Consider the following 57,671-nt stretch of genomic DNA (forward strand, 5'->3'; position numbering starts at 1 on the left):
CGACACCTTCGGTCTCATTCAAGGCTTCGAGCAGCGTTTCCCACAATCCAGCCAGCGTCCAGCGCCGAAACTGGCGATAAACTGATGACCATTTGCCGAAATGCTCGTGCAAATCGCGCCATTGCACGCCCGTGCGGGAAATCCAGAAAATACCATCAAGAACAAGGCGATGGTCCTTCGCGCGTCGCCCGCTATGCGGCCCGCGCCGCGTCACGAACGGCTCAAGACAGGCCCATTCTTCATCCGACATCAGCCCACGAATCAAAGTCGCCTCCTTCTGAAAGCGACTTTGAATCAGAACCTTCGCAACTTGGGAATCCTATTCGTCAACAGGACCTAATGATGTCGGCGGGCTACGAAAGCTTTGGCGCTAATAGCTGCATTATATCATTTTCGTTTTTGTTGAAGTACTCCTTGGCGAAGAACGTGCACAAATCTCTCTCTGTTTGTTCAAGGCTTTTGCCGGTGACCGATGCAATATCTCTACACACATCCTTAAAGATTTTTTTTGAAGTACTACGAAGCTTTTCTCCAACGAGCCCGATCAATTCCTGCAAGAAGTGTTGAGGTAAAACAATTCGATTGTCGCAGAAATGACTACGCAATGCTACTTGTGCATTATTTCGCTCGTCGCACAGATAACTTATTATGCCTTCCTCAGGCGTCCAGGGTAGGTAAGCGATTTTGCTGCCAAGACTATTAATTTTTTCAAGTAGTTTGTGATCTCTATCTTTGGTCAACCTTGGTATTGTTTCATCTTTTACGTCTTTATCAAGTAAGGCAAAGCATTTTGTTTCGCTTGGTAATATTGTATTGTGCCGGGAGAGGAATTGGATTACTTGGTGAAACCCGCCAATGGGGATAATCTGTACTACTGGAAATAAATTTTGGTCAGAAAACTTCTTCTGCATCACAAGTTTTATAAGAGGCTCTGTAATGGCTTTCGCGATTTCATCCTCGACATATAACACTACGTCTGGCGCTCGTTCTTCCCCTAGCGTGATATTTCCAAGCGCGTAAGTGGGAAAGCAACCGGTAATGGAGTTTACAATTCCATTGTCATCCCTTTGCAAAAATATAATTTGTTTTCTGGGTACTCCCTTTATCAAGCTTACGGAATGTGTTGAGAATATAATGGTCAATTCCTTGTCTTTTGCTATATAAACAAGATATTTATATAATTGTATTTGAGCGCGGGGGTGAAGTGCCATTTCTAGCTCATCAATTAATACTAATGAATTATGTTGGCATGCTTGAAGTGATTTAATCAATTTTAAAATACAAAGTTCACCTAGACTAAATTGTTTTTCCGAGTGATATTGATCGGGTTGATGGTTTACTTGAAGCATAAACGCTTCATTGCTGACGCCGGTGGTTAAATTGATTACTTTTAGTTCATTAAATTTATTAGTATCGAAAATTTCGTTGGCTATTTTAATGAGATCTGCATTCGCTTTTTTTACACGCCTCGGTGCGAAATCATCCGGCCGTGGAGTTATTCGATCGGCGTTAGCGCCGATGTAAATTATGTCGGGGTAGCCAAAGTTACTTAATAGATGACTATTGCGGCGAGGCTGTGGTGTCCATCGTGCGCCACGATACGCGTATTCGACTGTGGCTCCTTCAATCTCATAGGTGATGCTCGCTTGCCCATAATCGTCAAGTACTTTAGATTTGAGAGAAGCTGGGAAGTGAAGAGAGAATGCTTGTGAGTTCCCAATTCGCCGTAGGCATGCCAGTAGCGATGTTTTGCCTGCACCGTTCCCGGCGGTTAATAACCAAACCCCTGGTCCAGGTAGATTGAAGTCCAATTGTTTTATATTTCGTAGATTTTTTATATGAATTGTGCCGGGCATTGTAAATACATCTCTAGCTTTGAGCTACATTACCTAGTGAGATTTCACTCATGCTTTAATGGAGATAGGTGTTGCTATTGCATGGTTCACTATAGAGTTTTGTGTATGAAATAGTGAGGTGACAATCTGTCATTGCTTCTCCGAAAATCTATTGGCCTTTTTTGTAAATTATTGTGTGCTGAATCAAAAAAAATTAGAGCAAGGTAACTGTCGTTAAAAGAAATCATGTGGCGCTTGAGGCAACCCAAATACGCGGAGGAATTGGTATCGCCGTACCTCACCCCTCTGCCAGCCGAAGCAACACATGCTTCTTCTTGCCCAGTGACAATTTCGCGCCGGCCTCGATCGCCTCGATCGTTATCAAAGCCTTCTCATCGCTGATCTGTTCATCATTGAGCTTGAGGCCACCGCCTTTGATCTGACGGCGGGCTTCGCCCGTCGAGGCGACGAGGCCGGCCTTGACGAAGGCGGCCAGCACGCCCAGCCCTTCGGCGGGGATTTCATTGGCTTGCAGAATGAGGCTTGGGAGGCTCGCCGCCACCACACCTTCCTCAAAAGTCTGGCGGGCGGTTTCGGCTGCGCGCTCCGCTGCTGCACGGCCATGCACCATGGCTGTGGCTTCCGTCGCGAGGATTTTCTTCGCCTCGTTGATTTCTGCATCCTGCAGCGCCGCGAGCCGGTCGATTTCCTCCATCGGCAATTCGGTGAAGAGCTTCAGGAACCGCGCGACATCGCTATCCTCGCAATTGCGCCAGAATTGCCAATATTCGAAGACCGGCAGCATGGTTTCGCTGAGCCAGATGGCGCCCTTGGCGGTCTTGCCCATTTTGGCGCCGGAGGCGGTAGTGAGCAGCGGTGAGGTCAGGGCGTAGAGCTGCGGCGTGCCCATGCGGCGGCCGAGATCGATGCCGGTGACGATATTGCCCCATTGATCGGAACCGCCCATCTGCAGCACGCAGCCATAACGCCGGTTGAGCTCCACATAATCATAGGCCTGGCAGCACATGTAATTGAATTCGAGGAAGGACAATTCATGCTCGCGTTCGAGCCGCAGCTTGACGGAATCCATCGACAACATGCGGTTGACGGAGAAATGTTTGCCGACATCGCGCAGGAAATCGATGTAATGAAGCTTCGTCAGCCAATCGGCATTATCCGCCATCAAGGCGTCGGTCTTGCCCTCGCCGAATTGCACGAATTGCGCGAAAACCTGTTTGATGCCCTGTTTATTGGCCTCGATCTCTTCGAGCGAGAGGATTTTGCGGCTTTCATCCTTGCCGGAAGGATCGCCGACCCGCGTCGTGCCGCCGCCCATGAGCACGATCGGCTTGCCGCCGGTTTTTTGCAGCCAGCGCAGCATCATGATCTGCACCAGCGAACCCACATGCAGCGATGGCGCTGTGCAATCGAAACCGATATAGGCGGTGAGGTCTCCGCTCTTGGCCTTGGCATCGAGCCCGGCGAGATCGGAACATTGATGCAGATAGCCGCGCTCCGTAAGAATACGGAGAAAATCGGATGTGGGCTGAAAATCCTCGGACACGGCTTTTCCTGCTTCGTAAAGCAAAATGAAACTTTTGCGGTCTAATCCCGGCGGATTGGCCGAGTGGGACGCAAATTCGGGGCAAAATGGACGCGGGCAGCCTTAACGCCCCCTCTGCGGAGGGTCAACGACAAAGGTTTGGGGCTGGAGATGAGGACGGCGGCGGTCTGACCGGCGCGATCGGCCTGATGAGCGGCACCTCTCTCGATGGCATCGACATCGCCTATATCGAAACCGATGGCGAGGCGCGCATCCGGCGCGGACCGCGTGCCTTCACGCCCTATAGTGAAGAGGAACGCGCACTCCTGCGGGCGGCGCTGGAGGATGCCGCGAGCCTGATCGGTTCCGCTGCGGCGCGCATGGAACGGCCGGGCCGCCTCGCCGAGGCGGAAGCCATGCTGAATGCGCGGCATGTGGCGGCGGTCAAGGCCTTTCTCATCAGCAGGCCGATGGCCGGCAAAACAATCGGCCTCATCGGCTTTCACGGCCAGACGGTGCTGCACCGGCCGGAGAGCGGCCTGACCGTGCAATTGGGCGATGGCGCGGCGCTGGCCCGCGCGCTGAACCTGCCGGTCGCCTATGATTTCCGGCAGGCGGATGTGGCGAGTGGCGGGGAGGGCGCGCCGCTTGTCCCAATCTACCATCAGGCGCTGGCGCGCGCGGCGGGCCTCGCGCAACCCCTGCTTGTCATCAATATCGGCGGGGTCGCCAATATCACTTATATTGATGGCGATGCGGAATTGATCGCCTGTGATTGCGGCCCCGGCAATGCGCTGATCGACGATCTGATGCGCGAACGCCAGGGCATCGCCATGGACAAGGATGGGGCAGCCGCCGCGCAGGGCAGGGTCGATGACGAGCGTCTGGCGGATTTGCTGGCGCATCCGTTCTTTCAGGTGCGGCCACCGAAATCGCTCGACCGCAACGCCTTTTCCCGCGCGCCACTCGAAGGGTTGGGCACCGAGGATGCGGCCGCGACCCTCACTGCTTTCACCGCCTCCGGCATTGCCAGCGTTCTGCCATTTCTGCCCCGGATGCCGCAACGGGCGATCGTCTGCGGCGGCGGCGCGCGCAATCCGACGCTGATGGCCATGCTGCGTGATAAACTCGGATGTCCGGTCGAAAGCGCCGACAGTCTCGGCTGGTCGGTCGATGCGATGGAGGCTCAGGCTTTCGCCTATCTCGCCGTGCGCTGCAGGGCACATCTGCCGATCACCTTTCCGCTGACAACGGGAGTGAAGAAACCGCTGGCGGGCGGTGTCATCGCCGAGCCCGCCGTCGCCACCTCCGGCTGAAAATATTCACGAACCGTCTTTCGGATCCACCTCGAAGCGTAGGATGCGCGCCGTCGCCGGATCGAGGTGGCAAAGATAGTGGAAAGCCTTCCACGCGATCGCATGGCCCTTAAGGCGAAAGGATCCTTCGCCCCGCAAAAGCGAGGGGGTTTCGAGGATTTGTGTGTGTGGATCGACATCGCGCAGGAAGAAATGATTGCCGTCGGCACCGAGTCTGGCGAGCACCGGCCTGGCCGCCGGCCGGCATAGAAATTCGGCCACCTGCCAAGCGATGGGTTGTGTCTGGGCAAGCTGGCGCTCGCGTGGATCATGGATACGGGCAATGGCGCGATCGATCGCCTTTTGCTCGGCTGGCGAAAGTGTCTGCGCCGCCGCCGAAGACAGCAATGGGCCGAGGAGAACCAGCGCCGAACACAGTCCGAGGCGACGCAAGGGTCGAGTCTTTGTCATGGCCTGCTCCTCAAACATATGGTGTGGGAAGGGGTAGGGCATCTTTCCAGCCGGGGAAGAAGAAATGCGGATCGTGGCTTCGTGCCGAACCGCGGTGATTCCCGTGATCGACCGGGCCGGCAAACGTTGTCGGTAAGCGTAAGCGTGTCAACAATCCTTCATCGGGCCTTGGTAGAGGCAGGCGACCTGCCGAATGTGGCGGGATATATGGAATCGCCCATGCAGACCGCCCGCCACCCGATCTTTTTCCCGTCTTTCCGCTCCCTGCCTTCCCTGCATTCCACCCTGATGATGGCCTTGCTGGCCGGCACCTCAGGCCAGGTTTTCGCGGAGCCTTTCGCTTTCCAGCCCCCCGTGCCGTTTCTTCCCGGCAATCTCGTCCTGAGCCGCGCCGTCTATGACAATCGCGCGGATAATGTGACGGTTGGAACGATCCTGCCGCCGAATTGCGCAAGCACGCAGGCCGGTTGTAGCGGCGCCAGCGGCGCCACCAATGACGGTACCTATCCCGCCGTCTGGAACAATGTCCTCTATGATTCCGCTTTCGGCATTACGGCGAAAATCTATCTCGACCAGGTGACGCCGCTCGGCCGCACGCTGTCGACGCTGGAAGTGCCGCATGGCGTTTCCCAGAACGGTGCCACGAAAGGTCTCGTGACGAGCTTCAGCTCGAAATCCGAGCTGGCGCTGCATTTGTCTGACGACAAGCACTATCTGACATTCATGGGCTATGCCGCCCCGGTGAATGCGATCGACGCTTCCAATTCGAATACGCCTGCCGCCCCGGATCCGACCAATCCCGATGGTCAGAGTTTCTACCGCGCGGTGGCGCGCGTCGATGCTCTCGGCCAGTTTCGCTTCACCAAAACCAATGCCTATAGCGGCAATAATGGACGCGCGGCCATTCGCGCCGATATGAACGGCAAGCCCGTCTATTTCACGGTCGGCAATGCGGGCAATGGCGCCAATCCGCAGCCGAATGGCGTGATCATCGGCACGGGTGTCCAATGGATTGATGCCGCCACAAGCGAGCAGGATCCCGGAACGCCGACACCGGCCGCGAGCTTCTCGATCACGCAGCTCGGATACAAGGCCGATAAGATCGGCAAGGATGACAATTATCGCGAGCTGACGATCTTCAACAATGTTCTGTATGTGACGAAGGGCAGCGGCGGCAACGGCGTCAATACCGTCTATTTCGTCGATACGACTGGTACCGCCTGCCCGAATGGCATGGGTCTGCCGTCGCCTTCCGCGAAACTGCCGTCGGCACCGCTTTCCTATGACGCATCCACCTTGCAGAGCAAGGGCCTGCCGACCAATATGTGTATCCTTGCGGGCTTCCCCTCGACGCCGAACAAAAGCGCGAAAACGCTCGTCTATCCGCATGCGCTCTGGTTTGCCGACGCCAATACATTGTATGTGGCCGATCAGGGTGATGGCTATACGGATGCCGCCGATCTCTATACCCATGCCGCCGCGCAGACGAGCGCCGGGCTTCAGAAATGGATATTCGACGCTGCTGCCAAGCAATGGACCCTTGCCTATACGCTGCAGGCCGGGCTTGATCTTGGCGTGTCCTATCAGGTCCGTGGCTATCCCGAGGGGACCAATGCCGCGACGGGACTGCCCTGGGCGCCAGCGACGGATGGCTTGCGGAACTTCACCGGACGCGTTGCGCCCGATGGCACTGTGACGCTTTGGGCGGTGACTGCCACCATCAGCGGCAATGGCGATGTGGGGGCCGACCCCAACAAGCTGGTGATGGTCCGCGATATTCTGAAGAACACCAATCCGGCAGTCGCCGCGCGTGAGTCCTTCGTGACTTTGCGCCGAGCCGCCTTTGGCGAGGTGTTGCGCGGCATTGCCTTCACGCCCGGCAGCTGAAACGGCGGCGTGATCGCGCCGCCTTCTCTTACTGAAATGAGATGTTTGAACTTCGAGCGGACGCCATCGGGCGTCCGTTTCGCCTTGGCTATTATTGGCCGGCCGGTTCGGCCCGTGCAGGCGTCGGCAGGCGCGGCGGATTGCCGAGGCGGCGGTCAAGATAGGCCCCAACCTTGCCGATCAAATCCTCGACGCAATTTTCAAAGAAATGATTGGCACCGGGCACGACCTCATGCTCGATGACGATGCCCTTCTGCGTCTTCAGTTTCTCGATGAGGCCCATCACTTCCTTCAGCGGCGCGACGCGATCCTGATCGCCATGGACGAACAGGCCGGAGGAGGGGCAGGGGGCGAGGAAGGAGAAATCAAATCTGTTCGCGGGGGGCGCGATGGAGATGAAGCCTTCGATCTCCGGACGCCGCATCAAAAGCTGCATGCCGATCCATGAGCCGAAGGAGATGCCGGCGATCCAGCAGGCGCGGGCATCGGGATTGATGCTTTGCACCCAGTCGAGCGCGGCGGCGGCATCCGACAATTCGCCCTGGCCATGGTCGAAGCCGCCCTGACTGCGCCCGACGCCGCGAAAATTGAAACGCAACACGGAAAAGCCACGCTCGGCGAAAGCGTAGTAAAGATTATAGACGATCTGATTGTTCATCGTCCCGCCGAATTGAGGATGCGGATGCAGCACGATGGCGATCGGCGCGCCGCGAATGGTCGAGGGATGAAAACGTCCTTCCAGGCGGCCGGCGGGACCGTTGAAGATGACCTCAGGCATTATTGCTCCATATTTCTCGACCGGGCCATAGATGGACCATGCCGCAAGACGCGCTGCGGCAAAACCCTGCCGATCGTCCACGCGGCTATCGATGATGCCGATCAGGCACGAGGCCTGATGTTGACCCGCGGCATTTGCTCGCGGTTTCGCTCACGCTTCATGCCTGATCGCAGGAAGAAGGCTTTGGCGCCATCAATCCATGGTTCTGGCACCAGCGTCGCGAGATCTCTTATCTCCTTGATCACGCTCGTACTCGGATCAAGCTCATTCTCAACCACGCGCGCCTGCCTTGCCCTATCGTCTTAGCTGCATCCTTTTGGCGGGTGCTTGACGCTCAAGGTTTAGAAAGAATAAAATTAGGTTTATCACGATCAAGGAAGTGTCCTGGCCGTAAACGGAAAATCCTGCGATGGACACTCCGGATCGGCAGACACAGAAACCTTTGCGAACGCTTTTAACACAAGCTCATAGCTGAATTGCAAGGTTTTTAGAAAGGGATTTCGAGCCTTGCCGTTTCAAGCCGCTCAAGTCGTCCTTACCAGGGCGGTCATGAGCCAAGTTATCATGTTCAAGCATCATGGCTTCATGGTTGGCAACGGCGGAGAGGGTCTTCGTTTGACGAATTCTTCCGGACGAACCCATTGAGAGACCTTCGATGACGCTCATATATACGAAAACGTGATGAATTGGGCTTATTGGGCTGTGAAGGACAGCTTGGTTACGTGGGGATGGATCGGCAAGATGGATAGGGGAGGCTGCCGGATTTAATGGGGCAGCGGATTTATCTCGACCATAATGCGACCACCGCGCTACGGCCCGGTGCCCGCGCCGCTATGCTGGCCGCTATGGATCTTTGCGGCAATGCGTCCTCGATTCATGCCGAAGGGCGCGCCGCACGGGCTTCGATCGAGGCTGCTCGCGAGGCGCTTGGCCGTTTTGTCGGGACTTTGCCGCGCCGGGTGATTTTCACCTCAGGAGCCACCGAGGCGCTCAATCTGATCCTGCAGCCGGGCCTCAGCCGTTCCGCAAGCTTAACAGTGGATTATGACGTTCTTTTAGTCAGCGGCGGCGAACATGCGAGCGTGCTTTTTGGGCACCGTTTCCCGGCCGGGCACATCGAGACCATTGGTCTTTCCGGCTCCGGGGAACTCGATCTTGAGGCGCTTGCGGCTGCTTTGCACCGTCATGCTGGTCGCCGGATCATGCTGGCCGTTCAGGCGGCCAATAATGAAACCGGGGTCGTGCAGCCGGTCGCCGAGGCTGCGGCTCTGTTGCGGGCAGCATCCGCCGATACGTTCTTCGTCTGCGACGCGGCGCAGGCGGCAGGGAAGATCGCCTGCAATTTCGACGCGCTGCCTGTCGATGCGCTGATTTTTTCTGCACATAAATTCGGCGGTCCGGCAGGGATCGGCGCGCTCTGCCTGCGTGAGGATATTGTGGCGGCCACTCCCTTGTTGCGTGGCGGCGGTCAGGAATTCCGCCAGAGGGCCGGGACGCAGGCCTTGATCGCCATTGCCGGTCTTGCTGGCGCTCTTGCGGAAATGCGGGACCGTTTTGTGGACGAATGCGCGATGTTCGCCAAGCTTCGCGACGCTCTTGAACGGGAGATGCGGGCGATCGTGACGGATCTCCATATTTTCGGGGAGAAGGCGCCGCGCCTGCCAAATACCAGCGCTTTTGCTCTTCCGGGAGTGGAGGCACAGGTCTTGCTTATGTTCTTGGACGTGGAAGGGGTGGCTGTTTCCTCCGGTTCGGCCTGTTCTTCCGGCAAGGTGAAAACATCGCATGTGCTTGAATCCATGTGTGTTGACCCTTCTCTTGCCGGTGGTGGGGTCAGGCTTAGCCTGGGGTGGAATAGTCGGGAAGAAGATTGTCCTTTGATCCTGCAGGCCTTTGAGAAGGCGGCCCGCACGATCAGGGGACGACAGATCAAATCCGCCGCGTAAGATGGAGGCGATCTTGCTTTCATTTTACGGGTGGCAGTCGGGCCGAGCCCGGCGACATGGACAGCGGCCGGGCAAAGCCCGGAAGCGCACGGGTTGATCGGGTCAGACCCGATCACGGGTCTGAACCAGCGGTCCTTGAAACCGCCAAGGTGAGGAGAAGAGCATGGCAGCGGCCAAAGAGACCGTCGAGCAGGTCAAGTCCATCGACGTAAGCGAATATAAATACGGTTTCTTTTCCGATATCGAGTCGGATAAGGCGCCGAAGGGCCTTAATGAGGACATCGTTCGCTTCATCTCGGCGAAAAAGGGCGAGCCTGAATGGCTGACCGAATGGCGTCTTGAAGCCTATCGCCGCTGGCTGACCATGCGCGAGCCTGAATGGGCGCGTGTCAATTTCGCCAAGGTGGATTATCAGGACCTTTATTATTATTCCGCTCCGAAGAGCGCCGCGGGTCCGAAGTCGCTCGACGAAGTCGATCCGGAACTGCTCAAGGTCTATGAAAAGCTCGGCATTCCGCTGAAGGAACAGGCTGCGCTCGCCGGTGTCGTTGCCGGGGAAGGCGAAATGATCGACGACGAAGGCAATATCGTGCCGATTCCGGAGCGCAAGATCGCCGTCGATGCGGTGTTCGACTCCGTCTCCGTCGTGACCACTTTCCGTGATGAGCTGGCCAAGGCGGGTGTCATCTTCTGCCCGATCTCGGAAGCCGTTCACACGCATCCGGAACTGGTTCAGAAATATCTCGGCTCCGTCGTTCCCACGACCGATAATTTCTATGCGACGCTGAATAGCGCGGTGTTCTCCGATGGTTCGTTCGTCTACATCCCGCCGGGCGTGAAATGCCCGATGGAACTGTCGACCTATTTCCGCATCAATGAGCAGAATACGGGTCAGTTCGAGCGGACGCTGATCATTGCCGACAAGGGCTCCTACGTCTCCTATCTTGAAGGCTGCACGGCGCCCAAGCGCGATGAGAACCAGCTGCATGCGGCGGTCGTCGAACTGGTTGCGCTCGACGATGCTGAAATCAAATATTCGACGGTGCAGAACTGGTATCCGGGCGATGCCGACGGCAAGGGCGGTATCTATAATTTCGTGACCAAGCGCGGCGATTGCCGTGGTGCCAATTCGAAGATTTCCTGGACGCAGGTTGAGACCGGTTCCGCCGTCACCTGGAAATATCCGTCCTGCGTGTTGCGTGGTGACAATTCGCGCGGTGAATTCTATTCGATCGCGATTTCGAATGGTCATCAGCAGGTCGATTCCGGCACCAAGATGATCCATCTCGGCAAGAACACGACGAGCCGGATCATTTCCAAGGGTATCTCCGCCGGCCATTCGCAAAATACCTATCGTGGCCAGGTGTCCTCGCATCGCAAGGCGACGGGTGCGCGCAATTTCACCAATTGCGACTCGCTGCTGATCGGCAATACCTGCGGCGCGCATACGGTGCCCTATATCGAATCGCGCAATCCTTCGACGCAATTCGAACATGAGGCTACGACCTCGAAGATCTCGGAAGACCAGCTCTTCTATTGCATGCAGCGTGGCCTTTCCGCCGAGGAAGCAACGGCTTTGATCGTCAATGGCTTCGTTCGTGACGTTCTGCAACAGCTTCCGATGGAATTCGCCGTCGAGGCGCAGAAGCTGATCGCCGTGTCTCTTGAAGGCAGTGTCGGTTAACAGTCTTCTGGGACTCTGAGTTGAAAGCGGATTTCGCGATCCGCTTGTCGCTCGGGTACTGCCCACATGAACGGAAAGCCGGATGGATCCATGTATGGGGCATCCGGTGGCGCCACACCTTCTGCTTGCCGGGCTGTTCTGCAGTCTGGCTTCAAGCAGGAAGAACCTCCCGAAGACGCTTCGGGAACCAAGGCGCGTTGAGTTCAGGGGTTTATCGTTCCTTTACTGATCGCCGGCCATGGACGGCAAAAGCGCGTAGGCTTTGGCGCGGGCTTAGCGCGCATGGCTTTTGGCTGCCCGCGCTTCATCGCAAGGCGATGAGCGGGTCCCTTTATGGAATTTTTAACGAGGGTCATCATGCTCGAAGTCAAGAATCTCAATGTTTCCATCGGCGACCGCAAGATCCTGAATGATTTCTGCATCACCGTGAAGGATGGGGAAGTCGCGGCCATCATGGGCCCGAACGGCACGGGCAAATCGACTCTGTCCTATGTGATGTCCGGCCGCCCCGGCTATACGGTCGAATCCGGTGAAGTGCTGCTCAATGGCGTCAATCTGCTCGATTTCGAGCCCAATGAGCGCGCCGCCAAGGGCCTGTTCCTGGCTTTCCAATATCCGCTGGAAATCCCCGGCGTTGCGACCATGACCTTTCTCAAGGCCGCTCTGAACGCCCAGCGCAAATATCGCGGCGAGCCGGAGCTTTCGACGCCTGAACTGATGAAGAAGGTCAATGCGGCAGCCTCCAAGCTCGGCATCAAGTCCGATATGATGAAGCGCGCGCTCAACGTCGGCTTCTCCGGCGGTGAAAAGAAGCGTATGGACATTCTCCAGATGGCGCTGCTCGAGCCTTCCTTCGGCATTCTCGATGAGACCGATTCCGGCCTCGACATTGACGCTTTGCGCATCGTGTCGGAAGGCGTGAATTCGCTGCGTGATCCGAAGCGCGGCTTCCTCGTCATCACCCATTACCAGCGTCTCCTCGACTATATCGTTCCCGATACCGTGCATGTCATGGCCGGTGGCCGCATCGTTCGCACGGGTGGCAAAGAGCTGGCCCTGGAACTCGAGAAGAGTGGCTACGCCGAATATCTCGGCGAAGAAAAGGCCGCGTGAAGATCGAAGCCAGAGGAGCCGTGCCCATGAGCGCTCAAATCATCCCATCGAGAACGCCGGCCGAGACGACGCTCGTCGAGAGCTTCGGGGCCGTCAAGGCGAGCCTGCCCGGATCGGCGGATGTCGCCAAGCTGCGGGAAGACAATTTCGCCGCTTTCGTCGAAGCCGGCCTGCCGCATCGCCGCGTCGAAGCCTGGCACTATACTGACCTGCGCACCATCATGCGCGAGGCTCTGCCTCTCGCCGCAGCGCCTTCGCCAGCCGCGCTTGAAGGTTTGAAGAAAGACGTCGCCGCTTTGCCGTTGCACGGTACCAAGCTGGTCATCGTCGACGGTGCCTTCGTGCCTGAATTGTCCGATAAGGCTCCGGAAGGCGTGACGATCTCGTCGCTCGCCACGGTTCTTTCCAGCGGCAAGCCGGATCTTCTCACTCTGCTCGCCGGTCAAGGCATGGGTGCGGGGGATGCCATCGTCGCGCTCAATGCAGCGATGATGCAGGATGGCATTGTGATCGAGGTGGCGCCCGGTGCTGTCGTTGCCGAGCCTTTGAACCTGATCTATGCCACTGCATCGGCCACACCGGTCGCGCGGTTCTCGCGTTCGCTTGTTTCCGTCGGCGCGAAAGCTTCGGTTGCGATCGCGGAATCGAGCCTCGGTGAGGGCGGTCGCACCGGCCAGACCAACGGCTGCCTGATTTTCTCGGTGGAGGACGAGGCCAAGGTCACTCACACCTCGCTTCTCACGGGCAGCGTGGCGGGGAGCATCCGCCTCGAAACCTTCATGGTGAGCCTCGGCGCGCGCGTGAAATTCGACAGTTTCGCCTTGATCTCCGGGCAAGGCCTGACACGGCGGCAGATTTTCCTGCGTTTCAATGGCGAGGAAAGCGAATCCACTATGCGCGGTGCTTCCCTGCTGCGTGGACGCGAATATGCCGACACCACTTTGTTCGCTGAACATCTCGCACCGTCTTGCGTCGGCCGCGAAATCTTCAAATATATCCTCGATGACGAAGCTGTTGGTGTTTTTCAGGGCAAGATTCACGTCGCGCCCGAAGCGCAGCAGACGGATGGCCGGATGCTCAGCAAGGCCTTATTGCTGACGGATGGCGTCGTCATGAATAATAAGCCGGAGCTGGAAATCTTCGCCGACGATGTCGCCTGCGCCCATGGCGCGACCTGCGGCGGCCTGAGCGAAGAGCAGATTTTCTATCTCCAGGCGCGCGGTCTTCCCTACAAGGAAGCGGAAGCCCTGTTGCTCGAAGCCTTCGCGGCGGAACTCGTCGACGAGCTTGAAGATGAAAAGACCGCCGAGACCTTGCGCGGCGAGATCAGCAGCTGGCTCGCCGCCCGCGTGGTCAAATGATCAGGCTGGTGCAAAGATCAGGTTGGTGAAAGCGTGATCATTTATGCCCAGGGCATGAATGGTGGCGAGTGAAACGGGGTCCGGCAGAATCGTCTCGGTTCTCGCCGGATCTTGATGATGAAGTTGAAAGATAGACCGGATGCGATAGACCTGGCCCGGATATTGCCCGTCAAGGGCAGGCCAGCAGCCAGGCATGGAGTTAGGCATGAACAAGCACATAGCTGCGCAAGCGCCATGGGATGTGAATCTGATCCGTCAGGATTTTCCGATTCTGTCCATGGAAGTCTACGGCAAGCCGCTGGTCTATCTGGACAATGCCGCCTCGGCGCAAAAGCCGAAGGAGGTCGTGGATCGCATGGTGCATGCGACCTATCATGAATATGCCAATGTGCATCGTGGCTTGCATTTTCTCGCCAATGCCGCGACCGATGCCTTCGAAGCGGCGCGCGAAAGCGTGCGTTCGTTTCTGAACGCTGAAACGGTCAACGAAATCATCTTCACCAAATCGGCGACGGAAGCGATCAATCTCGTCGCTTCCTCCTTCGGTCAGGCGTTCATTCAAGAGGGCGATGAAATCGTTCTCTCGATCATGGAACACCATGCCAATATCGTCCCCTGGCATTTCCTGCGCGAACGCAAGGGCGCCGTGCTGAAATGGGTGGATGTCGACGACGACGGCAATTTCCTGATGGAGGAATTCGAGAAGGCTTTGTCGCCGAAGACGAAGATCGTCGCCATGACGCATATGTCGAATATGCTCGGCACGATCACGCCGGTGAAGGAAGTCATCAAGATCGCTCATGAGCGCGGTATTCCGGTACTGATCGACGGATCGCAGGGCGCCGTGCATCTCGAGGTCGATGTGCGTGATCTCGATGCCGATTTTTACGTCGTCACCGGCCATAAGCTTTATGGGCCGACCGGCATCGGCGCCGTCTATGGCAAGAAGGAATGGCTGGAAAAACTGCCGCCCTTCCTCGGTGGTGGCGAAATGATCAATGAAGTGACGCGCGAGCGGGTTACCTATAACGAGCCGCCGCATCGGTTCGAGGCCGGCACGCCGCCGATCATCCAGGCGATCGGCCTCGGTGCCGCCGTGGATTACATGCAGAAGCTCGGCCGCAACCGCATTCATGCGCATGAAATGGCGTTGAGCGATTATGCGCATGAACGCCTGTCGAAGATCAATTCCCTGAATATCATTGGCCGCGCCAAGGGCAAGGGCGCGATCATTTCCTTTGAAATGAAGGGGGCGCATGCGCATGACGTCGCGACGATCATCGATCGTTCGGGCGTTGCGGTGCGCGCAGGCACGCATTGTGCTCAGCCCCTCCTTGCCCGTTTCGGTGTGACATCGACCTGCCGTGCTTCTTTCGCGGCCTATAATACTTTCGAGGAAGTCGACAAACTCGCCGAAGCTTTGATCCGGGCCGAAGGCCTTTTCGCTTGAGAGATGAGGAATTTGTCATGTCCGAATCGCAAACCGCCGAAGTCCAGGAAGTCCAGCCGAACGAGCCCCAGTGGATTTTCGCGTCCGATATTTCCCAGAATGAGCGGATCCGTTACACCAACGATATCGTTGCGGCCTTCAAGACGGTCTTCGATCCAGAAATTCCCTGCGATGTCTATGAGCTTGGCCTGATCTATAAGGTCGATATCGATGAGAATCGCCTGATCCGTGTGGAAATGACCTTGACGGCTCCCGGTTGTCCGGTGGCGGGCGAAATCACCCGCAATATCGAGACGGCGATTGGTACTGTTCCCGGCACGCTTGGCGTCATCGTCAACATCGTCTTTGAGCCGGCTTGGGATCAAGGCCGCATGTCGGACGAAGCGCGGATTTCGCTGGATATGTTCTGATCCGGATGAGATGTGAGCCTGCCTGGAAGCCTCCCGGCGGCTCGCGTTCTCCTCTTGTCCACTCTCCCGTTGTCGGAAAATCCGCAGAAAATCCGTCTGGGATTTCATTCTTGTGGGTGCGTCGAACCCGGGCGGCGTTCGGATGCCTCCGAATGGGTTTTCTGGAAAATATAGGTCTTTCCAGGAATTTGGAGTCGCATTGCGATTTTGATTCCTGGCATAAACCTCCTCAACTCAGCGAATGTTTCGCTCGAGCAGAGGTTTGATGGCACTGCTTTGGCCTCAATGGCCTCCCGATTGGCTTGATCGGACCCTATATAGGGGCCGGCTCCTAGCGAGGGACTTGCGATGACATCTGCCTTTTCCATTCTGACATTGACCGACACAGCGGCGGAACGCGCCAGGGATATTCTGGCCATGCCGGGAAACGCCGATAAGATTTTAAAGATCGGCGTGAAGAATGGTGGCTGTGCCGGGATGAATTATACGCTGGACCTCGTCGACGAACCGGCATCCGGCGCCGAGCTCATTGAAGACAAGGGTGTGCGCATCACCATTGCTCCCGAGGATCTGTTGTTCCTGCTTGGCACGGAAATGGATTTTACCGCGGATACGATCGGATCGAGTTTCTCCTTCCACAATCCCAATCAGACCGGCTCCTGCTCCTGCGGCCATTCGGTCTCGATCACGCCGCATGCGCCGGTGGAAGCCGGTGCCTGATTCCTCATGGTGCGGTTGACCTGCGTGCCGTTTGCGCACGCTATGGTGCGGTCTTGTTTGCCTGTTCCTTTATCGCTTCTGACGGAAGACCTGCTGCTATCCTTTCGATCATGAACGGGTAGAAGGGATTTGAGGACATGCGCAAAAGATTGTCCAGGCTGACGATCAATGTGCCTCTTTCTCCACGAGGCGCGACGGCACCGAGATTAACGCCAAAATTCTCTTTGCCATCTGGTTGCAAGCCATAAAGCGCATCCGTCACGGGAAAGGGGATGGCGACATGCGACAAAGAGAAGACACCCGGCGGAAACGAAAGCCCGAGCGGATTTGTCTTTGAATCAATCGCTCCGGGCTCGGTCACGACCGCGGCAACCTCGCTTGTGGATTCGTCTGTATTGGTGATGATCGTCATGCGGAACCGGCGAGGCGGCGGAGGCAGCAGCCTCGCCAATGCCGATTCCGATGTCGTGCGTAGCATCTGCCCGAATTTGGCAGTCCGATTGATGTCAAAGAGGACAAGTTCGCTGCCATTCTCCGGTAGCTGTGCATAGAAGGAGGTAATGATCGCCCGCGTCGAGACGGTTGAATCGACGATGGATTGGAAGGTCAGGACCGGCGGCAGCGCCTTGAGCCTTCCATCCCGCGCCAGCCGGTCGATCTGCCCTTGAACGGCCTGCGTGAACTGGAAGGACTGTCGCGCGCCATTGACCGGGAAAGAATTATATTTGAACGGGTTGAATTCCGGCACGATGCCGAGCCAGGCGGCCTTGGCGAAGGCAGGCAGAATGGCGGGCCAGCCGGCGATTCCGGCAAAACGGGCAAACCGTGTGATCCCGATCATGGGTGTGAACAGAACCAGCCGCGTCGGTGCTCTCAAGGTTGGAGTCTCGATGGCATCGAGGGCATATTTCAGGGCGAGCGTGCCACCGTTCGAGAAACCGACGAGATGCAGAGGCCGATCAGGACCGATACGTTGGACCGCCTCGCGCACGGCGAGCCGTGTCGCCGCGAGCCAATCCTCCCAGCGGATATCGGTGAGACCGGCGGGGACGGTGCCATGCCCAGGCAGACGGATGCCGATCGCGATAAAGCCATGGTCGCGATAAAAGCGGGCGATATGGCGCAGACTATAGGGGGAATCGGTCAGCCCGTGCAGGAAAACGGCGGCGCCGACGGCTTCGCCATCTGGCTCGAGTATGTAGGAGCGGTTCCAGTCGGTCGCAAAATGCCCGGGAAAAACCGGGCTGCCCTCGAAATAGCGATTATACGGCACGCGATCGCTCCGCGGTAGCCGCTCGGTGACATTGTGCTGAACGTCGCGAAAGAGAACATCTTCCGCCGCGCGATAATCGGCGAAACGCGCCGTCTCCATCGTTTCTGCAGAGAGTTCCTGCGGGATGAATTCATGCCAGGGTTCGAGCGGATCGCCGCGCTGTGTGTCGTAAATGCGTATGCCGAGGAAAGTGGCAAGGCTGACGCCGACGAGAATGACGCCCCATCGCGCCGCTTTGATGAATCGGAAACGCACTATTTCATGACCTTGAGTTGATGAGATACGGGTTCTACACGATCGCTTGAAAAGGGGCAGGAATTTTCTAAAGGCGACCGCGCCGGACGGCTCCAATGGATTGAAAAGACTTCGGCCATTGCATGAGGCTCCGGATGAGCCCACCTTTGTGTGAACTTTACCTTCCGCTCACGGTTTTGCCAAAACAGCGACAAGGTTTGTGAAAGGGATCATGATGGCGAGGGCGTATAGGCTGATGCAACAAGCACTTTCATTGGAAGATCACCCGCTCGATCGGCCTTCCGAGCGATGTTTCCCGTCTCGCAAGGGGAGAAAATTTTTCCCTAGGATAGCCCGGACCGCTCGGTGTGACACTCTGGCGGTGATCCGTCTTCTGTGTATTGTATCTCTGTATAGCTACGGGCTGCCCGCCTTGGCACAGCAGAATGCGGCTGGTACGGGTGGTGTCAATGGCGGTACGGGCTTTGCCGCAGGAAGTGGGATTGGTGGCCATGGTGGTGGCGCAGGCTATGGCGCGGGTACCTTTGGCAGAAATCAAGTGGGCGGGAGCAACAGTTTCGGAGGATTTCGGGGCGGAGGTTGGGGCGCGCGCGTCTATGGATGGGGTGGCTCGAACGGCGGCTGGAACAATCGTATCTTCGACAATAACGCCGCGCGCCCCTATTATAATGGCCGCCGAGGCGGGCAGGGCTATTGGTAGGCTGTTTTTGATCCGTATGTGTCATCACGGACTCATGGTATCGCATTCGTGAAATGATAGATGCACGCCTCACCTCCGTTTCGAGTTCTTAACAAAACGCCGCAAGTACCATGAAGCAGATGATAGTGGCTGCGAGGAAGGTGAAAGTGATGGAGGTCGACGTGTGATGCACTATCATTCGCAAAGCGTAGTCAACAAACCGTTTTGTCGGGCGCTCTACAGCGATATAGCGTTGAAAGTGGTTAAAGTAGTTACTGATCTCAAGAATTGGCTATAATCGATGAGCGACGCCATGGGGACGTTAGCTTCCGAGTTCGATGTAGATGTGAGTCTTGCGACTCGCCTTTTGGCCAGTCAGTATCCTGAATTATCCACGCTTGAAATTAGGAAAGTTGGTTCCGGTTGGGATAACTGGATATTTCGACTAGGAAGCACTTTGGCGTTGCGTTTTCCTAGGCGAAATGTAGCAGGGATCGCAATTAGAAACGAGCAGATTTGGTTGCCACTGTTGGAAAAGCGATTACCTCTTCAAATACCCACCCCAATTAAAGTTGGACAGCCTGATGGGGAGTATCCGTGGTATTGGAGTGTCATTCAGTGGCTTGATGGTGAAACCGCTGACATCGTTTTTCTGGATCAAAATCAAGGTCAAGTGCTTGGAAGCTTTTTTGAAGCACTTCATAGGGCAGCACCTGCGAACGCACCAAAGAATCCCTTTAGAGGAGGATCACTTTTTGAGCGAGAAAATCTATTCCTGAAGAGGATTACGACACTCATTCAAAAAAATGAGCCTGTGATCGAAGATATAATGTCGATTTGGCATAATGGGTTATCTGTTCCTATCGACGTGCCGTCTACATGGATTCACGGTGATCTGCATCCATTAAATGTTTTAGCGACAAATGGTACGATCACGTCCATTATTGACTGGGGCGATATGGGCCAAGGTGATCGTGCTGCGGATTTGGCTGCAATTTGGATGTTATTTCCTGATCGAGCAATGCGCCAAAGTTCAATTGCGGAATGCGCATCTGTAACGGAGGCAACTTGGAGAAGGGCTAAAGCTTGGGCTGTATTCTATGCGGTACTGTTTAAGACTGCTGGCCTATCCGGAGATCAACGCATGGCGAGAATAGCAGAGGGGATATTTAGGAATCTACTTGAGGATACTTATTCATAATCGCCAACCATCAGTGGAACGAGCCGAAAAGAGCAAGCACACTTAGGGCCTCTAAGAGCCTGATTCAACATTGGTGACGGCGGGTTCATGCCCTTGCGATGCGTCGAGCGTATAGCTGAACGGACGCGATGACAAAGTCCTTTGCTAGGCGTCGATTTCGGTTTAGCCAAGCCAGCGTGCGCTCGACGACCCAACGGCGTGGTAGCACCTTGAAGCCCTTGGCGGCGTCGGATCGCTTGATGATCTCGATGGTCCACTTGCCAATCCGGCGCAGCGCGTCCCTGAGCTTATCACCGGCATAACCTCCATCCGCGAACACATGGCGCAGCCAAGGGAAACGCCTGATGATTTCGGCGAGCACCAATGGCGCGCCGTCACGATCCTGAATGTCAGCGGCGTGCACGATGGCGTGGACCAGATTGCCATCGGTGTCGGTTAGGATGTGGCGCTTGCGCCCCTTGATCTTCTTGCCGGCATCGTAGCCACAGGGACCGCTGCTCTCCGTCGTCTTCACGCTCTGGCTATCGATGACACCCGCGCTGGGCGAAGCCTCCCGCCCTTCTGTTTCCTGAGTCATCATCAGCATGACATGGTTGATCGTCAGCCAAAGGCCATTGTCGCGCCATAGATAGAACCAGCGCTGGACCGTGGATACGGGCGGAAAACAAGGCGGCAGCATCCGCCATGGCAGACCTCCGCGCAGCAGGAACAGGATCGCTTCCACGACGCGCCGCAACGGCCATTTACGGGGGCGTCCTACTTGCGATGCTGCCGGAAGCAATGGCTCCAGCAACGCCCATTCCGCATCCGTCAAATCGCTTGGCAAAGCCAGCCCGCTTCGCGCATGAAGGGCGCGAGTGGTGTCAGTCCACATCGTTGAATCCATGGTAGTTTTTGGCGAAACCCCTGAATCAACGACAGGCCATGCCGTCAAGCTAACCTGCTGATACCACTCAACTTAATTTCGGATCAGGCTCTAACAAAACTCGTCAAATACTCTAAACAGATGATAGTGACGGTGAAAATGGTGAATGCGCGATAAAAGTTAGTGTATCATATACTATCATCGGTCAAATCTGGTTGCCAAATAGTTTTGTTAGGCATTCTTAGTATATCTCATTGATATTTTGAGTGTTTTCTGATAAGAGCGAAATGCTTCGCTATTTCATTTCCATGAAAATGCTCTGATTTTTCGAGTAGAGCGCTTCCGGATGTATCTGAAACACGCTAGCCGAGGGTCTTCGCATATTCGGCTTCCTTGAAGCCGACCAACAGTTGATCGCCGATTTCCAGCACCGGCCTTTTGATCATGGACGGCTGAGCCAGCATCAGACCGATTGCCTTTTGAGTATCGAGATCCTGTTTCTCTGTCTCAGGCAGCTTGCGGAAGGTTGTCCCCGCGCGATTCAGCAGCTTTTCCCATCCAACAATCTCGGCCCAATGTTCGAGCCGGCCGCGATCGATGCCTTTGGCCTTGTAGTCGTGGAAGTCATATAAAATTTGATGCCCGTCGAGCCAGGTGCGAGCCTTCTTCATCGTATCGCAGCTTTTGATCCCGTAAATGATTGTGACTTTTTCCATCGAGGCCTCGTCGTCGGTTCGTGTGGCTATTTGCAGGCCATACACGCAAGATGAACAAGGATTTGGCTCAAGGAGACTGTCCGGGCGATCCCGAAATGACGAAGCCGCATCCCTATTTCCGTTTCAGATAGCGGTCGATGAGGCGATTGGCGAGTGCCATTCGCCGGGTCGCAGCCTCGCGTTCGGCAGGTGGGTAATGATCGGGATGATGCTTTTTGGCGAAATCACGGCGGATACGGTGCAGGTCGGCGGCACATAAATCCCCCCTGAGCTGAAGTTCTTTCAAGACCCATTCCGTTTCCGAGACACCGTCATCGATGCTCATGCGGACGTGGGTTGCGGTCCATCCGCTGGAAGAGCTTTCGTTCCGCGAACGCAATGTCTCCTCGAAGATTTTCTGAAAATTGGAGACGTGCGCATCGGAACGCGCAGAAGATTGAGAATCTCGAGATTGGTTGTCTTGAGATGGGTTTTTTGGGGATCGCGGGGCGGATTTTTGCGATCCCTGATCCGGATTTTGCGGTGCTTTATCGCGAGACGATTCCTGAAAGGGTTTTTGGCTCGCTTCATGGGCTTGCACGGCGTCGCGATAGGCATTTGCCCAACCGATATCCATTGGCTGGGTGAGGGGCGCGAATAATTGGTTGACCCAGCTTTTCCAAAGGCCCGGTGACCGGTCGGCCGGGAAGCGGTCGTAGGCTGTTGGATCCTCAAGCGGACGATCCTCAAGGGCGTGATCATCAAGAGAAGGCCTGTCGGCGGAAATTGCAATGGGGGCAGAGTCTTTGGATGGAGCTCTGCCCGACGCCATCGCGGTGCGGCTGCCGATTTCCTGCATCGAAGATGGATGTCCCGAAGCGGGAAGGCTGGCATGATCAATACTGTCGAGCACGCTTGTGAAATCGCTCTCGGCAGAGGGTTTCGTCGAACGCATGGCGGGAAAACCGATCGGGTCAAGCGGGCCTCTCTCCTCTCAGGAATGAAAGTCCCGGATTTCTCGCCGAGTTTCCCCCAATCTCTTTGCCGGCGGCTTAAATCGATTTGCTCGATTTTACTCTCTCAAGGCTTCCTGGAGCTTATGGCTTCGAGCCGCAAAAGATTCATTCTGCCGCGACGCCAGTGCCGATGGGGCAGGACACGCCGGTTCCCCCTAGCCCGCAATAGCCGTCGGGGTTCTTGGCCAGATATTGCTGGTGATAGTCTTCCGCGTAATAAAACATTGGCGCATCGCGGATTTCTGTGGTGATCGGGCCAAAGCCTGCCGCTCTCAGAACGGGTTCGAAGGCCGTTTTCGCGGCTTCCGCGGCTTTGCGCTGCGCTGCATCGAAAACATAGATGCCGGAACGATATTGTGTGCCGATATCGTTGCCTTGCCGATAGCCCTGTGTCGGATCATGGCTTTCGAAGAAGATTTTGAGGAGATCGGCATAAGTCACGCGTTTCGGATCATAGACGACGAGAACGACTTCATTATGCCCCGTCTTGCCGGTGCAGACTTCCTCATAGGTCGGATTGGGCGTAAAGCCGCCGGCATAGCCAACCGCCGTGGAATAGATTCCTTCGCCAATCTGCCAGAACCGTCTTTCCGCGCCCCAGAAACAACCGAGACCGAAAAGCGCCGTTTCCAAGCCTGCGGGAAAAGGCGGATGCAAAGGGTGTCCATTGACGAAATGGGTGGTGGCCGTCGCGATGGGCTCCGGCCGTCCGGGCAAAGCCTCCGCCTCGCTCGGCATCGTTACCTTCTTGTGAAACCACATGAAAGTTTCTCCTCGTTAGAGCGTTTCGGATTGAGCCGGCCACGCTCCACTCAAAAAATCAAAGTATTTTCAAAACAATCGAGTCGCGATGCGATCTCCCGCATCCATGCTGCTTGACATGGGTGCACAAACGAAAAACCGCCATCGTGACACGCGCCAGCCATGGCTATTATCGCGCCGGCTGTAACGATTGAAATACAATTTCGGCAGCGTGACTGTCGAATGATCGTTTTCTTTAGAGGGTGGAGGCTTTTTATCCGGGCTGGTGCGGGCACCCATTTGCTTTTGGCCGAGGAGACTCCTATATAAGAAATCTCCCTTTCTTGGCTGGCATCGTTTGGGCACGAGCCGCGCGCTTGGCTGCTGGAGCAGCCGCGTGCCTGGAGCGTGACAGCGATTGTTTCCGGAACGGCCTGGATGTGTTCCGGATTGGTGCTGCGACAAATGATCCTGGACCTGATACGTCCAGGGGGGTGAAGTCCGGAAGCAGCCTGAATGCAGGGGCATCAGGGATCGGCGCGAGCTCGACTGAAGGAGCGTCTTGCGGATTGCTCCGGCTCCCGGCAGACTTGAAGGGAACGGACGGATCGACATTCTTTCCTGGTCCGGGACGGGAATGGTTCAAGGAGTATGTCATGAGCAATGCGCCGTTGATGCCGAAAGCCACCGCCGTCTGGCTCGTGGAAAACACCTCGCTGACATTCGACCAGATCGCCGATTTCTGTAAATTGCACCCGTTGGAGGTCAAGGGGATCGCCGATGGTGAAGTCGCCTCCGGTATCAAGGGCCACGATCCGATCACCTCGGGGCAATTGACCCGCGAGGAAATCGCCCTTTCGGAAAAAAATTCGAACAGGCCGTTGCAACTTGCTCAGTCGAAAGTCCGGCTGCCGGAGATAAAGCGCCGTGGCGCGCGTTATACGCCGCTGTCGCGCCGGCAGGACCGGCCCAATGCCATTTTATGGCTCGTGCGCAATCATCCTGAATTGAAGGATGCGCAGATCATGCGTCTCGTTGGCACGACGAAAACCACCCTGCAGGCGATCCGCAACCGCACGCATTGGAATTCCGCTGCCCTGACGCCGACGGATCCGGTGACGCTCGGCCTTTGCACTCAGATGGATCTCGATCTCGAAGTCGCTCGTGCCGCCAAGAACCAGCCTTTGGTCCAGGATCATGGTCAGACCCTGATGCCTGCCGAGCTCACAACAGCGTATGATGTCGAGGAAGAGGATGTTTTCGGCTCTTCGGAAGGTCATCGGCCGGCAGAAGACAATGAAGAGACCGTCAATCTCGATTCCGTCTTCGCCAAGCTGAAGGATTACAAGGCCGAGGAATGATTTTCCTCTGACGAGCCTGCTGAAGCGCGCCGATAGATGTTGGAAGGCATTCCTCTGGGTTTGACGAGGAGCCTTCGATGGAAGCGGAGAGGACCGGATCCGGTGGCGCGGGAAGGTCACGATTAATATCGTGTCTCAATGAGAATGAGGCATTGAGACCCGCTCATTGAAACATAGCCCCTGCGACTGCAGGCGGCTGCTTCCCGCAGAATCTTCCTTGATCCCATCAAGTTGGGATCAAGAAGACGTGGTACGAGAGAGACAAGCCTCGCGAAAGGACCATGGTTTAGGAAAGCGGAAGCCGGGGAAGCGACATCTGCATCATTGCAGGCGATGCCGCACTCCCATTTTCGCCCCGAAAAACCTTTTGCCGTGACCGGACGAAGGGACAGACCATGGTCGCCGCTTTTTTTGTGTGTTCCTTCCCGGGAAGGAACACTTTCTCGTTGGCTATTTTTCGCTCTTTGGCCGTTTTTCTTCGTGACGTCGCCTTCGAGTGCATCGGATTTGTCCGGAAACGCTCCAGTCAAAAAAATCAGGGTCTTTTCAAACTACTACAATCCCGAGGCGATTCAACGTCGTCGGAAGGTGCTTTAGGGGCTCCGATCAAGGGCCATTTGAGGCATCCATTGCGCTGCATGTTATCGCATACAGCCGCCGCGTCGGGCGGAATGCTGCTGCTCGTTTGTCTCGCGGACCCGCCGCTTCTTGCTGCCGATCTCGATGCCATGCCCCGCACGCATCCGCGCCCGCCACAGACCGCACAGGGACCATTGCTTGATCCGAACTGCCGGATCATCCCGCAGCCGCAGCTTGATCTTTATGGCTATGTCCGGTTTTTCAGGCCGACCATTGTCTGTTTCTCCCGCGGCCTGCTTGCCGATTCCTTCCAGCGCTGGTGAAAAGGTTTTACGCTCCGTTTGCCGCAAGCATGGGTGGTTGGAGAGGCCATCGGAGTGGAGACCTTCGATCTGGTGACAAAAGCGCCTCGCACGACGCATTCCGTTCTTGTGCGAGGTCGCATGATTGCCTGATGCAGGGTCGCAAATGATCAATCAGGCTCAGAAGTGATCGGCATTATGCGTCGCCTCATCCGGCGGAATTTCATACTGTTTCAGAAAGGGAATCTGGGACAGTGTGAACAGAAAGGCGAGGATCATCGTCCCGGGAAATTTGAAGGCGACCCAGACGTCGGTACTTTGTGTGCGCCAGATGAACTCGTTCAATAAAGCCATGCCGAGGAAGAACAGGCCCCAGCGCAATGTCAACAGGCGCCAGCCTTTCTCGCTCAGGTCGAGCGCCTGATCGAGCATGATCGGCAGAAGCGGTTTGCCGAACAACAATCCTCCCAGCAGCGCCGCCGCAAAACCCACATAAAGGATGGTCGGTTTGATCTTGATGAAACTTGGATCATGCCAATAGAGCGTGAGTGCCCCGAAAACGATGACGAGGATCGCCGTTACGAGAGGCATGATAGGGAGGCGGCGCGTCACGCCATAGGAGATGAACAGGGTCACAAGGACGGTGGGCATCAGGATAAGGGTGGCGGTGAATAAGCCCGCATTTTCGCCCGTTGCCTGCTCCGCCGAGAGAAATGGCGCGACCAAGGGCCGGAAAAGGGCCGGCCGTGCATTGGCGAAGAAGAACAGCAGCAGTGGTCCCATTTCCAAAAGCAGTTTGAGCCAGGGATTGAGCGGTGCCTTGGCTTGTTCCTTCACGATTGTCTCCTCGGCATTGCATAGCCTCTTTGAATGGTGGGGAACACTCGAATGTCCATTGTCGGTAAAAAGGCTCGAAAGCACAGGTAAAACCTGTTTGGCGACGATCTTGCCTCAATCCTGGGGGGTGCAACCGGTCGACGATTGATCATGCGTCGACAGTGCCGCGATGAACTGTGCATCTGTTTGCGGAAAACATTCTATGCGTTTCCAAGAACAGCGATATTGCCTGCGCGTAGGCTTTATCGAGTGTCACCCTAAATCAATTCCTGGCGGGCGTGTTTCATCAGGATTTGGCCTCGCGACTTCTGGCTGGCGGCTTCCCGCAGGACTTCATTGATCCCAACAGGTTTGGATCAATGAGACTTGATATAAGAGCATAGAGAACCAGGGAAGATGGTTTCGTGCCGGCGATTGAAAGGGAAAAGATCGACGAGACGATGCCGATTGACCTTCGGGAGGGTGCGACAAAGGCATTTTCGCCCGGTTAGCAGATTCATTTCGAATAGAAGCGCGGTTTGGAACCATCTGCCGGATCGCTGCAATCTTGATCAATTGGTGAATAAAGGTCCTGGAGCGGGTCTTTATGCTGGCGGATGGCTCAACGGGACAGATTCTGGAAGGATGGCGCAGAATGAAGCTGGAACTTGAATTTTCTCCGCCCGAGGGCGAAATACCCTCGACAATACGTATCATTTTGAATCCCGTCGGCGAATCGCCGACGAGTGGGTTGCCGCTGGTGACCACTAATTGCAAAAGCCTCGACGAGATTGAAAATCAGGTCCAGGCCATCGAGAAACAATTAGGCAAGATCCGCAAGGAAGCGGGCAAGTTCTTCGCGTCTTCAGCAAAATGAAGGCGGATCGGCCTGACGGTTCGCCCCTCGGCCGATCCATATGCACTTCCCTGTGAGTTGCTCCTGTGCGCCTTAATCGTTGGCGACGGTCCGCGTGTCGTAGGCAGCCCCTTCGAGCGATTTGAAGACGACGATGCTGTCAAGCCCGCTGCGAATGGCTTCCAGCGCATCCCGCACATAGCCAAGCGCCTCTTCGCTCAGATTTTTGTCGAGATGTTCTTCAATCGCCTCGCTGCATTCGGTCGTCAACGCGCCGATCTGCTTGACGACCTCTTCTAAAGCGGCCGGCAGGTCGCGGCGGCCTTCGGCAGCCCGCACGATCGTATCGCTTAACCGCTCGAGATTGCGGGTCTGCTCCTGCAGCGCCTTTGTGATCTCTGCCTCGCGTTCTTCGCTCATTTTTTCACCCTCTTCGACACGGGCGGCCGCATCACGCGCCGCAAATCAATTGACCCATCCGACGACCGGCGCCATCAAGTTCTGTCCAATACCAAATTTCGATGCGTCTGACTCCTTGAGAGTCGGGCTCCGAGATATGGTCCCCGCGATTTTCGGGCGGAGGCTTCCCGCCGGATCTCATTGATTCATTAATCCCCAGGGGGCGGGTTCAATGAGACCTGGAATGCCCTGGAGCGAATGTGGAGCAGGTTCAGGATTCATCCTGAGCGCTCTATAGAACCAAGGAGGTGGTAAAGCCAGTAGGGATCGGGTCCGGTCAGCCAGGAGCAAATGGCGCGCCGATCCACTGGGTTGCGGCAAGCCGGTACAAATTGTTCAAGGACAGGCTTTTTGGGAGAGCCTCCATTTTTTGGACAGGAAAAGCCATGAAATACGGCTGCGAACACTGGGGCGGCATCCTGAAGAATCAGTTTATTGTTGTTCTTCATCGTCCTACCGTTGAACTGCCTCCCTGGCTTATCCGCCACTCAAATTTCGGAGCGATCGTCCTTGTTCGCGGCACGCAAACGTATTCTCGTCACCGGCGGAGGAGGTTTCCTCGGGTCACATCTCAGCAGGTTGCTTCTGTCCCAGGGGCATGAAGTCCTTTGCGTCGACAATTTCTTCACTGGGCGGCGGCGCAACATCCATGATCTAATGGATCATGAGAATTTCGAGATGTTGCGTCACGACGTGACCTTTCCACTCTATGTCGAAGTCGATGCAATCTATAATCTCGCTTGTCCAGCTTCGCCCATTCATTACCAGTTCGACCCGGTCCAGACGACCAAGACCAGTGTCGTTGGTGCGATCAATATGCTTGGCCTCGCCAAACGGCTCAGGATTCCGATCCTGCAATCCTCGACGTCGGAAGTCTATGGCGATCCGACCGAACATCCTCAGACGGAAGCCTATTGGGGGAATGTGAATCCGATCGGCAACCGATCCTGTTACGATGAAGGCAAGCGCTGCGCGGAAACTTTGTTCTTCGATTATCATCGGCAACATAAACTGTCGATCAAGGTGGCGCGCATCTTCAACACTTACGGTCCGGCAATGCGTCCGGACGATGGCCGTGTGGTGTCAAATTTCATCTGTCAGGCATTGGTCGGACAGGATATCACTGTTTATGGGCAGGGAACGCAGACACGCTCATTCTGTTATGTGAGCGATCTGATCGACGGCCTCGTGAGATTGATGAATACGCCACCGCAGATTACCGGGCCGATCAATATCGGCAATCCGAACGAATTCACCATCCGCAGACTGGCAGAAACAATCATTGCCATGACAGGGTCGAAATCCAGGATCGTCGAGAAGCCCTTGCCTTCCGATGATCCACGGCAGAGACAGCCGGATATCACGCTCGCGAAAGAATTGCTCGGCTGGCGTCCGGCGATCGAGCTTGAAGAGGGGCTGATGCATACAATCGCTTATTTCGATACGCTGCTTTCCGAGGAGGGAAAGTCGATCATTCCCGATAATGCCTGATGGCTCATGGCTAATCCTGTCCGTCCCGTATCATTTGTTTCATGTTATCGACGGGACGGGCATGCGCGCGAGGACAATTTCTATCTGCAGTTTATACTGCTTTATCGTTTTGCTGATGCCTGAGGGCCTGTTTCATACGGAACGCATGGTGTCTGCTTTCGATAGGCCGGCAAAATCCGAGTGAATTTGATAAGGACGCTCTTCCAGAGGGGTAGGTCTGTCTCTTCCTTTGCATGCACATTGCTGATCATCAAAAGATGGTCGATGGATGTCTGGAGCGTCAAGAGAAGTGTCTTGTATTGCTGGTCGGACCAGAACAGCCCTCTGAAATAGTCGTGCTGGTTCTGGGCATGTTCGAGAAGCAGCCGCAGGGCGTCAAGGGAGCGCTCCCCCTGACTATTGAGTTCAAAGGTTCGGATATGGTTGAGGGGGATCCGGGCTGCAAATCCATTGCGGCCATGGATGCGATAGGCTGCAAGAGGAATATCGATGATCGCGCTGCCGCAAAGGCCGTTGACGCCGTAGCAGAAGAAGGCGTCGAGAGAATAGCGCAGTTTCTGCAAACCGGGAGTGTCTTTCCAGAAAGACAGGGCATCGCGCCGGAACATGACGGCCGATGTGGCGGACCATGCCCATTTCGTATCCCATGGTTCTACCAGATAGATATGTTCAAGAAGATCCTTCGGTGCCGAATAGGGCAACGGGATGAGATTGCTGGTTGATGTCCGGGGATGAAACCGGCGGTCGGGATTGCTTACGACGAATGTGCTGAGCGGCAGTGATGTGCTGCCCATTAATGTATTGCCGCCGATCTGCAACATGTCGGCGCAGGTGAAGCCGACCGGAAAACGGAGTGACAAATGAGTATGGACATGGCTTACGATGGCATGGGGGAGCAGGATGTCATCGGCATCAAGGAAAACAATGAAGGAGCCGGTGGCTCGCGCCAGCCCATCAAGCGCCGCGGCGCTCTGACCGCCATTCTCTGTTCGTTTTATGATGATGAGGTGGTTATGAGCGGATGCAAGTTTGTCGAGAACGAGGTGGCTATCATCCGTTGATTTATCATCGACGATAATGATTTCAATATGGCTATAGGTCTGCGCGACAACGGAATCGACGCAACTTTCCAGATAGCGCGCGTAATTATAGTTGGAAATGATGATGCTGACGCGAGGGAGGTCGAATTGGGCAGTCACATTGTTTTCTAAGGCGTGCAACGTCGTCTTATTCATGCCCTCACCAAATTTAATTGTTCCTGAAAATAAATATAAGGAGACTTTCTATAACACATCTGAAATGCGGTGACAAAACCGCCGAAATTAAGAGGGTATTTTTGGCGGAGAGTATAATTTTCTGAAAAATTTAACTTTATAGAAACACCTATTTGAAGGAAATCGTTACGTAGTTCAACATGCTTGGATGGAACGCGGCCTTGGCTTTATCTGTCAGGATAGCTATTGCCGCTGGATATATCGCGGTTTCGTCACCGGCGCGGAGTGTCTTTCTGGCTTAAGTCTCGCCCGCTCGTCCTCTTTTCCTCTGAAAAACGACGAAGGTCGCGCCACCTGAGGGTTAAGCCTTCCGGCGGTGACGACCCGATAGGTGGGGAACGTCTCTCCTGGAACCTCATAGATTGCCAGGGGCATGGTCAATGAGGCTTAATACTGGATGGGACGATTGGCTCAGGCTGGGGGATCTTAAGCTTTGCTTTTGCCAGCATTTTCGCTCGTTATTCAGACGAGTTTGGCCTCCTTGATCCGGAGAGCGGCTTTATCGGAATAATGTTTCCACAATCCGTCGAAAACTCCGCCTTTAGGATTGCCGGTCACTCCGGCCCAATGACAAAAATAGATTTTACGGCCCCATTCGTCCAGCGGCAATCCGTTCTGATCGAAAGTGACATTCTTTGCTTCATGATAGCTTTCGCCAGAGACACCTTCGACCCGCTCATGGACGGGAATGATCTTTAGACGTTTGCGATGGGTGACGAAATTTGTCAGGGGCTGGGCGTAGAGACCACCGCGCTGACGGACACGATGAAACACATTTTCATCCTGCTGCATCGCGTCGTAGAAATCCTGAATCGTCAGGATTTTGTTTGAAGTGACGAAGAAGCCGTCATTGAACAAGGTGACGTCGCGAAGATAATCATACTCATTCTGGTGCTTGTTGTAGACATATTCATGTGTCCGCTCGATCACCAGAAAATCGGTTTTGCCTGGATCGAGGAGCCCAAGAACGTCGCGTAGATCGCGAAACAGAATGATATCGGCATCGAGGTGAATGACTTCGTCGAGCGGGATCGCGAGACTGAGAAGCTTGCGCAAGCGGTTACGCTTGACGATACCCCAAGGATAAAGCCGCTTTGCCAGCGCATCGAGTTCCTTGTTGTCGACATCGACAATCGTGACGCCGTAAAGCTCCGCTACCTTGCGGGTCATGGACATATTGTCGTCATAGGGAATGAGATAGATCGGCAAGGTGGCGTTGGTGGCTTGCCAGCTTTCCAGAAAGGCGAGCAGCCAGTGCATCACTTTATCATTGGCGACGATGGCGATGCCGCTGGATTTGGCCTTCTCGGCCTCCATCAGGGGAGAAGGGGCGGTCATAGCATGCTGCATTCGATCGAGGCTCATGAGGCTCTTCGCGGGCTCCGGGAATAGAAGGCTGGTCTGGCCGCGATCTACGACGAAAGCAAGGCTTTCCTTTGCCGTAGGGCGAATAAATTCCGTAAATCCATGCTGGTGCCGCGCGATCTTTGATCCGGATGAGGTTTCTTCGTCTTAACCCTTGTTGCTGTGCTTTATGATTTGCTCAAGGGGACAGAGCGATTACCCGGCGGCGGGGCAATTCCGGCCCCGCTCCTTAGGATCATCGGCGAGGAGGGAGCGCCGGCCGGCCGGCCGGCCGCCTCAAATCTCCGGACACTTGTCGCGGAACAGTGCTTTCATCCTCTATCGATATTTTGCCGCACTTTTACCCATCACGCGGATGTAGAGAGCGGGCAGAACCAGCAAGGTGAGCAAAGTAGAAGAGACCAGGCCTCCGATCACGACGGTGGCCAAGGGCCGTTCGACTTCGGCGCCGGCATTCGTCGAAAAGGCCATGGGGAAAAAGCCAAGGCTTGCGACCAGGGCAGTCGCCATGACCGGCCGGAAACGCTCTTTTGCGGCCGTGATGGCGGCCACTTTCGCATTCTTCGATATTTTGAGGATCTGTTGCGTGTAACTGATCAGCACGACACCATTGAGGATCGCGACGCCAAAAAGGGCGATAAAGCCAATCCCGGCCGAAATGCTGAAGGGCAGGTCTCGCAAGACGAGGGCGAAGATGCCCCCTGTCGCCGCAATCGGCAAATTGATGAAAACAAGAAGGGCGAGACGCACGGATCCCAGCGCCACAATGAGCAGGCCGAAAATCAGCGCAAGGGCGATCGGAACGACAATTTCGAGGCGTTGCATGGCGGATTGCAGATTCCTGAATTCTCCATTCCAACTCAGATGATATCCGGCAGGCATTGGAACCGCCTTCTTGACGATTTTCATCGCCTCTTCGACGAAGGAGCCGAGATCACGTCCACGGACATTGGCTTGCACAATCATTCGTCGTTGAATTCTGTGACGACTGATGAGCGGAGGACCGTCTTCCACGCTTATCCGGGCGACCTGGGACAAGAGGACCATGCCACCATCCATGCGCTTGACGCGCAGATGGGAAATCTGATCGACCGACTTCCTCGCTTCCGGTTCGAGCCTGACCTGCGTGCTGATCAGCGCATTGTTCACAATCACCGGCTTGCCCACATGGCCTCCTATTGCCCCGACAACGTCGAGCACATCCTGCAGGCGTATGTTGAGGCGGGCCGCGGTCTGACGGTCGATGTCAATATGCAGGAACGGCACGGCGCCGCTTCCCAATGCAGCGACATCGGCGGCGCCGGGAATCGTATTCAAGGTTGCTACAATCTTGTTCCCAAGGGCTTGGAGCACCGAAAGATCATTGCCGTAAATCGATATTGCGATTTGGCTTCGGACGCCTGATTGAAGATCATCCATACGCATTTGAATTGGCTGGCTCCACGAATAAAGCGCATTGGGGACCTGCTGGCGGATAGCCTTGTCGAAGACCGTTACCAATTCCTCCTGGCTCGAGGCGGTCTTCCATTCCGACATATCATTCAAAAAAATAAATGTGTCCGTGACGTTCGTGCCTTGAGGGTCTGTCGGTATCGCCGAGGAGCCCGTATTGCTCACGACCGTGCGTACCTCCGGAAACCGCTTTAACGTCTGTTCGATAAGCTGCGCCGATTGCAGAGAGGTTGTGAGCGATGCACTCGGCAGCCGCGTTGATGTGACGACCAGTGCACCTTCCTGAAGCTGCGGGATGAATTCGCCGCCGAGCTTCGTCGCGAGAAAAAGCGATATCAGGAAAATGCCGAATGTGCCGGTGAGCAGGATTTTGAAATGACCTTCGCACCAGAAAAGGACGGGGTTGTAACCGCGTCGCAAGACACGGATGAACCAGGTATCCTCGTGCGATTTGCTGTAGGGAAGGGCTAGCCCGGTCAAGAGCGGTACCCAGATGATGGCATAGATCAAAGAGGCCAGAAGGGCGATGATGATCGTCTGCGCCATCGGCCTGAACATTTTGCCTTCAATGCCTGACAAAGTCAGGATAGGGAGATAGACCATCATAATAACGAGTATGGCGAAGCTCACAGGGCGGGTGACCTGGCATACGGATGCGACGACCAATTCTCTGAAATGTTTGTTCTCTTGGTGACCCATGCGTGCCATAGTGTTTTCAACGATGACGAGAGAGCCGTCAACGATCATGCCGAAATCAATCGCTCCAAGACTAAGGAGATTGGCGGATATGCCGAGATAATGCATACCTACCATGGCGCAGACGAGCGAGAAGGGAATGACCGATGCGATGACCAGTGATGCGCGCCAGTCACCAATGACGATGATGAGTACAAAGATGACCAGACCGGCGCCAATCAGCAGATTTTCCTTGATGGTGTCGATCGTTTTTCCGGTCAATGTGCTGCGCGTATAATAGGTTTCCAAAGTAACGCCGGCGGGTAGGGATTTATTGATTTCCGGCAGAGCCTGTTTGACAGCGGCTATCGTTTCGCCGGAATTGGCGCCTTGCAGCATCAAAACGACACCGCTGACGATTTCTCCATTCCCATCGCGTGTCATGGCACCGAGCCGGGTGCGCGGAGCCTGCGTGATCTTCCCGACATCGCGCAGGTAAAGAGCTGTTCCGTTGGGTCCGGGACGGATGAAGATCGCGCCGAAATCATCGAGGTTCCGCACGAGGCCGCGTGCAGCGATAATTTGTTGCTCTGAGAAATGCTCGATCCAGGCGCCACCTGAAGCGCCATTATTTTCGTCAACCGCGCGAAAAACATCGCCGACCGACAAATTGAAGGCGTTCAGCCGCATGGGATCGAGATAGACGGCAAAGGTCTCCTCCGCGCCTCCATTGACGTTAACATCCGCGACACCAGGCACGAGCTTCAATTGCGGCACGACGACCCAGTTCATGATCCGATTGAGATCCATGAGTGATTGATTCACCCCATGGATTTGAATCTGCATGATTTCTCCGAGACCCGTCGCGAGAGGTCCCATGGTTACCGAAAGGCCCGGCACGGCAATATTGTCTTTTGCCTGCTGGATACGCTGTTGAACAAGAGTACGGTCGAGATTGATGTCGGTATCATCGGCGAATTGCACGTAGACAACTGAGATACCTGATCGAGAGATCGAGCGGAGATCGATCATCCCTGGAATGCCAGCCATGCTCACTTCGATTGGAAATGTTATGAGCTTTTCCACTTCCTCTGTGGCAAGTCCGGGTACGACGACGGACACCATCACCTGTTTGGGCGAAACATCCGGAACCGATTCGACGGGAAGACGTGTTATATCGGCAATCCCGAAAAGCATCAGAACGGTGAGAATTCCCAGGATAACGGAGCGATTGCTTTGCAGAAAAGATAGAAATTGATACACTCTAATCGCTCCTTGAACCGTCGGCGAGCAGCATCACCGATTTCAAGGTAAATCCGCCTTGAGAAACGATCTTGTCTCCGTCGTTCAGCCCTTTCAGAATGATGGTCTGTCCATTGCTTTCGATCCCCTTCTGGACGGATCGCGCTTCGAAGTGATCGCTGGCCTTCTGGACGAAAACAATATCGCGATCATTAATTCTCTGGATCGCTTCAGATGGAACAAGCTTGCCGCGAATCTTTCTCGTTGTCTTGAAACGCGTTTCCAGCATCATACCCGGCTTCAAAAAATTATGGTCGTTCGAAATACGGCTTCGAATACGGACCAGTCCGGTCTTCGGGTTGACGACACCGTCGATTGTATCGACGAACGAGGGAATCCATTTGTTGTTGCCAGGAAAGGCGCTCGATTGTTCGCAGCCCGGAGACAGAAGGACCGCGTCCGACGGCGGGACTTCCGAGACGATCCAGACGGAGGATAGATTGACGATCGTCGCGACATCCTGTCCGGCGGTCAAATCGGCGTCCGAGGATGTGTTTATGGCGAGCACGGTTCCCTCGACGGGAGACAGGATGCGTGAGGTCTGAAGCTGATCGCCTTGCTCCGTTATTGTATAGAATTCCTTGACCCGGTTTTCTGTATTCGTGACGTCCGCTTCCCGCATCGCAACCGTGTTAGTGGCTTCCTGAAGAAGGGCATAACGCTTGCGTTCCTCGCCGCGCGAGAGCGCATGGCCAGCCAGTTGTTTGGCGCGCTGATAGGCTATTTCCGCCTCGTTTTTCGCCGCCTGGGCAGCCACGAGAGCCGCCCGGGCCTGAATGGCCTGTATATGTGCGACACGCAATGAGTCATTCCGATATTCCAGAAGAACCTCGCCTTTTTCGACTCTTGCGCCTGGGGTCAGATTGATGTGAAGGACTTTGCCCGAGCCGACGGAACGAAGCCGTATGGTCTGCGTCTCATCGGCTAGAACGTAAGATAAGGCGGGAATTTCCAGTGAAAGTGTCCCTTCCTTGACGATGCTCGCCTGGAGGTTGGTGTTTTTCTGAGCATCGATGTTGAGTTTGACGAATTCATTACCGGGTTCAGCTTGAGAACTCCGAACCGCCCGTCCGTCTTCAGCTGCGAGGGTGCTGCAGATCGATGACAAAAGACAGTTCAGGGACATTGCCGCCCCGAAAATGACAATAGCGAATGAATTGGCATATCGTGATGGCGACATCATTAAATCCGCCCTGCTGAGATGAAAAAGCGAATGACAGAGGCATGCAGCTCGACCTCGGCTTGCGCCAGTGCGAGCTTGGCATTGAATGCGCTCTGATGAGCCCGTAAGACTTCTATCAATGACGATTCGTTCAGTTTCCAGGAGTTTTCGATATCATCGGCCCGTTTCGTCAATGCCGCGACAGCGGTTTTCGTATTCGTCAATGTGGCTGCAGCGGCCTTCTGCCGGGCGGTGACTCGTGCATATTCGATCCGCACCATCCGGCGAACCAATTGCTCTTCCTTTTCCGCCGCCGTGAGTTTGTCTATCGCAGCTGTTTTCAACGGGACATTTTGTGCGTCGCTTGGAAGAGCCATATTGAATGTGATGGCGGTACGTGTATCCCAGGGGCTACCGAATTGAATATCGCGGATTGCTGCGATGCCGATCTGTGGATTCGGCATGAATGATTTTTCCGCGAGGTGCAGACGGTCACGCGCGTTGATAACGGATAGATGCGCGGCGAGCACGCGGGGGTCCTGATCCGGCTGCAAATGGGTTCCCTTTATTTGCGATTGTCGCAATGTCCGGAGATTATATGACCCCAGATCAGGGACTTGCGGGCCACCGAGAATTTCGCTGAGGGATGCCAGCGCGACGATTTTCTCCTCGTCGGCCATTTTCAATTGCGTATCTGCGGTGGCGACTTCCGCATCAATCGCGTTCTGATCAGTCGATGGCGCTTCTCCGGCCTGCACTTTTTTAGCGATTGTCCGTGCGAGGCTTTTTATCGTGCTCAACTGGTCGCCCGCAAATTCCTGTTTACGCTGTGCCAGAAAAACAGTTCCCGCGATATCGAGCAGTTTGACTGCCAGAGACATATGTTCGACATGAAGCCGCTCTTGCAGCGCCTCAGATTCGGTTTGCGCAACCTGCACAGTTGCCTCACTCTGACCGGGAAGCCATAAGGGAACGGAAATGGCGCCCTGCCAGGTTGCATAGCCTTGGTGGCTCCCCACATATTTGTCACTGTAATAATCACCGCTCAAAATAGGGCCCGACGGGAATAGCGACTGCGCTGCGTCGGCACGGGCGGCTGCCGAATGTTTGTTTGCCAGAAGGTCGATCCGGACAGGGTCTCTTTTCCAGGCAAGTTTCAATGCGTCGACAAATGAGACTTCCGCCGCACGGCTAGATCCGTGTGTGGCAATCAAGACCAAGAGGACGCAAATGATCGATGGCTTCAACAGAGCGATTTTGAGGAGGGACGATATCACGGCAGAAATCAATTCTTGGCTTTGGCATTTTGCATCATCGATTGCTTCCATGATATTTTATTAATCATCAAGCGACAGTTGATCGGAAGAAGGTGTATCGGCAATGGCCTTGTTGTAGGCATAGCGTATGTCGCCGGCCATCATGGTGGGGTGTCCCATTGCAAATGGCGATAATGTTTTCCATGATCTTCCGACCAATCTCCCGCGGTGATAGAGGGAAATAAAGATCTGACCGCGGTTCTGCGGAGGCGGTGAACGCTTAATCGTCACAATTGCCAGATACGAGGCGTGCTTTGGATCTTTAGACGTTATTGCCCCGGTAATATTTGGACATGCGAGGGTTTGCCTGACGATCGTCGCGATTTCGCCGCTGGAATGACCATAATAGGAACTGTGGACTTCAACATGCGCATGACATATTCGGCCGGGAGACGCGGCTTTGGCGTCCGGCATGGCCCACAGCGGAGAGACAGGCACGATCATTTGGCAAAGGGCTGTCAGAAAACACCCAAGGCGCGCGCCTCGTAATGATCGTGGAAAAGGGTTTCGTCGAAAAGATTTATATGAAAATTGTGTGTCGCGGATTGAACGTATAAAAATCGGTCGATGGGATGACAAAGCCAACAAATTGCTTGTGTCCTTGGCGTTTGAAACGGACGGCAGTCTCGATGACGTCGCGGGAGCAATGAGATTGCACATGAATCTCTCTTGGAAAATGCGAGGTGACATGTGAAAAATCGGGGCTTCCTGATCATCGTGATGAGAATGCGGGGAGCCGTATGATGGGCTTATACGTCAGATGGAGCGAGGGCCGGCAGTCAGGTTTCGCGGTGCCACGTGTCGGGAAAATCCTGACTTGCATGCTTCGTGCAGCTTTTTCGTCATGCCGACGCTGCTTTGTTGATATTGAAAGGCTCTTGAGGAGTTGGTCGAGATCGGGCGTTTGCGCCGTGTTTGTGAAGTGTGGCCGAAGGTTGGCGAGAAGGGAAACGGCGACGCCAGCGGTTTTATGATGCGTCGAGGGAGACTTGAACCAATAGAAATACCAACGAAATGGAGAGCGCTTTTCGCGATGCCTTTACGATTCCAAAGATTCATTAGACAAAAATCGCAGGATGTGGGGCCGCTATCGAGTCCCTTTTCCCTGGCATCGATGGCGCGCGCGCAAACAAAACATTCATTGATTCCGTTGCTGATGTCGGCGTCGATACCTGTGCTTCTTTTTGCCGGTTGGATTGCCTATGGATCTGCGCAGCAGCAGCGCAAGGCCGTGCTCGATAAAGCGAGTGCAACGGCTGAGCTCGTGGGTGAGCGCATCATGGGTGATATCGAGACGCAGGTACAAATGGCTGCAACTTTGGCTTTATCGCCTTCTCTTGATCAGCCCGATCTTTCTGCTTTCTATCATGTTGCCAAAAGGATCGCCTTAGCACTTCCGCTTTGGGAATCGATCGAGCTTGATGATCTTGATGGATTACAGCTCATGAACACGATCCGGCCACTCAACAGCCAGTTGGGAGAGACTGGCGATAGGCAAAGTCTGGATCAGGTCATACAATCTCATCGGCCTGTCGTCGGAGGCGTTGGCGAAATCGGAAGGATATCGGGCCGACGCCTCATCAAGATCCGGGTTCCCGTTATTCGTGATGGTCACATACGGTACGTTCTGACAGTTGCTCTTGCTGAAGATGCCGTCGCAAAGATTCTGCATGACACAGGTGTACCCGAAGGTTGGGTTGGCGCCGTTTTTGACAAACAGGGTCATCTCATCGCGAGAACGACCAATGAGGAGCAGACTTTCATAAAGATGGCGGATCTCGCCATGCGTCACGCCATGGCGCAATCGACCGGCGGGCCTCAATTAGAAAAGCCGCCGGCAGACGTTGATATTGATACAGTCTTCAAGACAATGCCGGGAGCGGGCGATTGGACTGTCCACCTCGCGATTCCAAGCGCAGTGTTAAATGGGCCGGTGCGGCGTGCCGTCATCGCAGTCGCGGGAGGAGTGGTAACCAGCTTGTTTCTAGCGGTGGGTCTCGCAGTCCTGGTATCCACTGATATTGCAAGAAAGAGACGCCAACAGGAGCTTTACGCAGCTGCGGCGCTCAAAGTCAGCGAGGAGCGGGGGGCGCTGGCCATCGACGCTGCTGAACTTGGAACTTGGCGGTGGGATTTTGGCCAAAATAAATTGGCAGGATCACCACGGTGCCGGCTTCTGCTCGGCTTACAGCGTTCCTTGAAACTGAGGGAAACCTTATCGGCGGAACGGTTCCTTGCTCTTGTTGACCGCGATGATCGGGCGCGAGTCCTGGAAGCCGCCGAAGCGTGTTTTCGGGACGATCGCGCCTTTGAAGTCGAGTTTCGCGTGGCAGGTCCGGATGGGAGCTTCCGCTGGTTGCGCGCGCGGGGCAGGACGGTGTTGCGGGATCAAGATGTGATTTTTGGCGTCCTCGCCGATGTCACCTCAGAGAAATATGCGGAGGCGGACCGATTGAAATTGTTACGACGTCTGGCTGAAGCCCAGGAGGAAGTGCAGGCGCGGATTGCGCGGGAGTTACATGATCAGGTCGGGCAGACAGTCACAGGATTATCACTTGGCCTCAAAGGGCTTGAGCGTGCCTTAAATTATGGTGAAGGCTGGGAGCAGGACAAACTGCATGATCTGGTTCATTCCCTCCAGCTCATGACAGCCGAAATTGGTCGTGATATTCATAGTGTTGCCGTCAATCTCCGGCCGACATCCCTCGATGATCTCGGTCTCTATCGCGCGCTTTCCGCTTATGTGACCGAATGGAGCCAGCGGTATGATGTTTCAGTCGATTTTCAGGCTATTGGCGCTATCGGAGACGGCTTTGGACGGGAAGTGGACACGGTCATCTACCGTGTCTTGCAAGAAGCTCTCACCAATATCCTCAAGCATGCCGCGGCCAAAGTCGTCGGTATCATTTTGGAAAGACGTGAGCGGGAAATCAGATTGCTCATCGAGGATGACGGATCCGGTTTCGATCCTCGCCAGTTGAATCGTATTTTCAATCGCGATGATATGGTGAGAAGACGCAGTCTCGGCCTTTCGGGTATGCAAGAGCGATTGATGCTTATCGGCGGTGTGTTACAAGTCGAATCCTCTCCCGGACAGGGAGCAACGCTGTTCATCCGGATACCAATTCCTCAATCCACGGGTAATTCCAGCCTTGGCATGGGTAGTAATCGTGAATCGGAAACAGTCTAGGATCATTGCTCTTCTACGAGAAGATATTGAATTATTCCCCGCCTCAGCAGACATTACGGAATGATATGAAGTCGAACAATCGTATCAGAGTTGTATTGGCAGATGATCACCCTGTCGTGCTTGCCGGTATTCGTGCATTGTTGCAAGCCGTCCCAGATATAGAATTGATCGGTGAGGTGGCGGATGGCGCGGAGGCTTTGACATTAATCGAGACACAAAAGCCGGATGTCGCCATACTCGATATTTCCATGCCGGGCCTCAACGGAATTGAGCTGTCGCGTCGTCTCAGTGAAACATGTCCCACCGTAAAAATCATTGCTTTGACTGTTCATGAGGACCGTGCTTATGTGAAGCCGTTGATCCAGGCAGGTGCTCAAGGATATCTTTTGAAGAGATCGGCTGCCGAAGACCTTATACGTGCCGTGAACGCTGTCGCTGCTGGTGGAATGTATCTAGACCCGGCAATCGTCAGCAATGCACTCTCAGGTGGTGAATTGTCGTCTGTCACTCCAACACCCGACGTCACTCTTAGCCCTCGAGAGGAAGATGTTCTCAAGGCAATAGCACAGGGTTTCAGTAATAAGGAGATCGCCGCTTCTTTGCAGCTTAGCACGAAGACGATCGAAACTTACAAGGCACGTGCCGCCGACAAGCTCAATCTGAAATCGAGAGCGGAAATCGTCCGTTATGGTGTTGCGAAAGGATGGCTGGCGTCTGGCGAAGAAAAATGACGATATCAAACACAGGGCTGCTCTATGTGTCCGTAGCGGTATCACGGCATTGCATTTTTTCCCGGGCTGATCGAGGCGAGTGCATCCATAATTCCAGAAATGTATGCCCATTGCGGCCTGGGAGCATTAGTGTATGCCTAGTCCTGTTTCCAGGACTGCGCGAATGTCTCCAGGGCCGAACCGATTTCGTCGGCAATCGCTGGTGCGCTGGTCAAGCAGGGAAAAAATTTCACGACAGAGGGGGCTATGGTTGATGTGCTGTGGCACAGGACATTCTTTTGGAACAGACCCTTCTGGATGCATGAGGCTGCGCAGGGATTTCTCAACCCCAATGCGGCAATGCCACCGCGAACCCAGGCGATGCGGTAGAAATCAGGAAATTGCTCGGCGAGTAATGTGAAACGCGCCTGGACGGCCGCTTCCAGGCGAGCGACATTTGCAGAAAGATCCGACCGCCGGGCGATCTCCAGCACCTTCATGGCGAGTCTCGCAGCGATAGGGCTTCCTGCCAGGCTCGCCATATAACCCCAATGATTTTCATTGAGACAGCGGTCATAAATGTCCTGTCTCGCGATCAAGGCGCCGACGGGATAATAGCCGCCGCCGAGCCCCTTACCGGCAATGAGAATGTCCGGCTCGATCCCGGCGGATGACCCCATCCACAGCCCGCCTGATCGGCCAAGCCCGGTTCGCGTCTCGTCGAGAATGAGCAGCGCTCCGCGCTGATCGCAAAGGTGCCGGATGCCTTGCAGAAATTCTGCGGACGCGGGTTCGAATGTCTCATAATTCATCGGTTCGAGGATGATTGCCGCGCAGGTCTCGTCCAGGCCTTGTTCAATGCCGCCGATATCGCCATAGTCGGGAAAGAAGAGGCTGCTATCCCGTGGCAAGGAATAGTGGTCGACCAGTCCTTCTTCGATGGAACCCGTCGCCAAAGCACCGAAACCGCTGTGGCCATGATATCCGTGACGGAAGGCCAGCACTTTCTTGCGGCCGGTGACACGAAACGACCACATGATGGCGGCATCGACGGCGTCGGACGCGCTCAACGTCAGAAGCGATCGGCAGTCCGTTATGGGCGCGTCCAATTCATTGAGGGCATCCTGGAATGCGAGGGCCTCCGCGGTCGGCATGGTCCACATGCCGGCATCGAGCGTTTCGAGACTATCGATAAGGCATTGTCTGATTTCCGGATTGCAATGGCCGAGAGAATGGACCCCGCCACAATTGCCGCAATCGAGAATCCGTTTTGTGTTCTCCACATTCCACAAATAGGAGCCTTCACGCCGTCCAACGACGAATGCGCTTCCGGGCTCGCTTTGCAGATTGGCCAGAAAGCGCCAGTGACGCTGACGATAGGCGTTCACGATGTCTTGCGACTTCATCGATCCGGTCCCGGATGGGCGATGATCGCCCGGGAAAATGGGTGTTGGCGCACTCGTTCTATCATGTGCAAGAGAGATATGCTTTTCCTGATTGAATATCGTTGTTTTGTTTATTCTCTTTTTGTTATTCCATGGCGGCGGCTTTGAGGATACAGACCATGACCGCCGACGCAGGTTTCGTTGTGGCATTGCGGATGACATGGGGACGATCACAGCGATAGCGCAGCGTTTCTCCCGCTTTGACGCGCTCGACGACGCCGCCGACCTCGATATCGAGTTCCCCTTCATTCACCGACACGCTCTCGACCGAGCCGCGTTGATGGGCCTCAGATTCCAGAATACCGCCCGGATCCGCGGCGAACTCATACCATTGCAGCCATTCGACGGTCTTGATCCAGCCGATGATCGCCAATCGGCATTTTCCGTCATCGGAAACGAGAATGGGCGTATCGCCCTTGGAGGTCTTTTCGAGGAAAGGTTCTTCCTCGGTCGCCTGTAAAACACGCTCGATCGACACATCGAGCGCCTGCGAAAGCCGCCAGATGGTCGCAAGCGTCGGGTTGGTCTCATTACGTTCGATCTGGCTGATGATTGATTTCGCGACGCCTGATTGCTCGGATAATTCCGACAGCGAAAGATTATAAGCCTTGCGCAGGCGCTGCACAGTCTTGCCGAGCTGGCTCGACAGGGCGGCAGCACCAGCCTCCAGAACCTTTACCTTGTCGCGTCCCTCGATTCCCATGAAGCTTCGGCCCTTCCACTGCGGCACTGGGCTGAAAGACTAACCGATTTTGTTTGGAATATCGAACGAAACTTCTTGTAGACTTTCACGAAGCGGGATGGCTGAGCAAACCTTCATCGATACTGGCTGATTTGATGAGGGCAAAAACCTTCGGTCCGTTTTGCAGGTTCATATCTTCGACGGCCTGCCGCGTCACCGTCACCGCGAGGCGATCGCGTCCCTCGAGCGTGACCAGGACGCGCGCAAAAGGCCCCTTGTTCTCGATTGACGAGACGGTGCCGGAAAGGATTGCGCGGATGCCGAGGGGCCGCAAGCTTCCGTCGAGAGAACGACGGCTGTTTCTGCAATGGCGACCCTGACTTGACCGGAGAGTTCGACCGCGCCGCCGATCCATATCTGGCCGGCAGGATGCTGGAGCTCTGTCATCTCATGGACGGGATCGTGGCGCAGGACCTCGGCGGTCACGACGGATACGCTGTCGAAACGGTCTTCCAGCGAGGCGGAATCGGTAAAGACCTCGTCCGGCGTGCCGATCATTTTGACTTGGCCAGCGTCCAGCATCACGACGCGGGAGGCGAGGCGAATGACTTCCTCGATCGAATGGGAAACATAGATGATCGGGCGGCCGTAAAGCAGATTTCGCCGAACGCTGAGAGGCGGAAAGAGATTTGAATCCTGGAAGACGACACCGATGTGGCGCTGGTGCGGCGGCAGGAAAATCTTCTGCGCCGTATCGACGAGCACATTGCCGTCGAGGCGGATGAGCCTCTCGTCTGGCTTCAGGAGGCCCGTGATGAGGTTGAGCGTGATGGATTTGTCGCAGCCGGAGCGACCGAACAATGCGGTGAGACCCTGTCCGCATCCGAAGGCAACTTTGGGCTTGAGCGTCTCGACCGCGAGACCGGCGTCGACTTCTATCATTTGACCCCCGACACACGCTGTTCCGCGAGACGCTGAATGATTTCCGAGGAAACCAGCGCGATGAGAGCGATAATCATGGCGATCATGGTAAGCCGCATGGCTCCTTCGTCCCAGTCGGGAACCTGCGTGAATGTATAGATTGCAGCCGAAATGGTCTGGGTCTCTCCCGGAATATTGGACACGAAGGTGATGGTGGCGCCAAATTCACCGAAGGCGTTTCCTAAAGAAACAAGAGTCATTTTATTTGCATAGGATCGCGAAGCGATCCTATGCAAATCAAGAAAGTGCAGGGGGCAAGCGATAGACCGGAAAATCGTCAGGCGAAAGGCTCAATACAATCGTCGTTTACGATCAAGCAGGAACTTTATGAAGGTGTGGAGCCTCGTGGCGCCTTCATTACGAACGTAATGCAATGATCAAACGGGGTTGAGGACGCCACTCTTTTTTAATCTGTGCAGTTTTCAAAACATTGGAACACGTACAGATAATGGAATCCGTGGAAATCTTTTGTTGTTTCCTCGTCGTCTGCCCGTTGGCTTTATCAATCAGTTGTCCAATCGTGAAGGATACCACCGGCGTCACCTAAATGAAGGCGGCTTCCGGATTCAGAAGAATCGCCGTCGCTCTTCACGGGGAGTGCGTGCGACTTGTCCTTCTGCGTTATCGAGCTATGCTTTGCTCATGAAGCTCAAAGGATTTTTCCTCCACAATCGGTGAGTCGAACAAAAGGTTGATCTGCCGTTTCAACCCAGCGCGACGGTCATTGGTCATGTAGACTTGTCGGGCGAGATCAACGAAACGGGCGCCGAAATCGCCCTTCGTTTCATGTTGTCGTAAGGCGTCTTCAATCTCCCATAAAGCGAGATTGATGGCCTTGAGTTCGGTTTCCAAAGGCGCAAGTCGGATGTTTGAGAAACCATATTCGCGTTTCAACGCGCGGAGCAGGCTGAGTTCGTAATGAATATGCGCCAGTTTCCCGCTTTCGCGGATTTTCTCCGCCTTGATTTCAAGAATGGTAATCTTGTCGATGAGTTCGCCGATCCCGCTTGGAATGGCGAGGGCCTGTGCAATGTTTGATGATTTAGAAGATGGTGCGCCGAAGCTCGGTAATTCGGAGATCGACGGTTCGGAGGGATAGGGAATCGCGGCCGGAGATTGCCTGAATGCGAAAAGCTCTGTGACGGCTTGCGCAATGGCTTCAACGACATCACCCCATTCTCCATTTTGTGTCTGGCGAAACAGACGCATGGTGGGATACCAGGGGCAATCGTCGCGATACATCAGCCAACGCCAGTCGGGAATCTGTTTCAGAGCGACGAATACGGGACGACCGAGTGCGCCAGCCAAATGGGCGATCGATGTATCCGATGTGACGACAAGGTCGAGTGTTTCCATCACTGCTGCACAGTCAAGGAATGCGTCGTCGGTAGCGTCGAAATCCGGTCCGAGATCTTCGAGCCAATCCGGCAAGCCTTGCAATTCCTGCCCGATGGGAAGAGGATCCTTCATCAGGTTTATCAACCGGACATTGGGCAGGGATGCGAGCGGCAGGAAATCCGAAGGGGCAAGGCTGCGCCGCAGATTGATACGCCGGTTGCCTTGCCAGCAGATTCCGATTCGCAGGCCCGCTTCACCAATGATCTTGGCCCATTTGGCGATGCGGTCCGGTTCAGCCTTCAAATATGGCACAGAAGCGGGAATCGTGGCGAGCCGGGTGTTGAATGCCAGGGGCAGACTCATCAACGGGATTTGCAACGCAAAGTCATTGTCTGATTCGATGTGCCCGGTTAGACGCACCGAGCCCGGCAGGGTCGAGAGTAAACGGTGCATCGATTTGCGTGCCAGGATCGTGACCTCTGCACCCGCCTCGGAAAGGAGAGGCAGATAACGCGAAAACTGAATAAGATCACCGAGCCCCTGTTCGTCGAAGACAATAATTTTCTGGCCATGAAGAGGGGCGCCATCCCATTGCGGCAGGGTGGAGTGGTAGATTCTATTGGGTGCGTTCGAGCGGTTCCATCGGCTTTCGTAATCGGTGAAACCTTCGGCGAACCGGCCTTCTAGCAAGAGAACGCCCGCGCGATTGTTGCGCGCGTCTGCGAAATCTGGCCTGATCTCCAAGGCCTGATCGAAACAAGCGAGAGCCTCGGCTAGCCGTCCCTGCTCCTTCATGGCGACTCCGAGACCTGACAGGGCCTCGGGATAACGTGGCTTCAAGACCAGCGCCTGCTCGTAGTCGGCAATCGCTTCTGGCAGTCGGCCGAGCTCTTGCCGCAAATTGGCCCTGTTCAGAAAGACCTCCGGCAGCAGCGGATTGAGCGCCGCTGCGCGGTCGAGAGTTTCGGTCGCTTCATCATGGCGGGCGAGCCGGTGCAGAACGGCGCCGCGAATACTGAGTGCCCGGGCATGATTCGGCTCGTGTTTCAGAGCTTCATCGCAGGAATGAAGGGCTTCCTCGAACCTTTCCAGCCCGAGCAGCACATTGGCGCGATTGGTGAGCGCGGGGAGAAAATGCGGTTTGACTTTCAGGGCTTCCCGATAGGAGAGAAGCGCTTCCGACAGATGCCCCAATTCGTGCAGAATATTGCCGCGGTTACACCAAGCCTCGCAATAGGATGGTTCCAGGGCCAGCGCCGCATCATAAGCTTCGAGCGCCTCCTGCGATCGTCCAAGCCCTTGCAAAGCAATGCCTTTATTATAAAGCGCCTGCGGATAATTGGTCCGCAGTTCAAGCGCCTTGTCATAGCAGGCGATGGCTTCCTCGAAGCGGACGAGTTTTTGGAGGACGTTGCCACGATTGAGCTCGGTCTCGGGATCCGGAGGGCCGAGCCGCACTGCATTTTCATAGGAATGCAGTGCCTCGTCGAACCGCCCAAGTTTCTGCAGGACAGATCCCATGTTGAACAGATTGATGCTGTCGTCCGGGCGATGACGTGCGATTTGTTCAAAACAGGCGAGAGCCTCATCGAACCGGCCGAACCGCTCCAGCAGCGCGCCCCGATTGGTCAAAGCCTCACAATAATCAGGACGCAGACGCAGAGCTTCCTCGTAAGCTGCCAACGCCTCCTTCATCTGCCCGAGACTTTGCCTGATGACGCCGATGCTGAAGAGGACCTCCACATCCTGTGGGCGCAGCCGCAAAAGTTTTTCGAAAACGCCCAAAGCATCCTGCGGGCGTCCGAGCTTCTGCAGAATGATTGCCTTGGCACCCAGCGCTTCCGGATAGTCTGGTCTTAAGACCAGCGCGCGTTCGAACCAGTCGAGTGCGTCGCGCGGATCCTCGGCATTGAAGCAGATAAGACCGAAGACATAACAACCGACATCACTATGCGATGCGAGATGAGCATAGGGGGTGATATGCGCAATCGCCTGTTGTGGAGTACCTTCCTTCAAGAGACGGAAAGCCTCCGCTACCGCCGCCTGCAGCAGGGATTTGTCGCGCGATTCATTCCGATCATGCGCCTGCGGATAAATGCGTTCTTGAGATCTTTTGCCGGTCATTACTTCATGCTCGAGACCGCTTCAGCGGCAAGGGGGTTCGGCCGATGGCGGCCGGCGGATCCGGTGAGGAGGAGTTCCACAAACCGGCTCGCCGCGGGGCATCGGGCCCTGCATGATCCTATTGAAGCCGACCAAACTTTCCTGAGCCTGACCTGATGGCAATTGCTCCCGCGCATAGAGCTGCCGACATTGGATGAAGCAATCGTGTGCGAGGCTTTTGCCGGATGTGAGCGTGTCACCTGGCGCGCTTGTGGAAGCCATTCATCCGTGCTACGGCCACGCCGCAGGAGACGAGTCATGGCTGAAGGCAACGCAACGCAAGATCAAGCCCCCGCAATCAATGCGATGGTGCAATATACGAAGGATTTCTCCTTCGAGAATCCCAATGCGCCGCGCTCGCTGGGCCCCCAGGAAAAAGCGCCCAACATCGCCATTCAGGTGCATGTCAATGCACAGCAAGTGGCGGAGACGGATTTCGAGGTCAATCTCGTCCTCGAAGGATCGGCGGGCGAAGGGCCGAACACGCTCTTCAAATTCGAACTCGATTATGCGGGCATGTTCCGTCTGCACAATATAGCGCCGAATGACATGCATCCGGTGGTGATGATCGAATGTCCGCGGCTTCTCTTTCCTTTCGCGCGGCAGATCATTGCGGAAGCGGTGCGCGGTGGTGGATTTCCGCCCCTTTATATCGACCCGATCGATTTCGCGGCTCTTTACCGCAAGCGGCTCGAAGAGGTTGCGGCGAACGCTCCCGAATTGAAATCCTGACTGGTCTGATTGCAAGGATTGCGTCGGTGTTTGCGCCTACCGGGTGCATTCTCTCGGGTCGCTGTTGAAGGGGTGCGGATGGAACTCTCCTCCGCGCCCTTTTCGTTGTTCAGAGGTTGTTTTCAAAAGGTGCCTTCACAAGGCTCTTTGCGTTTGAACTGAACGTCCGGGCGGTGGTGGCCTGTCAATCAAGAAGCCCTTAGGCGCTACGGCGCTTGCGGCCGAAGAGGCTCCAGCCGCGCTTCCTGGATTGCTTCTCGTTTTCCATTTCCTCGATCGCCTTTTCCATTTCCGCAGCAGCAGCTACTGCCTTCTCGGCTTCTGCAACTGCCGTAACCGCCTTCTCGGCTTCTGCCACGGCCTTCTCGCGCTGATCGGTCAGAAGATGGGTGACCTGTGTATCTTTCTTCCGGCGTTCCTCCTCGGAACTGTCGAGACGGCGGCGCAAATCCGAAATCGTGTCTTCGGCGCTGCGGCGCTCGCGGCTACGTTCCTCGACTTCCTTGTCGCGCTCGCGGCGCATTTCCTCCAATTCGCGGCGCACCGCTTCGAACCGCCAGCGCTGGTGCGCGTCGGCCAGTGCGTCGGAGCCGGATATCGAATCGCCATCCCCGTCTGCATCAATGCCGTTGAATGCCTGCATCTCGTCAGGCTCGGAGGACAATTCACTCAAGGGGAGGGGCGGGAAAACCCTGAACAATTCGGCCGGCTCGATGATGAGGCGTCCGTTGATGTCCTTCTGCGCTGAAAATCTTCCGTCCTTGACTGCTCTCGTGATGGTTGATTTGTCCACACCCGTCAGTCTGGCGGCTTCGGCCGCGCTAATGGCGGTGCTGGTGCGCGTCATTGCGATCTCTCCTTGGCGGTTGCGCTCGAACCGAAGTGCATCAAGCCAGGAATTTGGTAAATAAATCCTTTAACACTGGTGCTGAAACGCTCATTCCCCGTTGCGCAATGCGGGCACCGACCGCTGTGTTTCTTCATTGGCTATTAAAGGCAGGGGAAAGCTGCGACCCGATAGCCAGGCGAAACGCGTCTTACGCCGGGGTTTCCTGTGATTCGGCGAGATAGACGGACCACAGGGCTTTATCGCCCAGCTTGGCGACGAATGCCTGATGCGCTTCCCGTTCCTGTTGCGACAGCAGGCTTGCGAGTGGAGCAGGGCGTTGCGTCAGATGTACCCCCGCACCGTCATCCCGCTGGCTCACCACTGCTGCTTCGAAGGTCAAGGCGACCTGGCGTCCTCCTAAGAGCTCGACATAGACGTCGGCGAGGATTTCCGCGTCAAGCAGAGCCCCATGCTTGGTGCGCCGTGAATTATCGATGCCATATCTTTGGCAAAGCGCATCGAGACTGTTCGATGCACCGGGATAACGCCTGCGAGCGAGCGAAAGCGTATCGACGACGCGTTCGAGATCAAGTGGATCGAGGCCGAGCAAGGCCAATTCCGCATTGAGGAAGCGCATGTCGAAGGCGGCATTATGCGCCACGAGTTTCGCATCCCCTATGAACTTGAGAAAATCCTGCGCGATATCCGCGAAAAGCGGCTTTCCGGCCAGAAATTCAGCGGTAATGCCATGCACTTTGACCGCGTCAGCGGGAATATCCCGCTGCGGGTCGATATAGACGTGATAGGTCTGTCCGGTCGGCACGGAGTGGAGGAGTTCGACGCAGCCGATTTCGATGATGCGATGCCCTTCCGCGGGATCGAGACCAGTGGTTTCCGTATCGAGAATTATTTCCCGCATGAAGTCTGCATCCTGTTCAATAATCTGGATTAGCCAAGGACCATTCGCCATTTATTCGGGGAAGGGGTGGGCTGCCTATGCCTTGCCTGAAATCTTGCCGCCAAAGCCTACAGCCGCGCGCAGAACGTCGGCGACCTGCCGCTCGGCGGCAGGAAAGCCCCGGCTTGTATCGATCAGGAAATGCGCGCGCAGGCGCTTCTCGGCATCGGGCATCTGCTTCGCTAGAATGATCGCCAGCTTTTCTTCCGTCATGCCGTCTCGGGCGGCGACCCGTGCCCTCTGGACTTCGGCCGGAGCCGTGACGAGGACCACGGCATCGACTTCCCGATCGGCGCCGATTTCCATCAGAAGCGGAATGTCGAGGATGACGAGCCTGCGGCCCTCGCTGCGGGCACGTGCGAGAAAGGTTTCTCTTTCCCGCGCGACGAGCGGATGAATGATCTCCTCCAGCCGTCGCATGGCCTCTGCATTGCCGAAGACTTGCGCGCCGAGTCTGGTGCGGTCGATCCCCTGCGAGGTGGTCACGCCCGGGAAAGCCGCTTCCACCAGGGGAACGGCATCGCCGCGATAGAGTGCATGCACGGTCGCATCGGCATCATGAACGGGAATTCCGGCCCTGCGGAACATCTGTGCGGTGGCTGATTTGCCCATGCCGATCGAGCCAGTGAGGCCGAGAACGATCATTCTTCCGTCCCGATTCGCGCGCCATCCGAAGCGGGCTTTCCAAGGGGGGCGGAAAGCGGCCGTTTCGGTCAGGCTGCCAGATTTCAGTCAGAAGGCTATAGCATCGAACCGAAAAAGGAACGCCGCTGTTTGAACGACAAAGGATGCCTTCATAAAACAGCGAGTATCGTCAACCTTCGTGCAAGGGGAGGGCGATGTTGAAGGTTGATCCTTCACCGAGCGTCGAATCAATGCCGAGCCGGCCATGGTGGCGTGCGAGAATATGTTTGACGATGGCAAGGCCGAGGCCGGTGCCGCCTTTTTCCCGGCTCTGGCGATTGTCGACCCGGTAGAACCGCTCGGTCAGGCGCGGAAGATGTTCGGCGGCTATGCCGGGGCCGAAATCGCGCACACTCAATATAGCATTGTGGCCCTTGCTACCGAGCGTGACATGAATTTCGGGCTTGAAGTGTTCGGCGACCGGCGTGCCATATTTGATGGCATTCTCGACGAGATTCTCGACGATGCGTGCCAATTCGTCGTAATCGCCGCGGACGACGACGGAACCGGGGGCGTTGATGACTAGGGTGACGTTGTTATCCTGTGCCATCGGCGTCAGCGATTCGACGATGTGGCGGAGAACGAGGGCAAGATCGACGGGTGCCTGGGGGCGGATATGCAGGTTCTGCTCGATGCGTGACAGCGACAGGAGATCATCGATCAGCCGCGCCATGCGGCGGGCTTGATCCCTCATGATGCCGAGAAAGCGAATGCGCGCGGATTCATCATCCCGGGCCGGACCCTGAAGGGTTTCGATGAAGCCGAGCAGCGAGGAAAGCGGCGTCCGCAATTCATGGCTGGCGTTGGCGATAAAATCGGCGCGCATGCGTTCAACCCGGCGGGCTTCGCTGAGGTCGTGCAGATTGACGATGATCGAGCCTTCGAGCCCGCGGGCGGCAATGGGCGCAGCATGCACTTCGAAAACCCGTTCGACCGGCAGCCGCTCGATCCAGGTGGCGCTCTGTCTTGTTCCCGTGGCGCGCACCCGTTTGACTGTATCGAGGACATCGGGCGCGCGCAGCACACGGGCGAGAAGATCGCCGGGCCGCAGGGCCGGAAAAAGCGTGAGAGCGGCGCGATTGACACAGATGATGCGATCCGCCGAGCCAAGAGCGATGGTTGCTTCAGGGAGGGCTTCGATGAGGCTCTCGATAAGCGTCTTGTCGCGGGCTCTCAGATCGTCCTGCGTCGTGGTCACTGGCGTCCCGTTTCTCCCGTCGGTCATATCGGACGGTTGGACCGGCAAGAGTCGGCTGGCCGTCTTGGTGATTTCTCGCAAGGGCGCATCTCGAAGGAAGAACGATCCGATGTCAATCAGGAAATCGCATTCTTGACGAGTGAGGTCCGGATCGAACGAATCGTTGCATAGAAGTGTTGGAGGCCGTGGGAACGATTCCAATATAACCCACTACCGGCTAGCTGTCATTTAATAGAATTACTGATCGATAGAAATTGCTCAATTATAAACTGTTTTTCAAAGTATCAATTCGCAATTCTCGGGGCTGTTGCGCAAGGATGCTTAAGCAACAGCCGAATGGGACGTTTCTGAATGATCCGAAATGTCCGAAAGCATTTTCAAGTGGAGCATGTGCGGAAATATCCAAACATGCTCCAGTCTCGCTCGGCCGTTTTCACGGCATGAAATCCTGATGCTCCTTATGCAACGGGATTTGGGTCAAACCTTGGCGTCCTCGTTGCGGCTCATGGCTTCGCGCAGAGTTTTCCACCGGCGAAAGATTTCATGGGCTCCGAGAAGAGCAAGGGCCAGTACGAATGGCACCAGATAATAGATGATGCGGAACAAAAGCAGTGAGGCGAGCAAGGCTTCCTGCGATGTCGCTGGAATCGCTTTCAGCAAAGTTGCCTCGAAGACTCCGATTCCCCCGGGAGCATTGGAGGCGATGCCGAGAATACAGGCGAAGACATAAGTACCGGCGAAGGTCAGGAAATCTACAGTGCGGTGGTCGGGCAGGAGCGAGTAAAGCACCCCGGCGGCGGCGCAGAGATCGCAGACACCGAGTACCACCTGGGCCAGGGTGAGACGGAGCCCAGGCAATTGTAGCCGGAAGCCTTGCAGACGAACCTGGCGCTGGCGCAGGCTGACCCATACCAGATAGGCGCCGAGCGTCAGAAGAATCGCTAGCCCGATCAAGAAGTTGATCTCGCTGGCGAGATGATTGATGGCGCTGATTTCGGTGCTGCGGAAGAGGAGCGCGAAGCCGATCACGAGGATCATGCCGAGCCAGAAGGTGATGCCGGCAATAACGGTCAGGCTGGCCACGCGGCCGGGTCCGAGGCCGGTCTGCGAATACAGCCAGTAGCGGACGGTTCCCGCTGTAATCAGGGGAAAGCCCAGCGTGAAGGAAATGGCGTAGGAGGTGAAGGAGGCGAGCGCCGTCGTTTTATAGGGAACATGCAGGTTTAATTGCCGTAGGGCGATCGCGTCATAACCGGTCAGAGCCAGATAGGAGAGGCTGGTAAAAAACGCCGCGGCGGTGATCTGTTCGGCACTTTTCGCGGCGATGGCCGTGCGCAGATCGGCGAGATTGATGCCTGACAGCGCATGGACCAGCACGAAGACCGAAAAAGCCGCCAGAAGAATGCTGAATCCAATGGCCAGCCAATGGCCGAATTTCCGCAAGGGGGAATTCACTTCAGGCAGCGGCAGATCATCGGGAACAGCGACCGAAACGGCGTTGACGCTTCCATCCGTGTCGAAACTCCGGCGCGCCACTATAGCGCTCTCACCGTTCAAATCCTCGGGCCGCGGCTTCTGGGAATGGTCTCCATGGGGATTATGGGCCTGCCACGAGCGCTGGCTTTTGGTCGATCTAGGCATGGGCGAGGCTGAGCGCCGAAGCTTGTGGGCGTCGCGCCGTGATCTGTGATCCAAGGTCTTTCCTTGCGAATGCGAGCGTTGGAGATCGATCACGCCCCTTATGGTGTGCCTGTGCGACTGTAGCAAGACAGAGTCATGGAAAGGTTTTGTATAAGGTGTATTTTGGCAACATCTTTTCGTGCCGAAAAGAAGAGTGCGCCCTTCCCAGGGGGCGATGTTGCGGCTATGTAGGACGCGCTTGTGAGGATGATGAAAATGCACCGTGCTGGACGACATCCCGGCCCGGCGCTTTTCTTCGTCCTCTCGCAGGCAGGCAAATGCTTCCCCCAGTGCCCGACGGTCCGGGTGCGGAGTGCGGGCCTGCTCAAGTCGGAAACGCATCGGTCCCGAAAGGACGATGTTTCAGGATCAAGACGCATAGCAATGCGGCAGAAAGGATGATCGATGTCGATTACCCCGGAGCGCAAGACCGCGCTCGTGAAGGAATATGCGCTGAAGGAAGGCGATACAGGCTCGCCCGAAGTGCAGGTGGCAATCCTGACCGAACGGATCGCCAATTTGACGGAACATTTCAAAACCCACGTCAAGGATAACCATTCCCGCCGCGGGCTTTTGAAGCTCGTTTCGCAGCGTCGTCAGCTTCTTGATTATGTGAAGAAGCGCGACGAACCGCGTTACAAGGCCCTGATTGAACGGCTCGGCATCCGCCGCTAATTTTCAGGGATCGGACGGCGGGTCTCCCGGTGATGCTGAAAGAAGCCGCTGTCACAAGGGGAGCAGTTCTCGGATTGTTCCCCTTATAAAAATTCTCGTATTTGCAAAGGCTTTGGAGCGCCGTACGTTTCTCCGCTTTGCGAAAATTGTCTCGCTACCTGCGGTTGAGTCTTTCCCACGGATAATTCTTCGTCGGTGCTCCTGTCAGGCACATTGGGAGAGGCTTTGGTAAAGACACGCGCGCTTTGACGCGATCCATCGGCGATCTGGCCGAAATGTCCGGGTGCCGCTCCCCATGGGCACTGCTCCCAAGGGACATGATCGGATGCGCGATCATGTTGATTGGCCCGGACATTTTCGTGCTGGCGAGTGGTGCGTTGCCAGAGGCTATCACCTTATCTTTTGGGCTGCCGATATCTATCTTAATGAATGCATCGGAATTTCCCGAAATAGACTAAATTAGTGCCAGAGGCGGCCGGATTGCGGATAGCTGGCGCTTTTCGGCAGGCCAGTCGCGCGGCTCGGTCTCGCCGCTGCAAAGCAAATCTCGCCGTCGCGCGGGGAGATTTCCGGCCGTCTCATTGTGGCCGGTATGAAACAGCCGGACGGCAGGGGCCGCCCGGTTGACGATATCAGGATCAATCCGCCGGGGCAGGATCGCCAGGCGCTGCCGCCATATATCTCCTGCGGTAGCGTCTCGCCGTCTTGCTCGCGGCTTTCTTCCTGATCGAATCGTCCAAAACCAACCAGATTCATTAGAAAGATGCTTTATGTTTGAGATTCATCGCGAGGAAATCGACTGGGCCGGGCGCAAGCTCGTTTTGGAAACCGGCAAGATCGCGCGCCAGGCGGATGGCGCCATTTTCGCGAGCTATGGCGAAACCACCGTTCTGGCGACGGTCGTCTCGGCCAAATCCGCCAAGCCCGGGATCGATTTCTTTCCGCTGACCGTCAATTATCAGGAAAAGGCTTTTGCTGCGGGCCGTATCCCCGGTGGTTATTTCAAGCGGGAGGGACGCCCGTCCGAACGCGAGACCCTGGTTTCGCGCCTGATCGACCGGCCGATCCGCCCCCTGTTTCCGGATGGTTACCGCAACGAGACCCAGGTCATCGTGACGGTGCTCGCCCATGATCTCGAGAATGATCCCGATATTCTCTCGATGGTCGCGACTTCGGCTGCCCTCACCCTTTCCGGCGTCCCCTTCATGGGGCCGGTGGGTGCCGCCCGCGTCGCCTATGTCAATGGTGAATACAAGATCAATCCGGTCCTCGACGAATTGAAGGATACGGCGCTTGATCTCGTCGTTGCCGGCACCAGCGATGCGGTGTTGATGGTCGAATCGGAAGCGAAGGAATTGTCCGAGGACGTCATGCTCGGCGCTGTCATGGCCGGGCATGCTTCGTTCCAGCCGGTTATCGACGCGATCATCCGCCTCGCCGAAAAGGCCGCGAAGGAGCCGCGCGACCTGATCGTGCCCGACAAGAGCGATGTCGTGGCGGCGGTGCTGGCGATCGCGGAAAACGATCTGCGCGAGGCTTATAAAATCACCCAGAAGCAGGATCGCTATGCGGCGGTCGATGCGGTGAAGGACAAGGTTTTCGCGGCGCTCGTTCCGGCCGAGGGTGAGGCGAAATTCTCGAAGGAGTTCGTCGGCGAAGTGTTTCACGACCTGCAGGCCAAGGTCGTGCGCTGGAACATTCTCGACAATGGCATCCGCATCGACGGACGCGACGTGAAAACCGTGCGGCCGATTTTGGCTGAAGTCGGTATCCTGCCGCGGGCGCATGGATCGGCGCTGTTCACCCGTGGCGAGACGCAGGCTCTGGTCGTGGCGACGCTCGGTACCGGCGAGGACGAGCAATTGATCGACAATCTGGAAGGCACCTATCGGGAGCGCTTCCTGCTGCATTATAATTTTCCGCCCTATTCGGTCGGCGAGGCGGGCCGTATCGGCTCGCCGGGCCGCCGCGAGATCGGCCATGGCAAGCTCGCCTGGCGCGCGATCCATCCGATGCTGCCGACGCCGGCGGAATTTCCCTATACGATCCGCGTCGTCTCGGAAATCACCGAATCCAATGGTTCCTCCTCCATGGCGACGGTCTGCGGCTCCTCGCTGGCACTCATGGATGCCGGCGTGCCGCTGAAACGGCCGACCGCCGGTATCGCCATGGGTCTGATCCTCGAAGGGACGCGTTATGCCGTCCTCTCCGACATTCTTGGCGATGAGGACCATCTGGGCGATATGGATTTCAAGGTCGCGGGCACCGAGGAAGGCATTACCTCGCTGCAGATGGACATCAAGATCACCGGCATTAATGAGGAGATCATGCGCGTCGCCCTGGCGCAGGCGCGCGAAGGCCGTCTCCATATCCTCGGCGAAATGGCCAAAGCGATCACCGGCGCGCGCGCCGAACTCGGCGAATTCGCGCCGCGGATCGAGACCCTGCGGATTCCGACGGAAAAGATCCGCGAGGTCATCGGCACCGGCGGCAAGGTCATCCGCGAGATCTGCGAAAAGACCGGCGCCAAGATCAATATCGAGGACGATGGTACTGTGAAGGTCGCTTCGAGCGACGGCAATTCGATCAAGGCGGCGATCAACTGGATCAAGTCGATCGCGACCGATCCGGAAATCGGTCATATTTACGATGGTACCGTGGTCAAGGTTGTTGATTTCGGCGCCTTCGTGAATTTCTTCGGCTCGAAGGACGGCTTGGTCCATATTTCGCAGCTGGCCAAGGGCCGGGTCGCCAAGAGCTCCGATGTCGTCAAAGAAG

Annotated in this window: 49 protein-coding genes and 1 pseudogene (1 of these 50 running past the window's edge); 20 read left to right on the forward strand and 30 right to left on the reverse strand. The window is 55.8% G+C overall.

The features are described from left to right. From DL88_RS15230 to tyrS, 3 genes are all read right to left on the reverse strand, one after another. A partial coding sequence (locus tag DL88_RS15230) for a transposase (protein ID WP_034996808.1) occupies window positions 1-250 on the reverse strand: 250 nt, incomplete at its 3' end. Between the two features lie 103 nt (window positions 251-353). Continuing rightward, window positions 354-1,856 carry an ATP-dependent nuclease gene (locus tag DL88_RS15235; protein WP_034997946.1) on the reverse strand — a complete coding sequence of 501 codons (1,503 nt, stop codon included), beginning with the start codon at window positions 1,854-1,856 and terminating at the stop codon, window positions 354-356. A 277-nt stretch (window positions 1,857-2,133) separates the two neighbouring features. After that, on the reverse strand, window positions 2,134-3,399 hold the full coding sequence (gene tyrS / locus DL88_RS15240; RefSeq protein ID WP_034997948.1) for a tyrosine--tRNA ligase: 1,266 nt from the start codon (window positions 3,397-3,399) through the stop codon (window positions 2,134-2,136). A 167-nt stretch (window positions 3,400-3,566) separates the two neighbouring features. Here tyrS and DL88_RS15245 point away from each other — a divergent pair, with 167 nt between their 5' ends. Next, window positions 3,567-4,694 (forward strand): anhydro-N-acetylmuramic acid kinase, encoded by a 1,128-nt coding sequence (locus DL88_RS15245; protein ID WP_280949211.1) that lies wholly within the window; start codon window positions 3,567-3,569, stop codon window positions 4,692-4,694. Between the two features lie 6 nt (window positions 4,695-4,700). Here the strand turns inward: DL88_RS15245 and DL88_RS15250 are convergent, their stop codons facing one another. Further along, the gene (locus DL88_RS15250) at window positions 4,701-5,144 is read right to left on the reverse strand and encodes a hypothetical protein (protein WP_156971136.1); all 444 of its coding nucleotides are present in this window, start codon (window positions 5,142-5,144) and stop codon (window positions 4,701-4,703) included. A 219-nt stretch (window positions 5,145-5,363) separates the two neighbouring features. Here DL88_RS15250 and DL88_RS15255 point away from each other — a divergent pair, with 219 nt between their 5' ends. After that, window positions 5,364-7,031 carry a hypothetical protein gene (locus tag DL88_RS15255; protein WP_210165322.1) on the forward strand — a complete coding sequence of 556 codons (1,668 nt, stop codon included), beginning with the start codon at window positions 5,364-5,366 and terminating at the stop codon, window positions 7,029-7,031. Window positions 7,032-7,122: 91 nt separating this feature from the next. Here the strand turns inward: DL88_RS15255 and DL88_RS15260 are convergent, their stop codons facing one another. Continuing rightward, window positions 7,123-7,809: an alpha/beta hydrolase gene (locus DL88_RS15260; RefSeq protein WP_034998047.1), complete on the reverse strand. Its 687-nt coding sequence runs from the start codon at window positions 7,807-7,809 to the stop codon at window positions 7,123-7,125. Between the two features lie 767 nt (window positions 7,810-8,576). Between DL88_RS15260 and DL88_RS15265 the strand changes: the two genes are divergently transcribed. The 7 genes from DL88_RS15265 to DL88_RS15300 all read left to right on the forward strand — a co-directional run bounded on the left by DL88_RS15265 (window position 8,577) and on the right by DL88_RS15300 (window position 16,493). After that, window positions 8,577-9,755, forward strand: coding sequence for a cysteine desulfurase family protein (locus DL88_RS15265; RefSeq protein WP_034997952.1), 1,179 nt, complete (start codon window positions 8,577-8,579; stop codon window positions 9,753-9,755). A gap of 163 nt (window positions 9,756-9,918) precedes the next feature. Then, on the forward strand, window positions 9,919-11,439 hold the full coding sequence (gene sufB / locus DL88_RS15270; protein WP_034997954.1) for a Fe-S cluster assembly protein SufB: 1,521 nt from the start codon (window positions 9,919-9,921) through the stop codon (window positions 11,437-11,439). Between the two features lie 357 nt (window positions 11,440-11,796). Continuing rightward, window positions 11,797-12,552, forward strand: coding sequence for a Fe-S cluster assembly ATPase SufC (sufC, locus tag DL88_RS15275; RefSeq protein WP_034998049.1), 756 nt, complete (start codon window positions 11,797-11,799; stop codon window positions 12,550-12,552). Window positions 12,553-12,578: 26 nt separating this feature from the next. Then, a complete protein-coding gene (locus tag DL88_RS15280; RefSeq protein ID WP_034997957.1) occupies window positions 12,579-13,913 on the forward strand; it encodes a SufB/SufD family protein in 1,335 nt (444 codons plus the stop codon). A 205-nt stretch (window positions 13,914-14,118) separates the two neighbouring features. Then, on the forward strand, window positions 14,119-15,363 hold the full coding sequence (locus DL88_RS15290) for a cysteine desulfurase (protein WP_034997963.1): 1,245 nt from the start codon (window positions 14,119-14,121) through the stop codon (window positions 15,361-15,363). A 17-nt stretch (window positions 15,364-15,380) separates the two neighbouring features. Further along, a complete protein-coding gene (locus tag DL88_RS15295) occupies window positions 15,381-15,773 on the forward strand; it encodes an iron-sulfur cluster assembly protein (RefSeq protein WP_034997966.1) in 393 nt (130 codons plus the stop codon). A 348-nt stretch (window positions 15,774-16,121) separates the two neighbouring features. Further along, complete coding sequence (locus DL88_RS15300; RefSeq protein ID WP_034997969.1) at window positions 16,122-16,493, forward strand: HesB/IscA family protein; 372 nt, start codon at window positions 16,122-16,124, stop codon at window positions 16,491-16,493. Between the two features lie 40 nt (window positions 16,494-16,533). Here the strand turns inward: DL88_RS15300 and DL88_RS15305 are convergent, their stop codons facing one another. Beyond that, window positions 16,534-18,021: an alpha/beta hydrolase gene (locus DL88_RS15305; RefSeq protein WP_051956042.1), complete on the reverse strand. Its 1,488-nt coding sequence runs from the start codon at window positions 18,019-18,021 to the stop codon at window positions 16,534-16,536. A 412-nt stretch (window positions 18,022-18,433) separates the two neighbouring features. Between DL88_RS15305 and DL88_RS15310 the strand changes: the two genes are divergently transcribed. Continuing rightward, the gene (locus tag DL88_RS15310; protein WP_156971138.1) at window positions 18,434-18,721 is read left to right on the forward strand and encodes a hypothetical protein; all 288 of its coding nucleotides are present in this window, start codon (window positions 18,434-18,436) and stop codon (window positions 18,719-18,721) included. A gap of 280 nt (window positions 18,722-19,001) precedes the next feature. Beyond that, window positions 19,002-19,901, forward strand: a complete 900-nt coding sequence (locus DL88_RS15315; RefSeq protein WP_051956043.1) for an aminoglycoside phosphotransferase family protein — start codon at window positions 19,002-19,004, stop codon at window positions 19,899-19,901. A gap of 85 nt (window positions 19,902-19,986) precedes the next feature. On the opposite strand, the gene DL88_RS15320 is transcribed toward DL88_RS15315, so the two are convergent. The 4 genes from DL88_RS15320 to msrA all read right to left on the reverse strand — a co-directional run bounded on the left by DL88_RS15320 (window position 19,987) and on the right by msrA (window position 23,239). Beyond that, entirely contained in the window at window positions 19,987-20,775 is a 789-nt protein-coding gene (locus tag DL88_RS15320) for an IS5 family transposase (protein ID WP_034997976.1), read from the reverse strand. A 353-nt stretch (window positions 20,776-21,128) separates the two neighbouring features. Then, window positions 21,129-21,482 (reverse strand): ArsC family reductase, encoded by a 354-nt coding sequence (locus tag DL88_RS15325; RefSeq protein ID WP_034997986.1) that lies wholly within the window; start codon window positions 21,480-21,482, stop codon window positions 21,129-21,131. 112 nt (window positions 21,483-21,594) lie between these two features. Then, window positions 21,595-21,807, reverse strand: coding sequence for a hypothetical protein (locus DL88_RS20430; protein ID WP_156971139.1), 213 nt, complete (start codon window positions 21,805-21,807; stop codon window positions 21,595-21,597). Window positions 21,808-22,582: 775 nt separating this feature from the next. After that, entirely contained in the window at window positions 22,583-23,239 is a 657-nt protein-coding gene (gene msrA / locus DL88_RS15335) for a peptide-methionine (S)-S-oxide reductase MsrA (RefSeq protein WP_034997988.1), read from the reverse strand. A gap of 635 nt (window positions 23,240-23,874) precedes the next feature. Between msrA and DL88_RS15340 the strand changes: the two genes are divergently transcribed. Next, window positions 23,875-24,579: a DUF1013 domain-containing protein gene (locus DL88_RS15340; protein WP_034997990.1), complete on the forward strand. Its 705-nt coding sequence runs from the start codon at window positions 23,875-23,877 to the stop codon at window positions 24,577-24,579. Between the two features lie 638 nt (window positions 24,580-25,217). Continuing rightward, entirely contained in the window at window positions 25,218-25,481 is a 264-nt protein-coding gene (locus DL88_RS20435; protein ID WP_156971140.1) for a hypothetical protein, read from the forward strand. Window positions 25,482-25,640: 159 nt separating this feature from the next. Here the strand turns inward: DL88_RS20435 and DL88_RS15350 are convergent, their stop codons facing one another. After that, complete coding sequence (locus DL88_RS15350; protein ID WP_034997994.1) at window positions 25,641-26,297, reverse strand: septation protein A; 657 nt, start codon at window positions 26,295-26,297, stop codon at window positions 25,641-25,643. Between the two features lie 586 nt (window positions 26,298-26,883). On the opposite strand from DL88_RS15350, the gene DL88_RS15355 reads away from it, so the two are divergent. Beyond that, entirely contained in the window at window positions 26,884-27,153 is a 270-nt protein-coding gene (locus DL88_RS15355; protein WP_245270890.1) for a hypothetical protein, read from the forward strand. Window positions 27,154-27,225: 72 nt separating this feature from the next. Here the strand turns inward: DL88_RS15355 and DL88_RS15360 are convergent, their stop codons facing one another. Further along, window positions 27,226-27,552 (reverse strand): hypothetical protein, encoded by a 327-nt coding sequence (locus tag DL88_RS15360; protein ID WP_034997996.1) that lies wholly within the window; start codon window positions 27,550-27,552, stop codon window positions 27,226-27,228. A gap of 549 nt (window positions 27,553-28,101) precedes the next feature. On the opposite strand from DL88_RS15360, the gene DL88_RS15365 reads away from it, so the two are divergent. Beyond that, window positions 28,102-29,082 (forward strand): UDP-glucuronic acid decarboxylase family protein, encoded by a 981-nt coding sequence (locus tag DL88_RS15365; RefSeq protein ID WP_034997998.1) that lies wholly within the window; start codon window positions 28,102-28,104, stop codon window positions 29,080-29,082. Window positions 29,083-29,183: 101 nt separating this feature from the next. Here the strand turns inward: DL88_RS15365 and DL88_RS19555 are convergent, their stop codons facing one another. The 6 genes from DL88_RS19555 to DL88_RS20440 form a co-directional block, all read right to left on the reverse strand. Next, complete coding sequence (locus DL88_RS19555) at window positions 29,184-30,317, reverse strand: glycosyltransferase family 2 protein (protein WP_051956045.1); 1,134 nt, start codon at window positions 30,315-30,317, stop codon at window positions 29,184-29,186. Between the two features lie 501 nt (window positions 30,318-30,818). Next, complete coding sequence (locus DL88_RS15375; RefSeq protein ID WP_245270892.1) at window positions 30,819-31,721, reverse strand: hypothetical protein; 903 nt, start codon at window positions 31,719-31,721, stop codon at window positions 30,819-30,821. Between the two features lie 318 nt (window positions 31,722-32,039). Next, window positions 32,040-35,111 (reverse strand): efflux RND transporter permease subunit, encoded by a 3,072-nt coding sequence (locus tag DL88_RS15380; protein WP_034998000.1) that lies wholly within the window; start codon window positions 35,109-35,111, stop codon window positions 32,040-32,042. A gap of 1 nt (window position 35,112) precedes the next feature. Next, window positions 35,113-36,276 carry an efflux RND transporter periplasmic adaptor subunit gene (locus DL88_RS15385; protein ID WP_034998066.1) on the reverse strand — a complete coding sequence of 388 codons (1,164 nt, stop codon included), beginning with the start codon at window positions 36,274-36,276 and terminating at the stop codon, window positions 35,113-35,115. A gap of 56 nt (window positions 36,277-36,332) precedes the next feature. Beyond that, window positions 36,333-37,589: a TolC family protein gene (locus DL88_RS15390; RefSeq protein ID WP_245270896.1), complete on the reverse strand. Its 1,257-nt coding sequence runs from the start codon at window positions 37,587-37,589 to the stop codon at window positions 36,333-36,335. A 60-nt stretch (window positions 37,590-37,649) separates the two neighbouring features. After that, entirely contained in the window at window positions 37,650-38,072 is a 423-nt protein-coding gene (locus DL88_RS20440; RefSeq protein WP_156971141.1) for a hypothetical protein, read from the reverse strand. Window positions 38,073-38,784: 712 nt separating this feature from the next. Here DL88_RS20440 and DL88_RS15395 point away from each other — a divergent pair. Continuing rightward, a complete protein-coding gene (locus DL88_RS15395; protein WP_169741592.1) occupies window positions 38,785-40,818 on the forward strand; it encodes an ATP-binding protein in 2,034 nt (677 codons plus the stop codon). Between the two features lie 65 nt (window positions 40,819-40,883). Further along, complete coding sequence (locus DL88_RS15400) at window positions 40,884-41,549, forward strand: response regulator transcription factor (RefSeq protein ID WP_034998074.1); 666 nt, start codon at window positions 40,884-40,886, stop codon at window positions 41,547-41,549. A gap of 137 nt (window positions 41,550-41,686) precedes the next feature. On the opposite strand, the gene DL88_RS15405 is transcribed toward DL88_RS15400, so the two are convergent. The 6 genes and pseudogenes from DL88_RS15405 to DL88_RS15425 form a co-directional block, all read right to left on the reverse strand. After that, window positions 41,687-42,934: an aspartate aminotransferase family protein gene (locus tag DL88_RS15405; protein WP_034998002.1), complete on the reverse strand. Its 1,248-nt coding sequence runs from the start codon at window positions 42,932-42,934 to the stop codon at window positions 41,687-41,689. 124 nt (window positions 42,935-43,058) lie between these two features. Continuing rightward, complete coding sequence (locus tag DL88_RS15410; RefSeq protein ID WP_034998004.1) at window positions 43,059-43,676, reverse strand: helix-turn-helix domain-containing protein; 618 nt, start codon at window positions 43,674-43,676, stop codon at window positions 43,059-43,061. Window positions 43,677-43,761: 85 nt separating this feature from the next. Further along, window positions 43,762-43,974 (reverse strand): TOBE domain-containing protein, encoded by a 213-nt coding sequence (locus DL88_RS20875; RefSeq protein ID WP_245270902.1) that lies wholly within the window; start codon window positions 43,972-43,974, stop codon window positions 43,762-43,764. Continuing rightward, window positions 43,875-44,597 (reverse strand): ATP-binding cassette domain-containing protein, encoded by a 723-nt coding sequence (locus DL88_RS15415; protein ID WP_034998006.1) that lies wholly within the window; start codon window positions 44,595-44,597, stop codon window positions 43,875-43,877. The genes DL88_RS20875 and DL88_RS15415 overlap by 100 nt, the downstream gene beginning before the upstream one ends. Then, window positions 44,594-44,830: pseudogene (locus DL88_RS15420) on the reverse strand (molybdate ABC transporter permease subunit); the annotation flags it as partial. The gene DL88_RS15415 and the pseudogene DL88_RS15420, both read right to left, overlap by 4 nt. 427 nt (window positions 44,831-45,257) lie before the next feature. Then, window positions 45,258-48,098: a DUF6165 family protein gene (locus tag DL88_RS15425; RefSeq protein ID WP_051956048.1), complete on the reverse strand. Its 2,841-nt coding sequence runs from the start codon at window positions 48,096-48,098 to the stop codon at window positions 45,258-45,260. Window positions 48,099-48,395: 297 nt separating this feature from the next. Here DL88_RS15425 and secB point away from each other — a divergent pair, with 297 nt between their 5' ends. Next, on the forward strand, window positions 48,396-48,869 hold the full coding sequence (gene secB / locus DL88_RS15430) for a protein-export chaperone SecB (RefSeq protein WP_034998009.1): 474 nt from the start codon (window positions 48,396-48,398) through the stop codon (window positions 48,867-48,869). Window positions 48,870-49,068: 199 nt separating this feature from the next. Here secB and DL88_RS15435 read toward each other — a convergent pair whose 3' ends face one another. From DL88_RS15435 to DL88_RS15455, 5 genes are all read right to left on the reverse strand, one after another. After that, the gene (locus tag DL88_RS15435; RefSeq protein WP_034998010.1) at window positions 49,069-49,716 is read right to left on the reverse strand and encodes a helix-turn-helix domain-containing protein; all 648 of its coding nucleotides are present in this window, start codon (window positions 49,714-49,716) and stop codon (window positions 49,069-49,071) included. A gap of 190 nt (window positions 49,717-49,906) precedes the next feature. Further along, window positions 49,907-50,617: a DNA polymerase III subunit epsilon gene (gene dnaQ / locus DL88_RS15440; protein WP_034998081.1), complete on the reverse strand. Its 711-nt coding sequence runs from the start codon at window positions 50,615-50,617 to the stop codon at window positions 49,907-49,909. 75 nt (window positions 50,618-50,692) lie between these two features. After that, on the reverse strand, window positions 50,693-51,301 hold the full coding sequence (gene coaE, locus DL88_RS15445) for a dephospho-CoA kinase (RefSeq protein ID WP_034998011.1): 609 nt from the start codon (window positions 51,299-51,301) through the stop codon (window positions 50,693-50,695). A 169-nt stretch (window positions 51,302-51,470) separates the two neighbouring features. Continuing rightward, window positions 51,471-52,619, reverse strand: a complete 1,149-nt coding sequence (locus tag DL88_RS15450) for an ATP-binding protein (protein ID WP_305953027.1) — start codon at window positions 52,617-52,619, stop codon at window positions 51,471-51,473. Window positions 52,620-53,015: 396 nt separating this feature from the next. Beyond that, window positions 53,016-54,179: a lysylphosphatidylglycerol synthase domain-containing protein gene (locus DL88_RS15455; RefSeq protein WP_084705225.1), complete on the reverse strand. Its 1,164-nt coding sequence runs from the start codon at window positions 54,177-54,179 to the stop codon at window positions 53,016-53,018. 444 nt (window positions 54,180-54,623) lie between these two features. Between DL88_RS15455 and rpsO the strand changes: the two genes are divergently transcribed. Beyond that, window positions 54,624-54,893 carry a 30S ribosomal protein S15 gene (rpsO, locus tag DL88_RS15460; RefSeq protein ID WP_034998012.1) on the forward strand — a complete coding sequence of 90 codons (270 nt, stop codon included), beginning with the start codon at window positions 54,624-54,626 and terminating at the stop codon, window positions 54,891-54,893. Between the two features lie 459 nt (window positions 54,894-55,352). Here rpsO and DL88_RS15470 read toward each other — a convergent pair whose 3' ends face one another. Further along, window positions 55,353-55,649, reverse strand: coding sequence for a hypothetical protein (locus DL88_RS15470; RefSeq protein ID WP_034998014.1), 297 nt, complete (start codon window positions 55,647-55,649; stop codon window positions 55,353-55,355). Between the two features lie 14 nt (window positions 55,650-55,663). Between DL88_RS15470 and pnp the strand changes: the two genes are divergently transcribed. Next, a protein-coding gene (gene pnp / locus DL88_RS15475; protein ID WP_034998015.1) for a polyribonucleotide nucleotidyltransferase crosses the window boundary here: on the forward strand, window positions 55,664-57,671 show its 5' portion. Its footprint extends 134 nt past the window's final position; the window shows 2,008 of its 2,142 coding nt (coding positions 1-2,008); the start codon lies at window positions 55,664-55,666; the stop codon falls past the right edge of the window.

The sequence above is a fragment of the Beijerinckia mobilis genome, from assembly GCF_000745425.1.
Classification (GTDB): Bacteria; Pseudomonadota; Alphaproteobacteria; order Rhizobiales; family Beijerinckiaceae; genus Beijerinckia; species Beijerinckia mobilis.

Bases quoted from the DNA above. Each gene is read 5' to 3' on its own strand.
- DL88_RS15235 (WP_034997946.1), bottom strand. From the start codon at position 1,856: ATGCCCGGCACAATTCATATAAAAAATCTACGAAATATAAAACAATTG.
- DL88_RS15250 (WP_156971136.1), bottom strand. From the start codon at position 5,144: ATGACAAAGACTCGACCCTTGCGTCGCCTCGGACTGTGTTCGGCGCTG.
- DL88_RS15255 (WP_210165322.1), top strand. From the start codon at position 5,364: ATGCAGACCGCCCGCCACCCGATCTTTTTCCCGTCTTTCCGCTCCCTG.
- DL88_RS15260 (WP_034998047.1), bottom strand. From the start codon at position 7,809: ATGCCTGAGGTCATCTTCAACGGTCCCGCCGGCCGCCTGGAAGGACGT.
- DL88_RS15265 (WP_034997952.1), top strand. From the start codon at position 8,577: ATGGGGCAGCGGATTTATCTCGACCATAATGCGACCACCGCGCTACGG.
- sufB (WP_034997954.1), top strand. From the start codon at position 9,919: ATGGCAGCGGCCAAAGAGACCGTCGAGCAGGTCAAGTCCATCGACGTA.
- sufC (WP_034998049.1), top strand. From the start codon at position 11,797: ATGCTCGAAGTCAAGAATCTCAATGTTTCCATCGGCGACCGCAAGATC.
- DL88_RS15280 (WP_034997957.1), top strand. From the start codon at position 12,579: ATGAGCGCTCAAATCATCCCATCGAGAACGCCGGCCGAGACGACGCTC.
- DL88_RS15290 (WP_034997963.1), top strand. From the start codon at position 14,119: ATGAACAAGCACATAGCTGCGCAAGCGCCATGGGATGTGAATCTGATC.
- DL88_RS15295 (WP_034997966.1), top strand. From the start codon at position 15,381: ATGTCCGAATCGCAAACCGCCGAAGTCCAGGAAGTCCAGCCGAACGAG.
- DL88_RS15300 (WP_034997969.1), top strand. From the start codon at position 16,122: ATGACATCTGCCTTTTCCATTCTGACATTGACCGACACAGCGGCGGAA.
- DL88_RS15315 (WP_051956043.1), top strand. From the start codon at position 19,002: ATGAGCGACGCCATGGGGACGTTAGCTTCCGAGTTCGATGTAGATGTG.
- DL88_RS15320 (WP_034997976.1), bottom strand. From the start codon at position 20,775: ATGTGGACTGACACCACTCGCGCCCTTCATGCGCGAAGCGGGCTGGCT.
- DL88_RS15325 (WP_034997986.1), bottom strand. From the start codon at position 21,482: ATGGAAAAAGTCACAATCATTTACGGGATCAAAAGCTGCGATACGATG.
- DL88_RS20430 (WP_156971139.1), bottom strand. From the start codon at position 21,807: ATGAGCATCGATGACGGTGTCTCGGAAACGGAATGGGTCTTGAAAGAA.
- msrA (WP_034997988.1), bottom strand. From the start codon at position 23,239: ATGTGGTTTCACAAGAAGGTAACGATGCCGAGCGAGGCGGAGGCTTTG.
- DL88_RS15340 (WP_034997990.1), top strand. From the start codon at position 23,875: ATGAGCAATGCGCCGTTGATGCCGAAAGCCACCGCCGTCTGGCTCGTG.
- DL88_RS20435 (WP_156971140.1), top strand. From the start codon at position 25,218: ATGTTATCGCATACAGCCGCCGCGTCGGGCGGAATGCTGCTGCTCGTT.
- DL88_RS15355 (WP_245270890.1), top strand. From the start codon at position 26,884: ATGCTGGCGGATGGCTCAACGGGACAGATTCTGGAAGGATGGCGCAGA.
- DL88_RS15360 (WP_034997996.1), bottom strand. From the start codon at position 27,552: ATGAGCGAAGAACGCGAGGCAGAGATCACAAAGGCGCTGCAGGAGCAG.
- DL88_RS19555 (WP_051956045.1), bottom strand. From the start codon at position 30,317: ATGAATAAGACGACGTTGCACGCCTTAGAAAACAATGTGACTGCCCAA.
- DL88_RS15375 (WP_245270892.1), bottom strand. From the start codon at position 31,721: ATGAGCCTCGATCGAATGCAGCATGCTATGACCGCCCCTTCTCCCCTG.
- DL88_RS15385 (WP_034998066.1), bottom strand. From the start codon at position 36,276: ATGTCCCTGAACTGTCTTTTGTCATCGATCTGCAGCACCCTCGCAGCT.
- DL88_RS20440 (WP_156971141.1), bottom strand. From the start codon at position 38,072: ATGATCGTGCCTGTCTCTCCGCTGTGGGCCATGCCGGACGCCAAAGCC.
- DL88_RS15395 (WP_169741592.1), top strand. From the start codon at position 38,785: ATGTCGGCGTCGATACCTGTGCTTCTTTTTGCCGGTTGGATTGCCTAT.
- DL88_RS15400 (WP_034998074.1), top strand. From the start codon at position 40,884: ATGAAGTCGAACAATCGTATCAGAGTTGTATTGGCAGATGATCACCCT.
- DL88_RS15405 (WP_034998002.1), bottom strand. From the start codon at position 42,934: ATGAAGTCGCAAGACATCGTGAACGCCTATCGTCAGCGTCACTGGCGC.
- DL88_RS15410 (WP_034998004.1), bottom strand. From the start codon at position 43,676: ATGGGAATCGAGGGACGCGACAAGGTAAAGGTTCTGGAGGCTGGTGCT.
- DL88_RS15415 (WP_034998006.1), bottom strand. From the start codon at position 44,597: ATGATAGAAGTCGACGCCGGTCTCGCGGTCGAGACGCTCAAGCCCAAA.
- DL88_RS15425 (WP_051956048.1), bottom strand. From the start codon at position 48,098: ATGACCGGCAAAAGATCTCAAGAACGCATTTATCCGCAGGCGCATGAT.
- secB (WP_034998009.1), top strand. From the start codon at position 48,396: ATGGCTGAAGGCAACGCAACGCAAGATCAAGCCCCCGCAATCAATGCG.
- DL88_RS15435 (WP_034998010.1), bottom strand. From the start codon at position 49,716: ATGACGCGCACCAGCACCGCCATTAGCGCGGCCGAAGCCGCCAGACTG.
- dnaQ (WP_034998081.1), bottom strand. From the start codon at position 50,617: ATGCGGGAAATAATTCTCGATACGGAAACCACTGGTCTCGATCCCGCG.
- coaE (WP_034998011.1), bottom strand. From the start codon at position 51,301: ATGATCGTTCTCGGCCTCACTGGCTCGATCGGCATGGGCAAATCAGCC.
- DL88_RS15455 (WP_084705225.1), bottom strand. From the start codon at position 54,179: ATGCCTAGATCGACCAAAAGCCAGCGCTCGTGGCAGGCCCATAATCCC.
- rpsO (WP_034998012.1), top strand. From the start codon at position 54,624: ATGTCGATTACCCCGGAGCGCAAGACCGCGCTCGTGAAGGAATATGCG.
- DL88_RS15470 (WP_034998014.1), bottom strand. From the start codon at position 55,649: ATGAATCTGGTTGGTTTTGGACGATTCGATCAGGAAGAAAGCCGCGAG.